57 protein-coding genes and 2 tRNA genes (2 of these 59 running past the window's edge) are annotated in these 57,671 nt (G+C 40.2%); 30 read left to right on the top strand and 29 right to left on the bottom strand.

Features of this window, described 5'->3' with window-relative positions; genetic code table 11:
* The 6 genes from dxs to rplM all read right to left on the bottom strand — a co-directional run.
* Positions 1 to 1,044, bottom strand: the 5' portion of a protein-coding gene (gene dxs, locus D1136_RS04790; RefSeq protein ID WP_161876486.1) for a 1-deoxy-D-xylulose-5-phosphate synthase. It extends 864 nt beyond the left edge of the window; 1,044 of the gene's 1,908 nt are visible here — the first part of the coding sequence; it begins with the start codon at positions 1,042 to 1,044; its stop codon lies off the left edge, out of view.
* Between the two features lie 54 nt (positions 1,045 to 1,098).
* Positions 1,099 to 1,803, bottom strand: a complete 705-nt coding sequence (gene pyrH, locus D1136_RS04785; RefSeq protein ID WP_237566988.1) for a UMP kinase — start codon at positions 1,801 to 1,803, stop codon at positions 1,099 to 1,101.
* 1,352 nt (positions 1,804 to 3,155) lie between these two features.
* Positions 3,156 to 3,974, bottom strand: coding sequence for a translation elongation factor Ts (gene tsf / locus D1136_RS04780; protein WP_161876484.1), 819 nt, complete (start codon positions 3,972 to 3,974; stop codon positions 3,156 to 3,158).
* Positions 3,975 to 4,048: 74 nt separating this feature from the next.
* A complete protein-coding gene (gene rpsB, locus D1136_RS04775) occupies positions 4,049 to 4,831 on the bottom strand; it encodes a 30S ribosomal protein S2 (protein ID WP_161876483.1) in 783 nt (260 codons plus the stop codon).
* 93 nt (positions 4,832 to 4,924) lie between these two features.
* The gene (gene rpsI, locus D1136_RS04770) at positions 4,925 to 5,311 is read right to left on the bottom strand and encodes a 30S ribosomal protein S9 (RefSeq protein WP_161876482.1); all 387 of its coding nucleotides are present in this window, start codon (positions 5,309 to 5,311) and stop codon (positions 4,925 to 4,927) included.
* 6 nt (positions 5,312 to 5,317) lie between these two features.
* Positions 5,318 to 5,773, bottom strand: a complete 456-nt coding sequence (rplM, locus tag D1136_RS04765) for a 50S ribosomal protein L13 (protein WP_161876481.1) — start codon at positions 5,771 to 5,773, stop codon at positions 5,318 to 5,320.
* A 371-nt stretch (positions 5,774 to 6,144) separates the two neighbouring features.
* Between rplM and hemW the strand changes: the two genes are divergently transcribed.
* From hemW to D1136_RS04745, 4 genes are all read left to right on the top strand, one after another.
* Positions 6,145 to 7,269 (top strand): radical SAM family heme chaperone HemW, encoded by a 1,125-nt coding sequence (gene hemW, locus D1136_RS04760; RefSeq protein WP_161876480.1) that lies wholly within the window; start codon positions 6,145 to 6,147, stop codon positions 7,267 to 7,269.
* Positions 7,270 to 7,505: 236 nt separating this feature from the next.
* Positions 7,506 to 8,951, top strand: coding sequence for an asparagine--tRNA ligase (asnS, locus tag D1136_RS04755; RefSeq protein WP_161876479.1), 1,446 nt, complete (start codon positions 7,506 to 7,508; stop codon positions 8,949 to 8,951).
* A 27-nt stretch (positions 8,952 to 8,978) separates the two neighbouring features.
* Positions 8,979 to 10,484, top strand: coding sequence for an RNA polymerase factor sigma-54 (rpoN, locus tag D1136_RS04750; protein ID WP_161876478.1), 1,506 nt, complete (start codon positions 8,979 to 8,981; stop codon positions 10,482 to 10,484).
* A 7-nt stretch (positions 10,485 to 10,491) separates the two neighbouring features.
* Entirely contained in the window at positions 10,492 to 11,091 is a 600-nt protein-coding gene (locus D1136_RS04745) for a PAP2 family protein (RefSeq protein WP_161876477.1), read from the top strand.
* On the opposite strand, the gene D1136_RS04740 is transcribed toward D1136_RS04745, so the two are convergent.
* A complete protein-coding gene (locus D1136_RS04740; RefSeq protein ID WP_161876476.1) occupies positions 11,092 to 11,508 on the bottom strand; it encodes an SPOR domain-containing protein in 417 nt (138 codons plus the stop codon).
* A 108-nt stretch (positions 11,509 to 11,616) separates the two neighbouring features.
* On the opposite strand from D1136_RS04740, the gene D1136_RS04735 reads away from it, so the two are divergent.
* Positions 11,617 to 12,417 (top strand): peptidylprolyl isomerase, encoded by an 801-nt coding sequence (locus D1136_RS04735; RefSeq protein WP_161876475.1) that lies wholly within the window; start codon positions 11,617 to 11,619, stop codon positions 12,415 to 12,417.
* Between the two features lie 31 nt (positions 12,418 to 12,448).
* Entirely contained in the window at positions 12,449 to 13,258 is an 810-nt protein-coding gene (locus tag D1136_RS04730; protein ID WP_161876474.1) for a peptidylprolyl isomerase, read from the top strand.
* A 36-nt stretch (positions 13,259 to 13,294) separates the two neighbouring features.
* Here D1136_RS04730 and D1136_RS04725 read toward each other — a convergent pair whose 3' ends face one another.
* From D1136_RS04725 to mutS, 4 genes are all read right to left on the bottom strand, one after another.
* Entirely contained in the window at positions 13,295 to 13,663 is a 369-nt protein-coding gene (locus D1136_RS04725) for a DUF1573 domain-containing protein (RefSeq protein ID WP_161876473.1), read from the bottom strand.
* A gap of 104 nt (positions 13,664 to 13,767) precedes the next feature.
* Positions 13,768 to 14,160: a hypothetical protein gene (locus D1136_RS04720; RefSeq protein ID WP_161876472.1), complete on the bottom strand. Its 393-nt coding sequence runs from the start codon at positions 14,158 to 14,160 to the stop codon at positions 13,768 to 13,770.
* Between the two features lie 153 nt (positions 14,161 to 14,313).
* A complete protein-coding gene (locus D1136_RS04715) occupies positions 14,314 to 14,454 on the bottom strand; it encodes a hypothetical protein (RefSeq protein WP_161876471.1) in 141 nt (46 codons plus the stop codon).
* Positions 14,455 to 14,585: 131 nt separating this feature from the next.
* Entirely contained in the window at positions 14,586 to 17,201 is a 2,616-nt protein-coding gene (mutS, locus tag D1136_RS04710) for a DNA mismatch repair protein MutS (RefSeq protein WP_161876470.1), read from the bottom strand.
* Between the two features lie 175 nt (positions 17,202 to 17,376).
* Here mutS and D1136_RS04705 point away from each other — a divergent pair, with 175 nt between their 5' ends.
* Both D1136_RS04705 and deoC read left to right on the top strand, forming a co-directional pair.
* Positions 17,377 to 17,724, top strand: a complete 348-nt coding sequence (locus D1136_RS04705) for an MmcQ/YjbR family DNA-binding protein (protein ID WP_161876469.1) — start codon at positions 17,377 to 17,379, stop codon at positions 17,722 to 17,724.
* Between the two features lie 32 nt (positions 17,725 to 17,756).
* On the top strand, positions 17,757 to 18,635 hold the full coding sequence (deoC, locus tag D1136_RS04700) for a deoxyribose-phosphate aldolase (RefSeq protein WP_161876468.1): 879 nt from the start codon (positions 17,757 to 17,759) through the stop codon (positions 18,633 to 18,635).
* Positions 18,636 to 18,640: 5 nt separating this feature from the next.
* Here deoC and D1136_RS04695 read toward each other — a convergent pair whose 3' ends face one another.
* From D1136_RS04695 to dtd, 3 genes are all read right to left on the bottom strand, one after another.
* On the bottom strand, positions 18,641 to 21,025 hold the full coding sequence (locus tag D1136_RS04695) for an RND family transporter (RefSeq protein ID WP_161876467.1): 2,385 nt from the start codon (positions 21,023 to 21,025) through the stop codon (positions 18,641 to 18,643).
* A gap of 82 nt (positions 21,026 to 21,107) precedes the next feature.
* Positions 21,108 to 21,431, bottom strand: coding sequence for a nucleotide pyrophosphohydrolase (locus D1136_RS04690; protein WP_161876466.1), 324 nt, complete (start codon positions 21,429 to 21,431; stop codon positions 21,108 to 21,110).
* 6 nt (positions 21,432 to 21,437) lie between these two features.
* Entirely contained in the window at positions 21,438 to 21,890 is a 453-nt protein-coding gene (gene dtd, locus D1136_RS04685; protein ID WP_161876465.1) for a D-aminoacyl-tRNA deacylase, read from the bottom strand.
* Between the two features lie 95 nt (positions 21,891 to 21,985).
* On the opposite strand from dtd, the gene D1136_RS04680 reads away from it, so the two are divergent.
* Positions 21,986 to 22,057: transfer RNA gene (locus D1136_RS04680), tRNA-Arg, on the top strand.
* Positions 22,058 to 22,148: 91 nt separating this feature from the next.
* On the opposite strand, the gene D1136_RS04675 is transcribed toward D1136_RS04680, so the two are convergent.
* Positions 22,149 to 22,451: a GNAT family N-acetyltransferase gene (locus tag D1136_RS04675; protein WP_161876464.1), complete on the bottom strand. Its 303-nt coding sequence runs from the start codon at positions 22,449 to 22,451 to the stop codon at positions 22,149 to 22,151.
* Between the two features lie 92 nt (positions 22,452 to 22,543).
* Between D1136_RS04675 and D1136_RS04670 the strand changes: the two genes are divergently transcribed.
* The 6 genes from D1136_RS04670 (at position 22,544) to D1136_RS04645 (ending at position 28,423) form a co-directional block, all read left to right on the top strand.
* Complete coding sequence (locus D1136_RS04670) at positions 22,544 to 23,686, top strand: iron-containing alcohol dehydrogenase (RefSeq protein WP_161876463.1); 1,143 nt, start codon at positions 22,544 to 22,546, stop codon at positions 23,684 to 23,686.
* Positions 23,687 to 23,791: 105 nt separating this feature from the next.
* The gene (locus tag D1136_RS04665) at positions 23,792 to 24,766 is read left to right on the top strand and encodes a polyprenyl synthetase family protein (RefSeq protein ID WP_161876462.1); all 975 of its coding nucleotides are present in this window, start codon (positions 23,792 to 23,794) and stop codon (positions 24,764 to 24,766) included.
* Positions 24,767 to 24,798: 32 nt separating this feature from the next.
* On the top strand, positions 24,799 to 25,224 hold the full coding sequence (locus tag D1136_RS04660; RefSeq protein WP_161876461.1) for a dCMP deaminase family protein: 426 nt from the start codon (positions 24,799 to 24,801) through the stop codon (positions 25,222 to 25,224).
* Positions 25,225 to 25,293: 69 nt separating this feature from the next.
* Positions 25,294 to 26,874, top strand: coding sequence for a S41 family peptidase (locus D1136_RS04655; RefSeq protein WP_237566987.1), 1,581 nt, complete (start codon positions 25,294 to 25,296; stop codon positions 26,872 to 26,874).
* A gap of 225 nt (positions 26,875 to 27,099) precedes the next feature.
* On the top strand, positions 27,100 to 28,035 hold the full coding sequence (locus tag D1136_RS04650) for a tRNA-dihydrouridine synthase family protein (protein WP_161876459.1): 936 nt from the start codon (positions 27,100 to 27,102) through the stop codon (positions 28,033 to 28,035).
* A gap of 13 nt (positions 28,036 to 28,048) precedes the next feature.
* Positions 28,049 to 28,423 carry a YbaN family protein gene (locus D1136_RS04645; RefSeq protein ID WP_202623059.1) on the top strand — a complete coding sequence of 125 codons (375 nt, stop codon included), beginning with the start codon at positions 28,049 to 28,051 and terminating at the stop codon, positions 28,421 to 28,423.
* 59 nt (positions 28,424 to 28,482) lie between these two features.
* On the opposite strand, the gene leuS is transcribed toward D1136_RS04645, so the two are convergent.
* Complete coding sequence (gene leuS, locus D1136_RS04640) at positions 28,483 to 31,251, bottom strand: leucine--tRNA ligase (RefSeq protein ID WP_161876458.1); 2,769 nt, start codon at positions 31,249 to 31,251, stop codon at positions 28,483 to 28,485.
* A gap of 183 nt (positions 31,252 to 31,434) precedes the next feature.
* Here leuS and D1136_RS04635 point away from each other — a divergent pair, with 183 nt between their 5' ends.
* Together D1136_RS04635 and D1136_RS04630 are read left to right on the top strand one after the other, a co-directional pair.
* Positions 31,435 to 32,871: a sodium:solute symporter gene (locus D1136_RS04635; protein WP_161876457.1), complete on the top strand. Its 1,437-nt coding sequence runs from the start codon at positions 31,435 to 31,437 to the stop codon at positions 32,869 to 32,871.
* Between the two features lie 121 nt (positions 32,872 to 32,992).
* A complete protein-coding gene (locus D1136_RS04630; protein ID WP_161876456.1) occupies positions 32,993 to 33,388 on the top strand; it encodes an SPOR domain-containing protein in 396 nt (131 codons plus the stop codon).
* A 1-nt stretch (position 33,389) separates the two neighbouring features.
* Here D1136_RS04630 and D1136_RS04625 read toward each other — a convergent pair whose 3' ends face one another.
* Positions 33,390 to 34,259: a VIT1/CCC1 transporter family protein gene (locus D1136_RS04625; protein WP_161876455.1), complete on the bottom strand. Its 870-nt coding sequence runs from the start codon at positions 34,257 to 34,259 to the stop codon at positions 33,390 to 33,392.
* Positions 34,260 to 34,352: 93 nt separating this feature from the next.
* On the bottom strand, positions 34,353 to 35,291 hold the full coding sequence (locus D1136_RS04620) for a ribose-phosphate pyrophosphokinase (RefSeq protein ID WP_161876454.1): 939 nt from the start codon (positions 35,289 to 35,291) through the stop codon (positions 34,353 to 34,355).
* A 218-nt stretch (positions 35,292 to 35,509) separates the two neighbouring features.
* Between D1136_RS04620 and D1136_RS04615 the strand changes: the two genes are divergently transcribed.
* A complete protein-coding gene (locus D1136_RS04615; protein ID WP_161876453.1) occupies positions 35,510 to 36,874 on the top strand; it encodes a dipeptidase in 1,365 nt (454 codons plus the stop codon).
* A gap of 76 nt (positions 36,875 to 36,950) precedes the next feature.
* Here the strand turns inward: D1136_RS04615 and speA are convergent, their stop codons facing one another.
* From speA to D1136_RS04595, 4 genes are all read right to left on the bottom strand, one after another.
* Complete coding sequence (speA, locus tag D1136_RS04610; RefSeq protein WP_161876452.1) at positions 36,951 to 38,840, bottom strand: biosynthetic arginine decarboxylase; 1,890 nt, start codon at positions 38,838 to 38,840, stop codon at positions 36,951 to 36,953.
* Positions 38,841 to 38,954: 114 nt separating this feature from the next.
* Positions 38,955 to 39,617, bottom strand: coding sequence for a murein L,D-transpeptidase catalytic domain family protein (locus tag D1136_RS04605; protein ID WP_161876451.1), 663 nt, complete (start codon positions 39,615 to 39,617; stop codon positions 38,955 to 38,957).
* Between the two features lie 6 nt (positions 39,618 to 39,623).
* Entirely contained in the window at positions 39,624 to 40,538 is a 915-nt protein-coding gene (locus D1136_RS04600) for a L,D-transpeptidase (protein ID WP_161876450.1), read from the bottom strand.
* Positions 40,539 to 40,762: 224 nt separating this feature from the next.
* Positions 40,763 to 40,835 (bottom strand) — tRNA-Pro (locus tag D1136_RS04595).
* Positions 40,836 to 40,916: 81 nt separating this feature from the next.
* On the opposite strand from D1136_RS04595, the gene rbfA reads away from it, so the two are divergent.
* The 5 genes from rbfA (at position 40,917) to pheS (ending at position 44,818) form a co-directional block, all read left to right on the top strand.
* Complete coding sequence (gene rbfA, locus D1136_RS04590; RefSeq protein WP_161876449.1) at positions 40,917 to 41,252, top strand: 30S ribosome-binding factor RbfA; 336 nt, start codon at positions 40,917 to 40,919, stop codon at positions 41,250 to 41,252.
* Positions 41,253 to 41,264: 12 nt separating this feature from the next.
* Positions 41,265 to 42,467 carry an ABC transporter permease gene (locus D1136_RS04585; RefSeq protein WP_161876448.1) on the top strand — a complete coding sequence of 401 codons (1,203 nt, stop codon included), beginning with the start codon at positions 41,265 to 41,267 and terminating at the stop codon, positions 42,465 to 42,467.
* Between the two features lie 22 nt (positions 42,468 to 42,489).
* Entirely contained in the window at positions 42,490 to 43,311 is an 822-nt protein-coding gene (locus D1136_RS04580) for a peptidylprolyl isomerase (RefSeq protein ID WP_237566986.1), read from the top strand.
* Between the two features lie 6 nt (positions 43,312 to 43,317).
* A complete protein-coding gene (locus D1136_RS04575; protein ID WP_161876447.1) occupies positions 43,318 to 43,698 on the top strand; it encodes a VanZ family protein in 381 nt (126 codons plus the stop codon).
* 100 nt (positions 43,699 to 43,798) lie between these two features.
* Positions 43,799 to 44,818 (top strand): phenylalanine--tRNA ligase subunit alpha, encoded by a 1,020-nt coding sequence (gene pheS / locus D1136_RS04570; RefSeq protein WP_161876446.1) that lies wholly within the window; start codon positions 43,799 to 43,801, stop codon positions 44,816 to 44,818.
* A 58-nt stretch (positions 44,819 to 44,876) separates the two neighbouring features.
* On the opposite strand, the gene D1136_RS04565 is transcribed toward pheS, so the two are convergent.
* Positions 44,877 to 45,707, bottom strand: coding sequence for an OmpA family protein (locus D1136_RS04565; RefSeq protein WP_161876445.1), 831 nt, complete (start codon positions 45,705 to 45,707; stop codon positions 44,877 to 44,879).
* Positions 45,708 to 45,894: 187 nt separating this feature from the next.
* Between D1136_RS04565 and D1136_RS04560 the strand changes: the two genes are divergently transcribed.
* Genes D1136_RS04560 through D1136_RS04550 form a run of 3 tightly spaced genes read left to right on the top strand, consistent with a single transcriptional unit; the run spans position 45,895 to position 48,810 of the window.
* Positions 45,895 to 46,773 (top strand): N-acetylmuramoyl-L-alanine amidase-like domain-containing protein, encoded by an 879-nt coding sequence (locus D1136_RS04560; RefSeq protein WP_161876444.1) that lies wholly within the window; start codon positions 45,895 to 45,897, stop codon positions 46,771 to 46,773.
* Between the two features lie 49 nt (positions 46,774 to 46,822).
* Positions 46,823 to 47,428 (top strand): penicillin-binding protein activator LpoB, encoded by a 606-nt coding sequence (gene lpoB / locus D1136_RS04555; protein ID WP_237566985.1) that lies wholly within the window; start codon positions 46,823 to 46,825, stop codon positions 47,426 to 47,428.
* Between the two features lie 32 nt (positions 47,429 to 47,460).
* Positions 47,461 to 48,810, top strand: coding sequence for a hypothetical protein (locus D1136_RS04550; RefSeq protein WP_161876443.1), 1,350 nt, complete (start codon positions 47,461 to 47,463; stop codon positions 48,808 to 48,810).
* A gap of 246 nt (positions 48,811 to 49,056) precedes the next feature.
* Here the strand turns inward: D1136_RS04550 and D1136_RS04545 are convergent, their stop codons facing one another.
* The 6 genes from D1136_RS04545 to lepA form a co-directional block, all read right to left on the bottom strand.
* On the bottom strand, positions 49,057 to 49,650 hold the full coding sequence (locus tag D1136_RS04545) for a rhomboid family intramembrane serine protease (RefSeq protein WP_161876442.1): 594 nt from the start codon (positions 49,648 to 49,650) through the stop codon (positions 49,057 to 49,059).
* Positions 49,651 to 49,666: 16 nt separating this feature from the next.
* The gene (gene speB / locus D1136_RS04540) at positions 49,667 to 50,527 is read right to left on the bottom strand and encodes an agmatinase (protein WP_161876441.1); all 861 of its coding nucleotides are present in this window, start codon (positions 50,525 to 50,527) and stop codon (positions 49,667 to 49,669) included.
* Between the two features lie 31 nt (positions 50,528 to 50,558).
* Positions 50,559 to 51,437: a DUF3078 domain-containing protein gene (locus D1136_RS04535; RefSeq protein ID WP_161876440.1), complete on the bottom strand. Its 879-nt coding sequence runs from the start codon at positions 51,435 to 51,437 to the stop codon at positions 50,559 to 50,561.
* Positions 51,438 to 51,523: 86 nt separating this feature from the next.
* Positions 51,524 to 52,822 carry an amidohydrolase gene (locus D1136_RS04530; RefSeq protein ID WP_161876439.1) on the bottom strand — a complete coding sequence of 433 codons (1,299 nt, stop codon included), beginning with the start codon at positions 52,820 to 52,822 and terminating at the stop codon, positions 51,524 to 51,526.
* Between the two features lie 35 nt (positions 52,823 to 52,857).
* Positions 52,858 to 53,580 carry a gamma-glutamyl-gamma-aminobutyrate hydrolase family protein gene (locus D1136_RS04525; protein ID WP_161876438.1) on the bottom strand — a complete coding sequence of 241 codons (723 nt, stop codon included), beginning with the start codon at positions 53,578 to 53,580 and terminating at the stop codon, positions 52,858 to 52,860.
* A gap of 17 nt (positions 53,581 to 53,597) precedes the next feature.
* Entirely contained in the window at positions 53,598 to 55,385 is a 1,788-nt protein-coding gene (lepA, locus tag D1136_RS04520) for a translation elongation factor 4 (RefSeq protein WP_161876437.1), read from the bottom strand.
* Positions 55,386 to 55,524: 139 nt separating this feature from the next.
* On the opposite strand from lepA, the gene D1136_RS04515 reads away from it, so the two are divergent.
* The 4 genes in view from D1136_RS04515 to D1136_RS04500 are tightly spaced (at most 57 nt apart) and all read left to right on the top strand, a layout consistent with a single transcriptional unit that may run on beyond the window.
* Positions 55,525 to 56,403, top strand: coding sequence for a YicC/YloC family endoribonuclease (locus D1136_RS04515; protein ID WP_161876436.1), 879 nt, complete (start codon positions 55,525 to 55,527; stop codon positions 56,401 to 56,403).
* A 57-nt stretch (positions 56,404 to 56,460) separates the two neighbouring features.
* Complete coding sequence (gmk, locus tag D1136_RS04510; RefSeq protein ID WP_161876435.1) at positions 56,461 to 57,027, top strand: guanylate kinase; 567 nt, start codon at positions 56,461 to 56,463, stop codon at positions 57,025 to 57,027.
* 27 nt (positions 57,028 to 57,054) lie between these two features.
* Positions 57,055 to 57,633: a nicotinate (nicotinamide) nucleotide adenylyltransferase gene (gene nadD, locus D1136_RS04505; RefSeq protein ID WP_161876434.1), complete on the top strand. Its 579-nt coding sequence runs from the start codon at positions 57,055 to 57,057 to the stop codon at positions 57,631 to 57,633.
* A gap of 26 nt (positions 57,634 to 57,659) precedes the next feature.
* On the top strand, positions 57,660 to 57,671 hold the 5' end (the start) of the coding sequence (locus D1136_RS04500) for a hypothetical protein (protein ID WP_161876433.1). Its footprint extends 1,002 nt past the window's final position; 12 of the gene's 1,014 nt are visible here — the first part of the coding sequence; the start codon lies at positions 57,660 to 57,662; its stop codon lies beyond the right edge, outside the window.

Here is a 57,671-nt window from a genome sequence, read left to right as displayed (position 1 = left end):
AGGCATCGCAGGGGTAATCCCAATTATCTTTTTATTACTCTTCGCCAGCTCCAGTATTGTATTTCCAAAAACATCCTGAAATTTTGCCGGCAGGTTTGTATTTACCTCTTTAATCCGCTCTCCCGTCACTTTATTAAATTTCCCCGGAGCATGCCAAAGAGTTTGATGGGTTTCAGCTTCCTTGAAACCTTTACCTTTGACGGTAATGCAATGAAGGATTTTGGGACCGTTGATTGCTTTTAAATCCCGGAGTACTTTTATCAGGTGGTTTATATCATGTCCGTCAACGGGGCCGAAATAACGCATCCCCATGGCCTCAAACAAGTTGCTGCGTTTGAGTAATATGGCTTTAATACTGTTATCTATGTTTTGGATAAAATTTCTCATGCGGGGACTGATCCGGTTTAATTTTCCCAGAACATTCCAGACGTCCTCTTTGATTTTATTGTAGGTTTTTGAAGTACTGATGTCAAGCAGATATTCATTTAAACCGCCTACATTCGGGTCTATCGCCATGTTATTATCATTGAGAATGATGAGGAGATTTGAGTCATATACCCCCGCATTATTCAACGCTTCAAAAGCCATTCCTCCGGTCATGGCCCCATCTCCGATAACAGCAATGGTTTGACGATGAGTTTCTCCCTGTATTTTAGCGGCGACCGCCATTCCCAGGGCTGCAGAAATAGAGGTGGAAGAATGTCCGGTTCCGAAAGAATCGTATTCACTTTCTGCTATTTTCGGAAAACCGCTGATTCCTCCATACTGCCGTTTGTTTTTAAATTGTTCTTTCCGGCCGGTAAGGATTTTATGGGCGTAAGACTGATGACCCACATCCCAGATTAAATTGTCATAAGGAGTATTAAAAACATAGTGAAGGGCTACAGTCAGTTCAACTACCCCTAAACTGGAACCTAAATGACCGGGATTCTCTGCACAATCATCAATTATTTTGCGCCGGACTTCTTCACATAGTTGTATTAGAGAATCTTCCGGTACTTTTTTTAAATCAGTCGGGATGTTGATAGAATCAAGAATACCCATAAATTTGTTTTTTTAGTGCTTCAAGTCAGCCAAGTTAAGACAGGGAAAGATTCTTTAGTAAACAACGGTTCCTATTTTTTCGCCTTTTATTATTTTTTTCAGATTACCTTCCACATCCATGTTGAAAACAACAATCGGAAGATGGTTCTCCTTACACATGGTTGTGGCTGTTAAATCCATGACTTTTAAACCTTTCTGATAAATTTCATCATAAGTAATTTCATCGAATTTAGTTGCGGCCGGGTCTTTTTCCGGGTCGGCAGTATAAATACCGTCTACACGCGTACCTTTGAACATAGCGTCGGCTTCAATTTCTATAGCTCTCAAGCTGCTGCCCGTATCTGTGGTAAAGAAAGGATTACCGGTTCCCGCACTGAATATGGTAACGTATCCGTTTTCCAGGTATTCCACTGCTTTGGCTTTCGAATAAAATTCACCTATGGGTTCCATTCGGATTGCAGTCAGTACTTTATTTTTACAATTTTCATTATCTAAGGCCGAACTAAGGGCCAAACTATTGATGACTGTGGCTAACATTCCCATGCTATCACCTTTAACCCGGTCAAATCCTTTGGTAGTTCCGCTGAGTCCCCGGAAGATATTTCCTCCGCCAATGACGATGCCCACTTGTATTCCTGTTTCGGTGACTTCTTTGATCTGACGTGCATAGCTTTCTACCCGGGAGGCATCTATTCCGTATTTTTGATCTCCCATTAAGGATTCTCCACTGAGTTTCAGTAATATTCGATTGTATTTCATAAGTTTATTCATTATATTTAATCAAAATGAAAAATATTTCAGTTATGAAAAAGTAGAACAAAGCTAATTAATTTTACCCAATTTTGAGATGAAGTATTTGAAAATATTTCAAAACCCTTGTTCTGATTTTTTATGCTGGAAATGAATGTGCGAATGGTTTTGGTTTATTTTATAAAATTAACCCTAAGCTTTCGGGTATATTGCTGTTACTTCTTTTGTTCTGTTTACAGTACAGAATACTTTTGATAGGTACAAATTAGTGGGATGAATTCAACTGGAATAAGGTTTGGAATATGTTTGTTCAAAGGAGATCAGACTGTGATTAAGGGATGATACGGGTGACAAGGCTGTAAAACGGGAAAAGGCTGAAAGTTTTGAATCTCAAGAATAAAGTTTCTGATAATCAAGGAGGAAAATGTAAAGTGCGTTGTCAGGTTGTGGATTTAGATAGGGTACAACTACTAATCAGCAAAAAATTGTGATTAAAATACGATTATAATAGACACGGATTTTTTTAATGTATAAATTCTCTATATAAGCATATTAGGAAATACATAAGGATCAATTTTTAGGAAAGTTATTTTAGAATTGGATATGGAAAAAGAAAATTTGAATCTGAAAAGCTTAATAGTTAAATAATAGGCGAATATATTATCTATTTTATCTTTTCAGATATTCTTTATTAAAATATAAAACGGATAAAAAAGAAAAATTGAGCTAAAAATCAGAGATATGTATTATCTAATTTTTTTATAGACTTTAAATATGATAATATAGTAATCTTCAATATATTAATTTTTCAACTATTTAGCAATCTACTCCATTTTTATTCCGTATTTATTGGGGCTTTATTATGAACAAAAACAATAATATTTTGTTCATATTTTAGAGAAGTTATTTTTTTAATTAAGATAGTAATTTTACTTTTAGGAAAAGTATTTTTATTTTTTTAGATAAAAATGAATAGAAATTTTAATTTTTTATTTATCTTTTATAGGGCATAGTTACTCTTTTTATCTTATTTTTCTGAATCTGTTATATAAATTTAATTCATAAATAGAAAGTTAAAAAATGAGAATAATGAGCAGAATTATAATGGCATGGGTATTCGTAAAATGTAAAAATAGTATTATACATAACAGATAACAGAAATACCCCGTTCTTTGGGTGAGGAGAACTAAGAGATGAAAATGAAGTAGAAATTTGGCGGTATAAAACTTTAAATAAGAAGGAAGAAGAAAAGACAGGGAAAATAGAGTAGTAGACGGGATGGAGTGATTTATTGGTGAAAGCGACAAAAAAATAGAGGAGAGAAAGTCTCTCCTCTATTTTTTCATGAATTGTGAAGGGGATTAATCATTCAGAGTAAAGCGAATGAATCCAGTCACTGTTAGGTCTTTGTCGACACCGGCTAAATAAGCTTTTACGGTTTGTTTTCCGTCTTTTACAAAAGCTTGATTCAATAGGGTAGATTCCTGATAGAATTTATTCAAACGGCCTTCAGCAATTTTATCAAGCATATTTTCTGGTTTTCCTTCTTCACGTGCTTTTTCACGACCGATTTCCAGTTCATGAGCAATAACATCTTGAGGAACGTCGTTTTTGTCAACAGCAATAGGAGCCATTGCTGCTGCCTGCATCGCAACGTCTTTTTTTGCTTGAACATCGGCTTCTTTGTTGAATCCGACTACTGTTGCCAGTTTATTACCCGGGTGAATATAGGCAATGGTTGCTTCGGCTTCTACTTTGCCGTAATAAGCCAGTTCCAGTTTTTCACCGATTACACCGGTTTGTTCTGCAATTTGATCGGCAATTGAACGGCCGTCAATTTGTATAGCCATCAACTCTTCTTTAGTTGCAGGCATATTAGCAAAAGCGGCATCCAGGATTTGGCGGGTAAAGTTGATGAAGTTTTCATTCTTAGCTACGAAATCGGTTTCGCAGTTCAGACTTACCATTACTCCTTTTTTACCTTCTGCATGAGCCAGTACGCAACCTTCTTTTGCTTCCCGGTCAGCACGTTTGCTGGCTACGATAAGGCCACGTTTGCGGATGATGTCAACAGCTTTATCGAAATCGCCTTCAGCTTCCTGAAGGGCCTTTTTACAGTCCATCATTCCTGCATTAGTTGCGTGGCGCAACTTCATTACATCGGCTGCTTTTATTTCCATTTTAATTTTGATTTAGGATTTAAATTTACAATTCCGGATTTACAATAACCCGGAACTGTAAATCTGAAATCAGTTTATTCTTCAGTTGCTTCTTCAACTTCGTCTTCTGCTACTTTTTCAGCTTTGGAGGTTACCGTTTTTTTATCGGTTCCTTCTTTGTCTTTTTCAGCTTTACGTTCAGAAAGGCCTTCTTTAATAGCTTCAGCAACTTTATCCATCACCAGACTGATTGAAGTAGAGGCATCATCGTTACACGGAATAACAAAGTCAATACCATTCGGATCTGAATTGGTATCTACCATGGCAAATACCGGAATTCCCAAAGTCCGGGCTTCTTTTACGGCAATGTATTCTTTCATAACGTCAACAACAAAGAGAGCTGCCGGCAGACGTGTCAGGTCGGCAATACTTCCTAAGTTCTTGTCCAGTTTTGCACGCTGACGCGCAATTTGAAGTTTTTCTCGTTTTGAAAGATGGTCAAATGTTCCGTCTTTCTCCATCTTGTCGATGGTGGTCATTTTTTTCACTGCCTTACGGATTGTCGGGAAATTAGTCAGCATACCGCCCGGCCATCTTTCTGTAACATAAGGCATGTTAATATTGGAAATTTTTTCAGCAACAATGTCCTTAGCCTGTTTTTTTGTTGCAACAAACAGAATTTTACGACCTGATTTGGCAATTTGCTTCAGTGCAGCAGTTGCTTTGTCCAGCATAATGGCTGTTTTGTTCAGGTCTATGATGTGGATATCATTACGCTCCATAAAAATGTACGGAGCCATTTTAGGATTCCATTTACGGGTCAGGTGTCCGAAATGACAACCTGCATTTAATAATTCGTCGAAATTTGTATTTGACATTTTGATGTTTTTAAAAAGTTTACATTCTTCATTTAAGCAATTGCCAGGTAGTCCCACTGAAGGAGTCCCGCCAATTTAGATACTAAACTGAAATTAACGTTTAGAGAACTGGAATCTCTTACGTGCTTTGGGCTGACCTGGTTTCTTACGTTCCACTTCGCGGGGATCACGTGTTACGAAACCTGCTGCTCTTAATTTAGCTTTGTCTTCTGCATTGATTTCAACCAATGCTCTTGCGATACCCAGACGCAGAGCTTCTGCCTGGCCTTTGAAACCGCCACCGTCCAGATTTACCTTGATGTCATACTGACCGGTAACTCCCAACAGTTCGAGAGGTTGTTTTACAATGTACTGCAGAGTGGGTAAAGTGAAATATTCTTCCAACGGACGTTTGTTGATAGTGATATTTCCTTTTCCTTCACTTACGTAAACGCGAGCGACTGCTGCTTTTCTTCTACCGATTGCGTTAATTACTTCCATGATCTGTTAGTTTAAAGAATTTAAATCAATTACTTTAGGCTGTTGAGCTTCATGTTTGTGTGCAGCACCTGCATACAAATGAAGATTTTTCAGCACAGCTCTTCCCAGACGATTTTTTGGAAGCATACCACGAACGGCATGTTCGATTACTCTTTCCGGATGTACCTTTAATACGGCTGCCGGAGAAGTGTGACGCTGTCCTCCCGGATATCCGGTGTGACGGGTATACACTTTGTCGGTTAACTTATTTCCGGTTAACACTACTTTCTCTGCGTTGATGATGATCACATTATCACCGCAATCTTCAAACGGGGTAAAGGACGGTTTGTATTTGCCTCTTAAAAGTTTCGCAACTTTAGCGGCAAGGCGTCCCAAAACCTGATTTTCTGCATCAACAACAACCCACTCTTTTTGTGCTGTGGCTTTGTTGACATAAGTCGTTTTGTAACTTACTTGATCCACTTTTTTTAATTTTAATTAAACATCTGTTTGCCTTTTGTCGTGGGACTCTTGCAATTGACTGGAAATAAGAAAAACGCATAGTCGGGCAGACCAAAATCCTATTCCCTGAAAATGTGCCTGTAAGGTAAATGGCTAAGGTTCAACCTTGCAGTTTAAAGAGCATACCACTTCAAAATGAGGGGCAAATTTAATCAAAGTTTATTTATAATCAAACGGTTTGCCTTTAAAATATTATTTGTTTTCATGCTGTTTTTTCGAAATGGTGGTAGATTATGCAAACATCCGGAATAATGCTTTATTTTGAGTCACCTGCATTTTGTCGGGATAAATATGATTTTTAGATTTGTAAAAAAAAAATATAGGGCATTGAGATGGGAATTTATGTACATATACCTTTTTGTCGGAGTAAGTGTTTTTACTGCGGTTTTTATTCTGTAGTTTCTTTGCAATGGAAAGAGGCTTATATTGCGGCTTTGTGTCGGGAAATGGAATGGAGAAAAAATTATTTGCCAGGCAGTGGGATGGAAAGTTTGTATTTGGGTGGTGGCACTCCTTCTCTCTTAGATAAAGATGAACTTGAAATTATTGTTCATAAAATACATGAAACTTGGGTTTTGAATAGTGATGCAGAGTGTTCTATAGAGATGAATCCTGAAGATGTGTCTACGGATAAATTAAAGGTATTGAAAGAGCTTGGATTTAATCGTATAACTATTGGTATTCAATCTTTTAATGATGAACTTTTGAAACGGATAAACAGAAGGCATACTGGGAAAATGGCTGTTGAAGCGGTAGAAAGGGCAGTAAACAGCGGTTTTCAGAATGTAGGTATTGATTTAATTATTGGTTTGCCTGGTAGCCATCCGGAGAGTTTGGTTCATGACTTGGAGATATTAAATAATCTGTCTGTCTCGCATGTATCAGTATATATTTTAAGTATTGATTCAAATTCTGTTTTTGAAAAGTTAGCGAAAAAAGGGAAATTCCGGCCCTTGGATGATGATACGCTGGCCGAACAATATTTATTCGTTTGTGATTACTTGAAAAATATTGGATTTGAACATTATGAAATTTCTAATTTTGCTAAAAACTTTAAATATTCCAAACACAATACCTCCTATTGGCAACAACAATCTTATATTGGATTGGGAGCAGCAGCACATTCTTATAACGGACATTCCAGGCAATGGAATGTTGCGAATGTAAAAACCTATATTGAAAGTATAAATAATGGGATTTTATCATTTGAACAAGAGGATCTTCGTCTTGAAGATCAGTATAACGAATATTGTATGACTAATTTTCGTACCTGCTGGGGAATAGCCCCGGATGATTTGGCCCGAATGCAACCCTTTTGGTGGAGAGAAACAGAGGGAAAAATCCGGAATTATATAAGGCAGGGATTAATGAAGCCGTGTCCGGATGGGCGTATCCGGATGACTGAAAGAGGCTGGCTTTTATCTGATGCTGTTTTAGCGGAATTATTTGTTGTTTAGCCTGATATATAAATAGATAAAATCATAAAAGCAAGGAAATATTTTACTGAGTAAATAGTACAGTGAATCAAGTGCGTATAAAATTTTATGGTTTTGTTTGAAAAACGATTAAGGAGTTTTGTGGTTTAGGTGGGAGAACTTTGTTTGTGATTTGCTGGTTAATTATTACTTTTGCAATTCTGAGGAGGAGGAGGGTGAGGTGGAGATAACAAGATTAACTGTGTAAATAAAAAAAGATGAGCACAAAAAAATTGTCAGTCAAAGAACTTTTGCAATCGGATGATTGCGGTAAAGAAGTGGAAATCAGTGGTTGGGTAAGGACCAAACGGGGCAACAAACAAGTAAATTTTATTGCTTTAAATGATGGTTCGACTGTAAACAATATACAGATTGTGGTGGATATGAATCATTTTTCCGAGGAACTGATGAAAAAGGTGACTACTGGTGCTGCTATTCATGTCAGTGGAGAGTTGGTAGAAAGTGCCGGCAGTGGTCAGGCTCGCGAAATTCAGGCTTCTTCGCTGGAGGTGTTGGGTGAGGCTGATCCGGACAAATATCCGATACAGCCCAAAAAACATAGCTTGGAATTCTTGCGTGAAGTGGCCCATTTGCGTTTTCGTACGAATACTTTTGGTGCGATATTCCGGATTCGTCATGCAATGGCTTTTGCTATTCACCAGTATTTTAACCGGAATGGTTTCTTTTATTTGCATACTCCTTTAATTACGGCTTCGGATTGTGAAGGGGCGGGAGAGATGTTTCGGGTGACAACGCTGGATCCTAAAAATCCTCCTTTGACGGAAGAGGGAGATGTGGATTTCAAGCAGGATTTTTTTGGTAAAGCAACCAATTTAACGGTAAGCGGACAATTGGAAGGGGAATTAGGAGCTATGGCTTTGGGAAAGATTTATACTTTTGGTCCTACTTTCCGTGCGGAAAATTCCAATACGACCCGCCATTTGTCTGAATTCTGGATGATAGAGCCGGAGGCTGCTTTTTATGACCTGAATGACAATATGGATTTGGCCGAAGATTTTCTGAAGTATCTGATCCGATATGCTTTGGATAATTGTATGGATGATTTGAAGTTCTTGAGCGCCCGTTTGCAGGAGGAAGAGAAAAATAAGAAGGCAGAAGAACGCTCCATGGAGTTGATTGAAAAATTGAATTTCGTGTTAACGCATGATTTTGAACGGGTTTCTTATACCGATGCCATTGATATATTGAAAAACAGCAAGCCCAATAAAAACGGGAAATTTCAATATCCGGTGGATGGTTGGGGAGTGGATTTGCAGAGCGAGCACGAGCGTTATTTGGTGGAGAAGCATTTTAAGAAACCGGTTATCCTCACAGGCTATCCGAAAGAGATTAAGGCATTTTACATGAAACAGAATCCGGATGGTAAAACTGTTGCTGCCATGGATGTGCTGTTCCCTCAGATTGGGGAAATCATCGGCGGTTCCCAGCGTGAAGAGAACCTAAATAAATTGTTGAACCGAATGAAGGAAGTTGGTATTCCGGTTGAGTCCATGCAGTATTATCTGGATACCCGCCGATTCGGTTCTGCAGTTCATAGTGGATTCGGATTGGGATTTGAACGTTTGTTGCTTTTTGTGACCGGAATGGGAAATATCCGGGATGTTATTCCTTTCCCTCGTACGCCAAAGAATGCAGAGTTTTAATCGGTTATAAATCTAAAACAGGCTCAGGTGCTCAAGCAGGGTTTACAGCAGAAGTTGGGGCTGAAGATTAATCCGCTCCAGATACAGTTGATTAAACTGTTGGAACTTCCCACTTATCAGCTTGAGCAACGGATAAAGGAGGAATTGGAGCAAAATCCTCTGTTGGAAGAGGGAGAAGAGGAGCATGAATTGAGTGCAGAATCTTCCTCATTGGAAGATTCTCCGGACGAACGGGAGGAATATGAATCGGAAGAGGAAGAAGAGCGTGGTGGTGAAGATGAATTTTCCCTGGAAGATTATATGGGAGATGATGGTGATGATATTCCTGAATATCGTTTATCTTCTTCCAATGCTTCCAGAGAGGATGAAAACAGGGATTTTATTATTTCTCAGGGGGCCTCTTTCCGAGAAAGCCTGATAGCACAATTGGGGACACGTACTTTAACGGAAGAAGACCGTCATATAGCTGAATACATCATTGGGAATATGGATGATGACGGTTATTTACGGAGAGATTTAGAAAATATTGCGGATGATTTGGCATTCGGTGCCGGCATTGAAGTGTCAGAGGATAAATTATTATATCTTTTAAAGGTTATTCAGGAGTTTGAACCTGCGGGGGTGGGAGCCAGAGATTTACGGGAGTGTCTTTTGTTGCAGGTGGAACACAGGCTTGCGGAAAATCCGGATAATAAGATTTTATTATCGGCTAAAGCTGTCTTGGAGGATTGTTTTGAAGAGTTCTCCCGTAAACATTACGAGAAGATTGCCCGTAAATTGCGTTTGGAAGATGAAGAGTTGAAACAGGCAATTGACGAAATTCTGAAACTGAATCCGAAACCTGGTGGAGTGGCCGGAGATTCCTCCTTGTATGGACATGAGGCAGAAAAAATTATTCCTGATTTTATTTTGGACCTGGTAGACGGGGAATTGCAATTGAGTTTGAATACCGGAGATGTGCCGGAGTTAAGGATTAACAGGTCTTATTTGAATATGCTGGAATATTATCAGAAGAATGAATCACCTAAAAATAAAAAAGATGTAGTTTTTTTTGTGAAGTATAAGTTAAACTCTGCCCGCTCCTTTATTGATGCTGTACATCAAAGAAACAATACCTTGATGCTGACGATGACGGCTATCGTACAATTTCAGAAACATTTTTTTCTGTCGGGAGATGAGAGTATGTTGAAACCGATGATTTTAAAGGATATTGCGGATATAACCGGATTAGATGTGTCTACCGTGTCCCGGGTTTCTAACTCCAAATATGTACAGACTTGGTTTGGTATTTATGCATTGAAAGACTTTTTCTCTGGTAGTATGCAAACTACTGATGGGGAGGAAGTCAGTACGGGAGAATTGAAAAATGCGTTGAAGATATTAATAGATGAAGAGGATAAAAGGAGGCCTTTTACGGATGATGAACTGGTGGAGATGATGGGAAAGAAAGGCTATCAGATAGCCCGTCGTACTATAGCTAAATATCGTCAGATGCTGGATATTCCGGTGGCACGTTTGAGAAGAGAAATATAATTTTGATATGAGATATTTTGCCCGGGGTGTTTCTTATTTGTTACATCCTTTGTGTATGCCTGTTTATTTTCTTCTTTTTATTTTTCAGGGAGATACTGTTTTTGCTCTTATTCCTAAAAATATACAGTATTATTGTTATGCGGTGGTTGTGTTTACTTTGCTGATTATGCCTTTGGTGAGTTTACCCGTTTTCAGACATTTTCATCTGATCCGGAATTATAAATTGGAAGAGAAGCAAGAACGGGTTTATCCGATTTTAATTGCCGTTGGTTTTGCCTTTCTGGGGTTCTGGCTTTTACGTGGAGTGAGTCATACCCAAATTGTACAGCAATTGTATCTGATTTTAGTTATTTTATTGTCTTTGTTTTCCATTGTCACTTTACGTTGGAAAATGAGTATGCATATGACGGCTATTGGAGGATTGTGCGGTTTTATGCTGAGCATAGGAATGCATTATCCCGGTCAGTTGAGAGGGATTTTTATGATTGTCCTCTTGCTTTCCGGCTTATTGGGCGTTTGTCGTTTATATTTGAAAAAACATACTCCAGCCCAAGTATATGCCGGTTTTTTATTCGGATTTGGTTTTATTACCGGAATATTGTTGTGATTAATCTACTTTGTGAACCCAAATGTCCTGTCGGTCGGTGGCAATACGATATTCGTCGCGGGCAGAATTTGCTTCCGCTTCAGTAGCAAAATTTTCAATACTTACGCGGTAGCGTTGTGCCGAATGAATCAGTGTGGCAGGATAATTTTTTGCTTTTAACCGGGAAACCAGTTTTTCTGCCCTTGCTTTTTCAGCGTAACTAAAACTGGCTACAATGATATGGTACCGGGCCGAAGAGCGGGGATGTGATGGTTGGGAAACGTATGTTTTGGGTTGGCTCTGTACGGATTCTGTCTTGTGGTTGTTTTCTGTTTCGCGGACGACGGAAAGATGACTGAGATATTTGTCGGGAAGTTCTTTGTTATGACATCCTCCGAGGCAGAACAATAATATAATGAAAATGGAATTTAATTTCATGGCAGAAAATTTTGAATATACTTTCTGTGACAAATTTAATAAAAATAGATGAGTTTATTTCATGGATAAATTAATTTTGCACTGATATTCGTAATTCGTGATGGAAATATGCAGAGATTTTTTTTGTTTTTTGTATTGATATTATTGGTCGGAGCCTGTCATCATCCCCGGAATACGGTGGTTCGTATGGAGACTGATTTTGGTGTGATCCGCCTGAGGTTGTATGATGAAACCCCCATTCACCGGGATAATTTTGTAAAGCTCGTCCGGGAAGGCTATTACAAGGGTATGTTGTTTCATCGTGTTATCCACAATTTTATGATACAGGCCGGAGACCCTTCTTCCAAAGGGGCGCGTTTTGGGATGTTGTTGGGAGATAAAGATAATGGCTACACTCTGGAGGCTGAAATCCGCCCGGACTATTATCATAAGCGGGGTGCGTTGGCTGCTGCCCGTGAAAGTGATGAGGTGAATCCCGAACGGAAATCCAGCGGGTCTCATTTTTATATTGTGCAAGGTAAAGTATTTTCCGAACAAACATTGGCTCAGGAGGTGGAACGGGTGAATAACAAACGTTATACGGCTCTTTTTAATCGTTTGAAAAAACAGCGGGAAGGAGAAATTGCAAAGTATCAATTAGTCAATGACTATGAGAATCTGATGCGGGTGAACGAGGAACTTTCGGAAGCAACCCGAAGACAATTTGAAGATGTAAAGCTGAAACTTTCGGATGAACAGCGGCAAGTCTATAGTTCCATAGGAGGAGCACCTCATTTGGATGGAGAATATACTGTATTTGGTGAGGTTATAGAGGGCTTGGATGTCGTGGACCGAATTGCAGCATTGAAAGTAGACGAAAATTATCGGCCGGAAAGGGATGCCGTTATTCTGGATGTTGTGATTGAATAATTGGTTTTAAAGTAAAACAGGAGGAATACTCATGAAATATCTCTTATATTCAGTACTTTTGTTTTTAATCAGTTTCTCTGCGGGGGCTAAAAAGTATAAGCTGGTGGAAATTCAAACCAATCTGGGAGTGATTAAAGTCAGGTTATATGAAGATACGCCTAAGCATAGTGAGAATTTTTTAAAATGGGTAAAAGAAAAGCATTACGATGGTTTGCTTTTTCATCGTGTTATTCAGGATTTCATGATTCAGGGAGGAGCTTCTGATTCTAAAAATGCCCCTGAAGGGAAGATGGTTGGAATGGCGGAACTGGGATATACGATTGATGCTGAGATTTTGCCCGGACATCCTCATGTGAAAGGAGCTTTAGCTGCAGCCCGTCAAGGGGATGAGGTGAATCCGGAAAAGAAGTCTTCCGGTGAGCAGTTTTATATCGTACAAGGTAAAACCTATACAGACCAACAACTCGATTTATTGGAGCAACGACGGTTGCTTCGGGCAAGAAACAAATTGGGAGGCGAGTTGTACCAGGCAGTACAACAGGAACATCAGACTTATCTCCGCAGAGGACAGGTGCAGCAGGCTGATAGTATAGTGAAAGTAATTAATGCAAAAATTGAGGAACGATTTTCCGGTGAGAATCCGTTTCGCTTTTCTCCGGAAATCCGGGAGTTGTATAAATCGGTCGGGGGCACTCCTTTTTTGGATGGCGATTATACGGTTTTTGGTGAAGTGGTTGAAGGGTTGGATGTGCTGGACCGTATTGCTGCTCTTCCGACAGATGAGCATGACAGACCCCTTCAGGATGTGATAATTTTGGGCACTAAACTGAAAAGAAAGTGATTCTTATTACAGACTGTTTCAGTATCTTTTGTTGGATTATTCGCTTACAAATGCTTTGATTTTTAGCAGATGTACCAAAGAGTCAGTATTAGTGTAAATGCTAATATATTCTTCTTGGATTCCTTGTTTATTTTGGGTATTGTAGGTGAAATTTAATGTGCAGGAATCCTGAGGTTGAAGTAATTTTTGGGTGATGGATGCGTCGGTACAACCACAAGAAGTACCGATTTGAAATATTTTTAAAGTATCGTTACCGGTATTGTTAATCATTACATTCCCCAAATAATTTTTGTTTTTCTGTAATTCATAAAAGTTATAACAATAGGTGGATAATTGTAGTATAGGTTTTTGGGAATGTTGACATGCAGTTAGTAATAATGAAAAAGCGATAATAATTTTATACATATTTATATTAGTCAATGAGAGGTGTATCAAAACGATACACCTCTATGTTGTATTAGATTATAAATTATTGGTTGGTTTTGTTGGATCTACGGGTTTTACAGGTTCTACAGGTTCTGCGGGTTTGGTAGTGTCGGCTCAACTGGTGTTGTTGCATAGAGTGTCTGGCATTTTTCATGACATACTACGACAAGGGCTAATCTTTCTAACTCACATCCCCTTATTTCTTCCGGAGTTGTGTGTTGGTGATTCTTTTGGCAAAGCATTGCTGCTGTCTCTTGTGCTTGGGAGCAGCCTTGAAGACAGGCTTCAAGTAAAGTTGTTGTTGTCGGAGTGTCGGAATCTGCTTTTGTGGAAAGAACGGAACTTTGTAGAAAGGTGCGTTTCTGTACAGCTTTGGTCAATTCCTCTACTGTAAATTTTTGACCTTTGAAAAGATTCTCAGACAATTTGTTTATTTTCTGGATATGTTGATCGTAGTCTATATCCAGAATAGTCACCAGTTCCTCTGCGAGTGCACTGAATTTTTTCCGGTCTTTACATGTCAGGATGGTTGCACATATTTCATCTTTCCTTTTTTGTTTTTCCGGTGAAAGAGAGGTTAATGCTTGGTCGATTTTGTTAAAAAACTGATGAATTTCAGTGGAAAATAGTTAATATTCCGGTGACGCTAATAAACGATCCGCATCTGTTTGCAAATGACCGTTAGGGGGATTTGCATCTTGGCTACAGGCAAAGAACAAAGATATAGTTGTTGCCAGAGCAATTGTTAATGAAAGAAACTGTTTTTTCATAGTGAGCAATTTAGATTTTACTAAGTTTAGCTTTATAAAGATATGAATATATTTTAAATTAACAATATAAAATATTAACAATAATCGTTATAGTGGTCAAAATCATAAGTTACTGCTACTACTCAAAATGGTCAAATGCCTGTGATTTTCTTGATTTCACTGAGTTTATTCAGGGCTTCTAAGGGGGTCAGGCTATTGATATCAAGGCCGGCGATTTCGTCCCGGATTTGCATGAGCACCGGGTCATCCAACTGAAAGAAACTGAGTTGCATTCCCTCTCTTTCTGAAGCAATGTGTTCCATGTTCTTTTGGATAGTATCGTTTTTATCCCGGTTGTTTTCTAATTGTTTCAGTATTTCGTCTGCCCTTTTAATGACAGACTGGGGCAGGCCGGCCATTTTACCTACCTGTATACCAAAGGAATGGTTAGAACCTCCTTGAACCAATTTGCGCAAAAAAATCACCTTATTCCCGACTTCTTTGACAGAAACATTGTAATTCTTGATTTTTTTGAATGAGCGCTCCATTTCGTTCAGTTCGTGATAGTGTGTGGCAAATAAGGTTTTTGCCCGGTATTTGGGATGTTCGTGCAGATATTCGACAATGGCCCATGCGATGGAAATGCCGTCATAGGTGGAGGTTCCGCGTCCCAGTTCGTCAAACAACACTAAACTGCGGTCTGAAATATTATTCAGGATATTGGCTGCTTCGTTCATCTCGACCATAAAAGTGGATTCTCCCTGTGAAATATTGTCGGAGGCTCCTACGCGTGTGAAAATTTTATCAACATATCCGATTGTAGCCGTTTCTGCGGGGACAAAACAGCCTGCCTGTGCCATAATAACAATGAGTGCCGTTTGGCGGAGAAGGGCTGATTTACCCGCCATATTAGGACCTGTGATAATGATAATCTGCTGTTTTTGGCTGTCTAAATAGACATTATTGGAAATATATTCTTCTCCCGGGGGCAGTTGCTTTTCAATGACCGGATGGCGTCCTTCGTGAACATCAATCACATCGGAGTCATTCAGAACGGGCCGATGATAATGATTAGCCATGGAGATTGCTGCAAAAGATATCAATACATCTATGGCGGCCAAGATTTTAGCATTGGCTTGCAGAGGACGGATATAATGGGCTGCTTCTTGCAGCAAAGCATTATAAAGTTCGGTTTCAATGGTCAGGATTCTGTCTTCTGCTCCTAAAATTTTGTCCTCGTATTCTTTCAATTCGGGAGTAATATACCGTTCTCCGTTGACAAGTGTCTGTTTTCGTATCCAAGTGTCGGGAGCTTTATCTTTGTGTGCTTTAGTAACTTCTATGTAGTAACCGAATACGTTGTTGAAACCGATTTTTAAGGAAGGAATACCGGTTGCCTCTATTTCTCTTTGCTGGATTTCGAGCAATTTTTCTTTCCCGTGACTGGAAATATGACGCAATTCGTCCAGCTCGGCATTTACTCCTTCGGCTATGACATTTCCTTTATTGACCTGGTGGGGAGCATTTTCCTGTAACTGTTTATTGATTTTGTCAAATAAAGCCGTACAGGGGTCCAGGTTTTCTACCATTTTTTCCAGGATAGGGGTTGCAGTTTGCTGACATTGGTTTTTCAGGGGGACAATACACGAAAGTGCTGTTTTAAGCTGGTTCATTTCGCGGGGTGTAATGCGGGCTACTCCGATTTTGGAGGCCAATCGTTCCAGGTCGCCAATGTTTTCCAGAAGGCTTTCAATTTCCAGACGTTCTTTTTCGTGTTGGATAAAGCAGTCAACAACGTCCAGACGCTGATTAATTTCTTCCGGAGATTTTAAAGGCATACAAATCCAGCGACGCAGGGTACGTCCTCCCATGGGAGTGATGGTCCGGTCGATGATATCCACCAACGAGCGTCCTTCTTCGTAAGTGGAGTGCAAAAGTTCTAAATTGCGCAGCGTGAATTTATCCAGTAAAACACAATGTGATTCATCAATTCGGGCGATAGAGGTGAGGTGCGAAATCATATCGTGTTTGGTCATCTCCAGATAGCTGAGGACGGCTCCGGCAGCGGAAATGCCACAACCCATTTTTTCTATGCCGAACCCTTTCAGGGAGTTTACCTCAAAGTGTTTCATCAGACGATCGGCAGCTGCATCCCGTTCAAAAAACCATTCTTCAATGGGGTAGATGTAGAATTTATTTCCGAAGAGTTCATGAAAACGGTTTTCCTCGCCTTTGGGATAAATGATTTCTTTAGGTTGGAAACTGTTCAGCAATTTATCTATGGTGGCATGGCTACCTTCAGTGACCAGGAATTCACCGGTAGAGAGATCCAGGAGGGACAATCCTGCCTCTGTTTTGTTGAAATACACAGAAGCCAGAAAAACATTGCTTCGGGTATCTGTTGTATATTCGCTGTAAGATACTCCGGGGGTGACCAGTTCAATCACTCCTCTTTTTACCAGAAATTTTGTTTTTTTAGGATCTTCCAATTGTTCACAAATGGCAACCCGTTGTCCTGCCCGGATTAATTTAGGGAGGTAGGTATCTATGGCATGGTGAGGGAAACCGGCCAATTCGACGGTACCTGGCGAACCGGATGAACGTTTCGTCAATGTAATTCCCAGAATTTTTGCTGTAAGGATGGCATCTTCTCCGAAAGTTTCATAAAAGTCCCCCATCCGGTAAAGTAAAATAGCATCCGGATATTTGGCTTTTGTTGCATAATATTGCTTCATCAACGGGGTTTCGTTGCCTTCTTTTTTAGCCATATTTTTTCTTATTTGTTATGTTTTGTTATCTTTTTCCCACGGAAATTATTTGTAACTATCTTTGTACCTGTACGAAATAATTTCATTTTTATAGTTTACCACAACTGCTTTCAAAGATAAATAATTTCGGGGAGAAAAGTTTAAAACCTCGCAAACATTGTGTAATTTTGTTTCCATGAACGTAGAAGAATTAACGGAATATTGCCAGTCTTTAAAAGAGGTGACAACGGAGATTTTATGGGAAAATGTGCTGGTATTTAAGGTGGGGGGGAAAATGTTTTGCTTTGTTCCGTTGGATGAGAGTTTGAGGATGAATTTGAAATGTGCTCCGGATGAAGCGGTCGAATTGCGTGAAAGGTTTGCTTCAGTATTACCGGGATTTCATATGAACAAAAAATATTGGAATACCGTATTAATAGATGGTTCTGTAAGCGACCATATGCTTCGGGACTGGATTAAGAAATCGTATGAGCTGGTAGTCTGTAAATTGTCTCAGGTTGCACGGAAGAATCTGGGTTTATAACTCACAGGATGTGATAAAAAATAATCAAAATAATGGATAATATAGCGAAAATTTTAACGGCTTATAATTGTGTCAATCTGGATGAAAGAATTCAGTTTGAGTTGGATGGTGTTGTTGAGAAGGAAATAAAGCAGGTTTATTGTGCTGAGAATCTGGAATTTTGTCTTTCCTGCATAGATTATACAACTTTGAAGTTGACGGACACGGAGAAATCAGTAAAGGTTTTTGTGACAGAATTATTGAAAAAGTTGAAAAAATTCAATCTGAGGGAAGTAGCTGCTGTATGTGTATTTCCGAACTTTGCCAGAGTGGTGCGGGAGGCTTTACAAGAGACCGGAATACAGACTGCAGTGGTTGCCGGAAATTTTCCGAGTTCTCAGACTTTCACGGAAATAAAGTTGGCTGAGTGTAAAATGGCGATAAGTGCCGGAGCCCAGGAAGTGGATGTTGTTATTTCTGTGGGAGATATGCTGGAGAAGAATTATGAGAAAGTATTCCGTGAGTTGAAGGCCATCCGTAAAGTTTGCGAGACGGTTCGTTTAAAGGTAATTTTGGAAACCGGAGAACTCAAAGATGTTGAAACCATATTTTATGCTTCTTTGATTGCTGCATATGCTGGTGCTGATTTTATAAAAACCTCAACAGGTAAAGTGCCTGTCAATGCGACTCCTGAATCGGTATACGTGATGTGTGAGGCCATTAAGCAATATTTTGCCCAGACAGGCCGACGGGTAGGGTTGAAGGTTGCCGGAGGAGTATCTAAAGCGCAGAATGCGATTCGCTATGTGACTATTGTAAACCATGTTCTGGGAAGCGAATGGCTTACTCCTTATTATTTTCGTATCGGTGCTTCGATGCTTATGGATGATGTCGTGAAGGAAATCAAAGCACTGAAAATGAAAGTGGAATGATTTGATTATACTTTAATTTCCAGTTTATTCTCGTCAATATCCTCTTCTTCATTAAAAATTTGCAATAACGGTTCTGCGCGGAAAGTCCGTTTGGTAATGCTGTGTTCCATAGTTAGCAATAAAGAGGGGAGCAAAAGCAGATTAGCGAGCATTGCACCAAACAATGTAATGGAAGTCAATAAACCTAAAGCAAATGTACCTCCGAAACTTGACAGGCAGAAAATGCTGAAACCGAAAAACAATATGATGGAGGTGTAAATCATACTCTGGCCTGTTTCTTGCAGGGCGAGGACGACGGACGATCGTATGCTCCAGTTTGTGGCTTGCAATTCCTGACGGTATTTGGCCAGATAGTGAATCGTATTGTCTACGGAAATACCGAATGCGACGCTGAATACAAGGATGGTGGAGGCTTTGATGGGAATGCCGATATAGCCCATAATGGCAGCTGTAATAATCTGAGGGATTACATTGGGTAGCAGAGCTATGAATACCATCCGTTTGCTTTTAAACATCCAGGCCATAAATCCTGCTATCAGTATGATGGCCAATGCCAGGGAAGAGAAAAGATTACGAAGCAGGTATTGGTTGCCTTTGAAGAAGATGATACTGGAACCCGTCACACTGATTTTATGTTTATCTTCCGGAAAAATGCGGGTGATGGTTTGATATAAGGAATCTTCTTTGGCTTCCATTTTTTTTGTACCGATATCTTTTACCCGGAAACTTAGTCTCACTTCCCTTAAGGTTGAATCTACGAATGATTTTGCCATGTCACTCATTCCTCCGGTTGATTCCATGACATATTTCATGATGAAATTTTTAGTCATATTATTGGGAAGTTTGTAATAAGCAGCCTTGCCGTTGTAATAAGCCTGGTTGGCAAATTTAGCAGCTTCGACTACGGACAACGCTTTAGAAAGGTCCGGGTCTTGAGACAATTCTTTGTCCAATAGGTCCAGTTTTTCCAAGTTGCTGAGTTTAAATACCTGGTTGGGTTTACCGAAATCAATGGTGATTTCCAATGGCATTAAACCGTCGAAATTTGATTCAAAAAAAGCCAGGTCCTGCCGGATGGGATCGGTATCTTTCAGGTCATCAACCATATAACCGGTTGTTTTCATTTGGGTAATGCCGTAAATTCCTGCCAAGACAAGGATGGCAGTGATGTAATATATTGTATGGCGTTTATTGATAACCCAATAGATTATTTTTTCAATGATATGATTTATGAAAGGATTGTACAGGTGTTTGGTTTGTTTTGTGTCGGGCACTGGCAGATAACTGAAAACTGTCGGAATCAGAATCAGGCAAATCAGAAAAACGCAGGTGATACTGATAAAAGCGATTAATCCGAACTCAACCAAAATCCGGCTGGAAGTAATGATGAAAGTGGCAAAGCCTGCAGCAGTTGTGAGATTGGAGAGCAACGAGGCGTTACCCACTTTTTGTATCATCCGTTGTAAGGCTTTGATTTTGTTACCGTGCCGGACATATTCTGTATGATATTTATTAACCATGTATACGCAATTCGGTATACCTATAACAATCAGCAAGGGGGGAAGCATGGCCGTTAACAGGGTAATTTTAATTCCTAAAATAGCCATGAAACCGATAGCCCAGATGACACTAAGCCCGATGATGCCCACACAAAAACCCACAATCCGGAAAGAACGGAAAAACAGATATAAAATGATGGCAGTGATAAGGAGGGATAATGCTATGAACATATACATTTCCCCTTTTATGTTTTCAGCATTGATAACCCGTATGTAAGGCATACCGGAATAATGCATTTTCAGGTGATGTTTTCCGGTAAACTGTTCTGTTATTTTCAGTACGTCCTGAACCAGTTTTACCCGTGCCGGAGAATTCATGACTTCTGCCGATACGGTAATCATCATATTATAAGTATGTTTTTGCTTATTAAGCAATAGTCCGTCGTAAAAAGGCAGATTCTCAGCGATGAAGGAGAGGCTGTCCAGCTCTGCTTTTGAAGAAATATGATGGGGAAAGATAGGCTGTATTTCGAATTTTTTTAGCTCTGTATTTTTATGTAGGTTGAAAGTATGGGTAATTGACATTAAAGCCGTTACCCCTTTCAGGGCTTTGATGTTATTGCCCATCGCTATCCAGTCATTGATTTTTGCGAGGTCGTAAAAATTAGAATCCTGAATGGCGAAGACCATAATATTTCCTTCCTGGCCGAAAGTTTCCCGGAATTTGGCATAATCCAGATAGGCTGTGTCAGTTTTGGGTAATAGGTCAGCACTTTCATAGGACATCTGGATATGTCTGGCCTGAAATCCCATAAAAACAGTACCGAGTAAAACGCCTGTGATGAAAGCAATCCGGTTACGGAGTATGATCCCTGCTATCTTTGTCCACATATTATTAATTATAAAGTGTGTTATGAACACACTGGAAGCGTTGATTGCATGTTGCGGACAAATTTAGCAAGAATATTCAAAGCTATTGAATTTTAGTATTGTTTTTGTGTCTTTTTCCGTCTCTCGTCGTTTTTTTTGCAAAATTTTCTTCCATAGCCTGGGTCAAATCCACACCGGTTTGGTTGGCCAGGCAGGTTAATACCCAGAGTACATCTGCCATTTCGTCTGCCAGATTCTCTTTTTCTCCGGCTTTAAAAGATTGTTCTCCATATTTTCTGGCCATAATCCGTGCCAGTTCCCCAACTTCTTCAGTCAGAATAGCCATATTGGTCAGTTCGTTAAAGTAACGGACACCGTATTCTTTTATCCAATGATCTACTTTTTCCTGTAATTCTTTAATTTCCATCTGAATTTAATTTCGGTTTTTAGAGTCTATGAGAATGGTCACCGGGCCGTCGTTTGTTAATGCTACTTTCATGTCGGCGCCGAAGATGCCGGATTTTATCTCCTTTTGCATAGCTTCGCCTAATGCTGTCAGGAAATCTTCATAAATAGGAACGGAGATATTCGGTGGGGCGGCATCAATATAGGAAGGGCGGTTTCCCTTTTTAGTTCGTGCCATAAGGGTGAATTGACTAACGGCCAAAATTTCTCCGCCAGTTTCTAATACAGAACGGTTCATTACCCCGTTTTCATCGTTGAAAATCCGTAAATTACAAATTTTTCCGGTTAACCATTGGATATCTTCTGCGGTGTCATCAGCCTGTATGCCGATAAATATCAGCATGCCTGGTCCGATGCAAGAATGAATTTGTCCTTTTACACTGACGCTGGCTTCCAGGACGCGTTGAATAACTATTTTCATTTTTATAATTTTAGTACAAAGATATTTATTTGCTTATATTTATAGAGGTAATTTTGGAACTCAATATAATTTACTGTACTTTTGCATGCATATTTGGTTGCGTAGTTCAATGGATAGAACGGAAGTTTCCTAAACTTTAAATTCGGGTTCGATTCCCGGCGCGACTACAAAAAATGGAATGCAGGTTTTACTTGCATTCCATTTCTTATTTTTGTAAGTGTTCAGATATATAAATACTTCAATCTTAAGTTCTGTTTTCTATAAACAACAATGATTTTGTCCATTGTAATCTTTGCCGACTTCTCCCTGATATTCAGGATGGCGTTGTAGCCAGACTATGGCATAGGAGCATGTTGCTATGCATTTTAAATGATGTTCTAAGGCATAGTCGTAAGCGGCTTTTACCAACTGAGCGGCAATACCCCGGCCTGAAATCGGAGGTGGAACTATGGTATGGCGAATGTCCAGTGCACCGTTTTCAATGCGGTAACTGACATAAGCGGTGTAGCCCTCTGTTTCTGTGATGAATTTATGGTTTTCTATATTGTGAATAATTTCCATGACTGAATGTTTCTACGAAGATATGGAATCATTTTAAATTTATGGTATATTTGTCTTATAGATAATGTATATTTTAGAATAAAAAGTTGATTATGGAAAATTTTGTATTTCAGAATCCTACAAAGATAATTTTTGGTAAAGGAATGATAGCACGGATTGCCAAAGAGATTCCGGAAGGAAAGAAAGTGATGGTTACTTTCGGAGGAGGGAGTGTAAAGAAGAACGGAGTGTATGAGCAGGTAAGACAAGCATTGGAAGGACGTGATTTTATCGAATTCTGGGGGATAGAATCCAATCCTGCCATAGAGACCTTACGGAAAGCGATTCAGTTGGGAAAAGAGCATAGGGTTGATTTCTTGCTGGCAGTAGGTGGGGGTTCTGTTTTGGATGGAACTAAGCTGATTTCGGCCGGTTTACTTTACGAAGGGGATGCTTGGGAGTTGGTTTTGAAGGGGGAAATGACTCGTACCATACCGATGGGTGCTGTGCTGACTCTGCCGGCTACCGGTTCGGAAATGAACCGGGGGGCTGTTATTTCCCGGAAAGAGACTGCGGAAAAATATCCTTTTTATTCGAATTATCCGGTTTTTTCTGTCCTTGACCCGGCAGTAACCGCAACTTTACCTCCTTATCAGGTTGCTTGTGGTATTGCTGATACTTTTATTCATGTTATGGAGCAGTATATGACGATTCCCGGGCAGTCCCGTTTGATGGACCGTTGGGCGGAGGGAATTATACATACGTTGGTAGAGATTGCTCCGAAAATTGTAGAAAAACAGGATAATTATGACCTGATGGCGGATTTTATGCTGAGTGCGACGATGGGGTTGAATGGGTTTATTGCTTTGGGAGTTCGGCAGGATTGGGCGACACACATGATAGGTCATGAATTGACTGCTTTACATGGTTTGACTCATGGGGCAACCCTGACCATTGTGTTGCCGGGTTTATGGAGGACCCTGAAATCCAAGAAACAGGCTAAACTATTGCAATACGGTGAGCGGATTTGGGGAATTACGGAAGGTTCTGAAGAGGAAAGGGTAAATAGTGCGATTGAGAAAACCGAGGCGTTCTTCCGTAGTCTGGGATTACCTACCCGCTTGGGGGATGTTCAAATCGGAGACGATACTATATTGGAGATAGAACGGCGCTTCAATGAACGTAAGGTCGGTTTTGGGGAAGATGGAGATGTTACTGGCGTACTTGCACGGGAAATTCTGGAACATTGTAAATAAAAGATATTCTTTGTTATCGGTCCCTATTGAAAAATGTAGTTCTTTCCGCTGTTTTTACAGCTTCTTTTGTTAATTTAGCACCTTACTAAATTAACAGGAGAAGTTATGTATACGATTGAACAACTCAGGGATATTATCAGAATTGAATTGGAAAAACAGGAATATGTAGAAGAACCTTATTCTTTGTTTGAACCCATTCAATACATTATGGAAGATGGAGGCAAGCGTTTGCGTCCTGTTCTGGCTTTACTGGCTTATAACCTTTACCGGGATGATGTTGAGAAAGCTTTAAAATCGGCTATTGGCATAGAAATCTTTCACAATTATACTTTATTGCATGATGATGTAATGGACGATGCCGAATTGCGGCGCGGCCGCCAGACTGTTCACAAAAAATGGAATAGTAATGTGGCTATTTTAAGCGGAGATGCTGCTGCAATTACTGCCTATAAGTATATAGAGACCTGTGAAGACCGTTATTTACGCCGGGTGATCGATGGTTTCAATCAGGTGGCGATGGATGTATGCAAAGGACAGCAGTATGATATGGAGTTTGAGGATAGAGAAGATGTTGCGGAGGAAGAGTATATCCAGATGATTTATCTGAAAACTGCAGTATTGATTGCGGGTAGTATGCGGCATGGGGCTTTGATTGCCGGTGCGCCGGAACATGAGTATAAGGCTTTGTATGATTTCGGAGGGTATCTGGGACTGGTTTTTCAGTTGCAGGATGATTATTTGGATGTGTATGGGGATGTGGAAGAGTTTGGAAAGAAAATAGGTGGTGACATTTTGTGTAACAAGAAAACTTATCTTTTGATTAAGGCATTGGAGTTGGCAGAAGGAAAGGATAAAATTTCGTTGAAAAATTGGATGAAAAAAGAAAATTTTGATCCGGTTCAGAAAATAAAAGAAGTGACTGAAATTTATAATCGGGCAGGAATAAAAGAAGTTGTAAAAGCCAAAATAGACACTTATCTGGAAAAAAGCCGTCTGGCTTTACAGAAGGTTGATGTACCGGAAGAGCGTAAAAAGTGTTTTTATGAAATGATTGATTATATTGGGGAGCGTAAAAAATAAAAATAACGATGGATTTTAAATCAGCGACAAGTATGGAAGAGCTTTCGAAACAGAGATTATTGGATGAGCGGTATTTGCGAATGGCACGGATCTGGTCGGAAAATTCATATTGTAAACGCCGCCAGGTCGGGGCTTTGATAGTAAAGCATAAATCCATTATATCGGACGGTTATAACGGTACACCTTCGGGTTTTGAGAATTTATGTGAGGATGAGAACGATCATACCAAACCTTACGTATTACATGCAGAAGCGAACGCTATTACCAAGGTTGCAAAATCCGGAAATAGCAGTGATGGAGCCACGTTATATGTTACTGCTTCGCCTTGTATCGAATGCGCCAAACTGATCATTCAGGCAGGGATAATAAGGGTGGTTTATTCGGAGCTTTATCGGTGCAGTGATGGATTGGAATTATTAGAAAAGGCAGGAGTACAAGTAGACTTGGTTAAGATTTGATTTTTAATTTTTCACAGATACAGAGAAACAGATATGTATAATAATAAATGGAAGGCAATTCTTTTGCCAATGATCATTGCATTGGCTATTGTGGTGGGTATGTGGTTGAATACCTTGTTTTATCATCCCCAGATGGTGAGGGCTGTGCAGAACACTTTTATACCGGTACAGGGAAGTAAGTTGGATATGATTCTGAATATGATTAATTTTTCTTATGTAGATACCGTTAATGTAAAAGATATTGAGGAAAAAGCAATTCCATTATTGATCAAGGACCTGGACCCTCATACAGTTTATATTCCTGCGAAAGACATGTCAAGGGTAAACGAAGAGATGTTGGGCAATTTTGGAGGTATAGGTGTACAATTTTATAAATACCAGGATACGGTTACGGTGGTGAAAGTAGTGCCGGGAGGACCTTCTGCCGGGGCAGGTTTAAAGGATGGCGACCGTATTGTAAAAGTAAATGATTCTCTTGTTGCGGGGAAGAAGCTGAGTACAGATAAGATTATGGGAATGATGAGGGGGGAAGTTGGCACTGATGTTGAGTTGACTTTAAAAAGGAGGGGAGTGGATAAACCCATTATCAAGAAAATAACGAGGGGAAATATACCCATTAAAAGCGTGGACATTGCTTATATGGCCAATGATACCACGGGAGTGATTCGAGTGAAGACTTTCGGTTTGAATACTTACGATGAATTTATGCAATCTCTCCAGAGACTGCATAAACAGGGAATGCGGAAAGTGATTATTGATTTACGGGGAAATGAAGGGGGTATTCTTCCGATTGCCATAAAAATGATCAATGAATTTCTTCCGGAAGGGAGATTGATTTTGTATACTGAGGGGAAAGCTTCTCCCCGTATGGATTATAATTCAAACGGAAGGGGAAAATTTCAGGACATTGCAGTAGTGGTGTTGATTAACGAGTTCAGTGCTTCTGCCAGTGAGATTTTTGCCGGAGCGATTCAGGATAATGACCGGGGAATTATTATCGGGCGTCGTTCTTTTGGTAAAGGATTGGTACAGGAGCAGCGTCTATTACCTGACAGTTCGGCTTTAAGATTAACGGTAGCCCGGTATTATATTCCTTCGGGGCGTTCCATACAAAAACCTTACGATCAAGGGAAAGAAAAATATTATGAAGATATATATCAGCGTTTGTTGCATGGCGAATTTGGTCAGAAGGACAGCATTCATTTTGATGAAAAATTGAAATATAAGACGCTCGGAGGACGTACGGTGTACGGAGGAGGAGGGATTATGCCTGATATTTTTGTTCCGGAAGATACTCTGGGGTATTCTAAATATCTGGCAGAATTGAACCGGAAGGGACAATTACCTTATGAGTTTACTTTTGAATTTATGGATTTGCATCGGGATGAGATGAAAGATATTGAAGATTATAAGCAATTACTGAAATACCTGAGTAAATTTGATTTAGTGGAAATGATGGCTGATTATGCTGAAAAGCGGGGTGTGAAACGGGATCCGAAGGGTATTCGGGATTCCTATCCTGTGTTGAATAATTCCCTTAAGGCTTATATCGGTCGCCATGCCCTGGATGATGAAGGTTTTTATCCGATTATTTATCAAGAGGATGTTACTTTTCAGAAAGCTTTAAAGAATAAAGGAATGGGAGAATAGCTGAATATCCTGGATTTTGTCTATGTAAAGGGGCAGAAAGGTTCGGTTTCGGTATCTCTGGAGGCTGGGATTTCTGCTCTTTTATTTTCCCTTGTCCAGTAATGGCGAAGTCAATATTCTACTACCTTAAAAACAGTAATCGCACTACCAAATGATGCATTTTATGTTGTTTGGTTAACAATGATTTTATAAAAAGAGAAATTATCTTTAGGATAGGGATACAGAATGGAAGGAAACTCTTATGAAATACATTTGGCCCCTTTACAAGGCTTTACTGATTATATTTTCCGGAATGCTTTTGAGAAGTATTTCGGGGGAGTTGACGCTTATTATACGCCCTTTATCCGGCTGGAAAATGGAAAGGTCAGAAATAAGGACCTGAGAGATATACAGGCCGGGTTAAATACGGTGCCCCGTCTTATTCCCCAGATATTGCCGGGCTCTTCTCAGGAATTTCGGTTACTTACTGAAATTGTCCGGGATAACGGTTATACTGAAATAGATATTAATCTGGGCTGTCCTTTCCCTTTGATTGCCGGCAAACGAAAAGGAGCCGGGATGTTGCCTTATCCCGAACAAGTTCAGGAGGTGTTGCAAACCGTAAATGAATATCCTGATATCCGGTTTTCTCTTAAGATAAGATTAGGTTGGGAAAATGTTTGCGAATGCCAATTTTTGAGCAGTGTGTTTAATAGTGTTCGCTTAGACCACATAACGGTTCATGCCCGTACTGGCAAGCAGCAATATAAAGGGGTGGTTGATGAGGAGGCTTTTGCGCGTTTTTCTGAAATGATTCGTCACCCTTTGTTTTATAATGGAGACATTCGTTGCAGACAGGATGTGGAGAGGATTTTTGGAAAATTTCCTGTGCTAAGGGGTGTTTTGATAGGTAGAGGATTATTGTCTTCGCCCTTGCTGGCTAATGAGTTTAAAAGGAATGAAACTTTTTCTGAAGAAAAACGTATGTCCCTCTGTTCCGACTTTCATGAAGAGTTGTTTTTTGCTTATTCCGGTGTACTTCAGGGAGAATCTCAGCTTTTATCCAGGATGAAAGCTTTGTGGGAGTATTTTTTGCCTTCTACTGACCGGAAAATATTAAAGAAAATCCGGAAAGCGACGAGGTTAAGCCAGTATAAAGAGTGTGTTAAATGGATGAAATGAACATTTGCCGGATATGGAACAGATAAAAAAAGTTGTTTTTATTGGAGTGGGTATTCTTTCGGTCATTTTGGGTATCGTTGGTATTTTTGTTCCGGGTTTGCCTACTACCCCTTTTCTGTTATTGAGTTCATGGTTGTTTTATAAGAGTTCGAAAAGCTTACATGACCGTTTGCATCGTTCTCCTTTAGGAAAGTATATCCGTCATTATGAGTCTCGGAAAGGAGTGTCGTTGTTGTCGAAATTCTTGTCTATTATCTGTATGTGGATGATGGTGTGTATTTCAGCGTTTTTGTTTATTGAAAGTTGGCAGATAAGGATAGTGCTTTTGGGATTGGGAATAATAGGTAGTGGCAGTATATTGTTGATTGTGCCTACAGCCAAAGACTGATATTTAAATGGCCGAATATTTCATTAGGATAATATTCGGCCATAATCAAGGAAGTCTGTTTATAATACGACGTTGATAATTTTTTGGGGAACGACAATCATTTTCCGGATTTCTTTTCCTTCCAACCAACGTGCGGATTCCGGAGCATTTTTGACAGCCAGTTCGATGTCGGCCTGAGTAGCTGTTAAAGGCATGGAAAGTTTGAAACGGACCTTACCGTTGAAAGATACCGGATATTCGAAATGGTCTTCTATCAAATATTTTTCTTCCCATTGTGGAAAGGTTGCGGTCGTGACACTGGTGGTATGTTCCAGGAGATGCCACAATTCTTCGGCTATATGCGGGGCATACGGAGCAATGGCGATGACCAGAGGTTCCAGAATAGCTCTTTTACGGCATTTCAAGGCCATTAGTTCGTTGGTACAAATCATGAAAGCCGGAATAGAGGTATTGAAGGAGAAATTTTCTATATCGTATTCTACTTTCCGGAGCGTTTTATGCAGTACCTTCAGTTCTTCACGATTTGGATTTTCATCACTGACCAGGAATTTTTCTTCCTGGAAAAATAAGCGCCAGAATTTGCGTAAGAACTTATATACTCCGTCGATACCTTGGGTATCCCACGGCTTATGAGCTTCCAGCGGTCCGAGGAACATCTCATACAAACGGAGAGTATCTGCTCCGAATTGTTCTATGATGTCATCGGGATTCACTACATTAAACATGGATTTGGACATTTTTTCAACAGCCCATCCACAGATATATTTACCCTCTTCCAGAATGAATTCGGCATTGGCATATTCGGGCATCCATTTTTTAAAGGCTTCGGTATCCAGAATATCATTATGGACGATATTAACGTCTACATGAATTTCGGTGGTTTCGTATTGGTTGCTTAAACCGGCAGAAACGAAAGTGTTGGAACCTACAATGCGGTATACAAAATTAGAACGCCCCTGAATCATACCCTGGTTAATCAGTTTTTGAAAAGGTTCCGGTTCGCATACAATTCCTAAATCATACAAAAACATATTCCAGAAACGGGAGTAAATCAGATGGCCTGTGGCATGTTCGGCACCTCCCAGATAAAGGTCTACATTCCGCCAATAGGTGTCAGCCTCGTGGCTGACCAGGGCTTTTTCATTATGAGGGTCCATATAACGGAGATAGTAGGCTGAAGAGCCGGCAAATCCGGGCATAGTATTCAACTCAATGGGATAACCTTCTTTTGTTTTCCAGTTTTTAGCCCGGCCCAAGGGAGGTTCTCCGCTTTCTGTCGGCAGATACTTGTCAATTTCAGGCAATTCCAGAGGCAGACACGACTCTTCCATCATGTAGGGCATATCGTTTTTGTAATATACCGGAAACGGTTCACCCCAGTATCGTTGGCGGCTAAAAATAGCATCCCGTAAACGATAATTGATTTTACTTTTGCCAATTCCTCGTTTTTCCACTTCTTCAGCGATGGTCTGGATGGCTTTTTTCACTTCCATTCCATTGATTATACCGCTATTAATCATTTTACCTTCTTTGGCATCGTAAGAACTTTCACTCAAGTCGATGGGTTGGCCGTTATCAATAACAGGGATGATAGGCAACTGGAATTTTCGGGCGAAAGCATAATCACGGCTATCATGTGCAGGTACAGCCATAATGGCGCCGGTACCATACCCGGCCAGGACATATTCACTGATCCATACCGGAATGGCTTCGTTGGTAAAGGGGTTGATGGCATAACTTCCGGTAAATACACCGGTAACGGTTTTTACTTCGCTTTGCCGTTCACGTTCTGTCCGTTTTGCCACATAATCCAGATATTCGTGTACAGCTTTCTCCTGTCCGGGGGTAGTGAGCTGGCTGACATAATCGCTTTCCGGTGCCAGTACCATAAAACTGACCCCGTGGATGGTATCGGGACGGGTGGTGAATATTTTTAACCGGACATCTGAGTCTTTTACTTCAAAGATAATATCGGCACCTTGGGAGCGTCCGATCCAATTGCGTTGTATATCTTTCAGGGAATCTGACCATTCCAATTTATCCAGGCCGTCCAATAATCTTTGTGCATAGGCGGAAACCCGCAAGGACCATTGCCGCATATTTTTTTGCACGACCGGAAATCCTCCTCTGACGGACAAACCGTCTTTTACTTCATCATTGGCTAATACCGTACCTAATTGCGGGCACCAGTTTACCATCGTATCTGCCAGATATGCGATGCGGTAGTTCAGTAAAACGGCTTGCTGCTCTTTCTCATTCATTTTTTTCCATGCCTCGGCGGTAAATGGGGGAACTTCAGAACCGGCAGCATGGACATTCAGGTTCCCTTCTTTTTCGAAAACGGATGCCAATTGGGTAATGGGTTCTGCTTTTTGTGTGGTTTTATTAAACCAATGGTTGAACATCTGGATGAAAGCCCATTGAGTCCATTTATAGTAATGAGGGTCACAAGTCCTTACTTCCCTGTCCCAGTCGAAAGAGAATCCTATCTTATCCAATTGTTCCCGATACCGAGTTATATTTTTTTCTGTGGTGACAGCAGGGTGCTGCCCTGTCTGGATGGCATACTGTTCTGCCGGTAATCCGTAGGCGTCAAATCCCATCGGGTGTAAAACGTTAAAACCTTTCAGTCGTTTATACCTGGAATAAATATCTGAAGCAATGTAACCCAGTGGATGTCCTACATGAAGGCCTGCTCCGGACGGGTAAGGAAACATATCCAATACATAATATTTGGGTTTTGACGGGTCTATATCAACTTTATATGTTTGGTTTTTTTTCCAATAGTTTTGCCACTTTTGTTCTACTTCTTTAAAATTGTATTCCATAATATGACTGGTTTATTTATGATTTTATTTAGCGTACAAAGGTATAAAAGAAAAAGACGAAATACTATACTCTGTATGCTAAAGGAATAAGGATTGTTTTGTTTTTATTGTAGTAATTTGGGAAGTGGCTGAAAAAATAATTATTTTCGTCTTTCCATATGTGAAATCTGATTAAAGAAAAGGATGTCATCAGAATCTGTGTTGGCGATTTTACTGGGGTATTTCGGATTATTGATTATAATTAGTTTTCTGACTTCCCGGAAGGCAGACAATGAAACTTTTTTTACAGCCCGTCATACCTCTCCCTGGTATTTGGTCGCTTTTGGAATGATCGGAACCTCTCTGTCGGGGGTTACTTTCATATCCATTCCTGGCGAAGTAGGGAATAGTGGTTGGACATATTTACCGGTCGTAATAGGTAATTGCGTTGGATATGTGGTGATTGCATTGGTTTTGTTACCTTTATTTTATAAGTTGGAATTAGTGTCTATTTATACGTGGTTAGAGACCCGTTTCGGAGAAAAGGCCCGTTTAATAGGTTCTTTTTTCTTTATCATTTCTCAATTGGTCGGGGCTTCCTTTCGCCTGTTTTTGGTTGTAGGTGTGTTGCAGTTGGCTTTTTTTGACAGAGCCGGCATCCCTTTTGCTGCAACTGTTTTTATTACTATTGTTTTAGTTTGGATTTATACCTTCCGTGGCGGTATCAAAACCATTGTCTGGACGGATGCATTGCAGACTATATTTATGTTGGTTTCTGTTGTGTTGACTATTCTGGTCATTTGCCGGGCCTTGGATTATGATTTCAAATTTATAACGGCTACTCTCCAGGAGAGTGCCTGGTGCAGAGTTATGGATTTTAATTGGCGTTCGGAACATAACATCATAAAGCAGTTTGTGGCTGGAATTGCAATTACTATTGCCATAAACGGATTGGACCAAAATATAATGCAGAAAAATCTGACCTGTAAATCTTTGAGGGATTGCCAGAGGAATATGTTTTCTTTTTCTGTTATGTTCTTGGGGGCGAATGTTTTATTTTTGGTTTTGGGAGCTTTGCTATATCTTTTCGCTTCGTTCAGGGGAATTGCTTTACCGGGCAAAACGGATGATGTTTTTGCTTTTTTGGCGATGAATCACTTCGGGGTAGTTATTGCTGTATTTTTTTTATTGGGAATTACTGCTGCTGCTTATTCTTCAGTAGATTCTTCCTTAACGGCTTTGACCACCTCGTTTTCAATAGATTTTCTGAAAATTAATCCTAAAGCCGGAAACCAAAAATGGAAAAGAATACTGGTGCATTTGTCTTTTTCGTTTCTGATGTGCTTGGTTATTATTTTATTTCGGGAACTCAATAACAGTAGTGTGGTAAATGCTGTATTAAAGGCTGTGGGTTATACGTATGGTCCTATTCTTGGTTTGTTTGCTTTTGGTTTGTTGACTAAATATGAAGTCAAATCCCGTTATTTATTTTGGGTGTGTATGATATGCCCTCTTTTATCTTATGGGATAGACCGCTTTTCGGAACAATTTTTATGGGGTTATTGTTTTGGTTTTGAGATTCTTTTATTAAACGGACTTCTCTGTTTTATGGGCCTTTGGCTGATTCGGCAAAGCCGTTAAGTCCTTTTTCTCAATAATTTTAAAGGATTTCAAGAATTCTCAGTTCTCTTATTTGTTAAAATTATTTTATAGTATTATCTTTATCGCCATAAATGCGTAAGATAGAATAAATGATTTTATTATGAGAATAATTGCTATTTTATTGGTTCTCTCTGTTTTCGGACTGTTTAGTTCTTGTAAGAAGAAAAAAGCTAAGGAAGTATTGACGCCAAAGCAAGTTGAGGTTGTGGAAATAGAGAAAACAGTGCCTGTTGAAGAAGAAAAAGAAGAACCTCAACCTGTCGTAAAACAGGCAAATTATTATTTGGTTGCCGGTTGTTTTAAAATTCAGGAGAATGCCGACCGTTTACATGATAAATTGTTGAATGAGGGATATGATTCCAGAATATTGCCTTTTTATAACCTGAACATGGTGACTTATGACGGTTATGAAACCCGGGAAGAAGCCCAGGTGGCTTTAAACCGGATTGTTCGGGAAGAGGGGAAAGAACTTACCTGGGTATATCCTGTGAAATAGTTTATAATTCTATTCCTGTAAATATTCTCAGGGCATATCCGATAAAGAAACTGATTGTTGCAATACCTAAACTGATACAACTCATTTCTATAAAACGTTGTTTGAAGTTTTCACTTTTTACTACTGAATAGTAATAATTGAAAATGGCTATAATCAGCAGTGCCCCCAGAAGACAAATGCCTAATCCCCAGTAAACATTGTTCAGCAATACGAAAGGCAAAATAAGGACGGTTACTGTGATAATATAGGCAATACCCGTATAGACAGCGGCTTTGATGGCATTTTTAGCGGGGTCATTTTCTGTTCGGGTAGAGAGATATTCGGAGGCCGCCATGGATAATGCGGCAGCTATGCCGGTAATGGCGCCTGTAAGGGCAACCAGTTTGGAATGTTGCAAGGCAAATGTATATCCGGCCAAAGCCCCGGTAAATTCCACCAGTGCGTCATTTAGTCCCAAAACTACAGAGCCCATGTAATTCAAACCTTCTTCATTTATGAGTGCAATGAGTTTGGTTTCATGAGTCTTTTCTTCATTTGCTATTTGTTGTAATTCTTTCCATTCATTATGAGTGCTATAGGCTTGTTGGGCCATTTTTTCTCCCCTTTCCATTAGTTTGATACTGAATGTAAGTCCGAAGAATCGGGCAATCCAGGTATATAGACGGACTCTTCCCATCTTTGGGGGAGGAAGTTCACCGGTAAACTTTTTTAAAAGTTGATAATGACTCAATTCTTCTTTGGATAATTCCGCCAGAATTTGCCTGTTTTCTTCTTTCTTATGAAATTGGGCAAGGCGTTTATAGATGTGATATTCGGTTATTTCGTTAATTTGAAATTTTAAGAACCGGGCTTTATCCTCTGTACTTATCATAATGAGTTATTTGCTTTTCACAAAAATATGAAAATTCACTATAAAAAGAAAGCGAAGCTGTAAGGCTTCGCTTTTTGTTGGATATCAGGTTTCTTAAAGAATAAAGTGGTCACTGATGGATTTATGCTCAACCACATTGCGGATAGTCTCTGCAAATATATCGGCAACGGAGATGATCTTGATTTTTGAACATTCCTGTTTCAATGGAATGGAATCAGTAAACGCCACTTCGTCTAAAGCTGATTTTTCTATATTTTCATAGGCTTTGCCGGAAAGGACGGCATGTGTTGCTACAGCACGTACACTTTTAGCTCCTTTATCTTTCAGAATACCGGCAGCTTTACAGATGGTACCGGCTGTGTCTATCATATCGTCTACAATGACGATATTCTTACCCTTAACGTCTCCGATGACTTTCATATCAGCTACTTCATTGGGTCTTTCGCGGGTTTTGTGGCAAATAATCAACCCGGAGTCGAAAAATTTTGCCCACGAATTGGCTCGTTTAGAACCACCGATGTCCGGAGAAGCAATAGCCAGGTCTTCTAATTTTAATGAACGGATATAGGGAGCTAATACAGAAGAACCGTACAAGTGGTCTACCGGAATATCGAAAAATCCCTGAATCTGGTCAGCGTGAAGGTCCATGGTCATAATGCGGTCCACACCGGCTGCATGTAATAAATTTGCAACTAATTTGGCTCCGATTGCTACACGGGGACGATCTTTGCGGTCCTGGCGTGCAAAGCCGAAATAAGGAATTACAGCGACAACTTTATAGGCCGATGCCCGTTTGGCAGCATCAATCATCATTAATAACTCCATAAGGTTATCACTGGGCGGAAAAGTAGATTGTACAATGAAAACATGGTCTCCTCGGACTGTTTCATCATAAGCTGTTGCGAATTCTCCGTCACTGAAATGTAATAAAGTTTTTTGACCGAGTTCCAGGTTTATGGATTTAGCTATTTTCTCAGCAATGTATTTGCTGTTTTCCCCGGAAAAAATTTTAACTTCGGAAAGATCTGACATAATTTAGCCGTTTCAAATATTTGTTATAAAGACGCTCTAATAGTTCAACAAAAGTAAGTAATAAATTAGAAATTGGAAATTGAATATTGAAAATAATTTATGTCTCTTAAGGAATTCCGGTGGCTTGTTCAAAAGGGAAAAGCAATTCCTTTTTATTTTCTCCTTTTTATTTTATCTTTATACCCGTAGCCAGGAATTTTATTTTTAAATTATAACTGATGAAGACAATAGAAAATTACATTGAAGAGAATAAGGAACGGTTTTTGAAGGAACTGTTTGAACTTATCCGGATTCCTTCCATCTCTTCTGAGGTGGAACATAAGGCAGACATGTATAAATGTGCTGAAAAGTGGAAGTCATTGTTATTGGAGGCAGGAGCTGATAAGGCCGAAGTTTATGAAACAAAAGGAAATCCCGTTACTTATGGTGAGAAAATTATAGACCCGTCTTTGCCTACTGTCCTGGTATACGGGCACATGGATGTGATGCCTGTAGATCCTGTCGAGCAGTGGCGGACAGATCCTTTTGAACCGGTTATTCAGGATGGGAAGATTTGGGCCAGAGGGGCGGATGATGACAAAGGACAGGCTTTTATGCATGCGAAGGCTTTTGAATATATGGTAAAAACGGGAAACCTGAAATGCAATGTGAAGTTTATGTTGGAAGGGGAAGAAGAAATCGGATCTCCCAGTTTACCGGAATTTTGCAGGATGCATAAAGAGATGTTGAAAGCAGACATCATATTAGTTTCGGATACCAGTATGATAGCTCCGGATGTTCCTTCTATAACAACAGGGTTGAGAGGTTTGGCCTATTGGGAAATTGAGATGACCGGACCAAATGCTGATTTACATTCAGGTATTTTTGGCGGAGCCGTGGCAAATCCCATTAATGTACTTTGTAAAATGCTGGGAGAGATGATTGACGATAAAGGACATATCACCATACCCGGCTTTTACGATGATGTTCTTGAAGTGAGTCCGGAAGAACGGGCTAAAATGGCAAAAGCACCTTTTGAACTGAAAGCTTATGAAAAATCTTTAGGTATTAAATCCGTACATGGCGAAGAAGGTTTTTCAACAAACGAAAGAACTGGTATTCGTCCAACATTTGACATCTGTGGTATTTGGGGAGGATATACAGGAGAAGGAGCGAAAACGGTTTTGCCGTCTGTTGCTCATGCCAAAGTAAGTTGCCGTTTGGTTCCCAACCAAAAGCATGAAAAGATAGCGAAATTATTTCAGGATTATTTCACCTCGATTACCCCGGAATATGTTACAGCCAAGGTGAAATATCTGCATGGCGGTCCTTCTTATGTATGCCCGATTGATTTACCGGCTTATCAGGCTGCTGAAAAAGCTTATGAAGAAGTATATGGAAAACAGCCTGTTCCGGTTCGTTCAGGAGGTAGCATTCCTATCATTGCTACTTTTGAGGAAGTATTGGGGATAAAATCTATTTTGATGGGCTTTGGTCTGGGTTCGGATGCCATTCATTCTCCGAATGAAAATTATCCGCTGGAACAATTTTTTAACGGGATTCGCACGATTCCTTTGTTCTATAAGTACTTTACAGAGAAATAGAAATTCTTTAAAATAAATATGGGACTGGTTTTCACCAGTCCCATTCTTATTTTGGGTGAAAATGGTGTTTTTGTTTTTATTCCAGATAAGTATATCCGTATAGTCCTGAACGATAGTTGGAAAGAAATTCCCGGCCTTCTTCCGGTGAGATAATTCCTTTCTTCATAGAGGTGGTTACCCACACTTCTACTGTACGGGCCATTTTCTTAGGTGTAAATTGAACATATTCAAGTACATCTGCAACGGTTTCTCCTTCAATAATCTTATCTATGATATATTCTCCGTTCTTTACTTTGATGTGCACGGCGTTGGTATCTCCGAACAAATTGTGTAAATCACCCAATATTTCCTGATAGGCGCCTACCAGAAAAACTCCGAAGTAATAGGGTTCTTTGCTGTTCAGTTCATGAACAGGCAGATGGTAGGAGAAATTACGGGTAGAGATGAAATTATTGATTTTTCCGTCCGAGTCACACGTAATATCTTGAATTGTAGCTGATTTAGTCGGTTGTTCATTCAAACGGGAAATCGGCATAATGGGGAATATTTGGTCTATTGCCCAGGAATCGGGTAAAGATTGGAATAAAGAAAAATTACAAAAATATTTATCCGGTAACATCTTGGCAATTTTTTTTAATTCATCCGGGGCGTGTTTGGTTGTTTCAGCCATTTCATATACTTCACGGGCTACTGACCAAAAGAGTCTTTCCACCTGGGCCCGGGTCCGTAAGTCAATCAGGCCCAGATTAAACAGGTTGAGGGCATCCTCCCGGCATTGCAAAGCGTCATGCCAGGTTTCCAGTAAACGCGGCTGGTTCAGATTTTCCCAAAGGTCATAAAGTTCTTTGACTAATTCATGGGCATCTTGTTCTACTTCTTCATTTTCGTCAAAAGCAGGCAGACTGGTGCTGGCAAGGGCTTCGAATACTAACACTGAGTGATGGGCTGTCAAGGAACGACCGGATTCTGTAATGATATTCGGTTGAGGTAATTCGTTTTTCTCACAGGCATCAACAATTGAAGAAACGGCATCATTGACATATTCCTGGATGGAATAATTCATGCTGTTGGAAGTTGCCGAGCGGGTACCGTCATAATCTACTCCCAATCCGCCTCCTATGTCTACGAAATGAATATTGTAACCTATTTTTTTGAGTTCTACATAGAATTGGGAGGCTTCTTTCAAAGCAGTTTTAATACGCCGGATATTGGTAACCTGGCTACCGATATGGAAATGAATCAATTGCAGACAATCCGACATTTTATTTTTCTTCAGAATCTCCAGAGCTTCCAGCAATTCGCTTGAATTTACTCCGAATTTACTGACATCTCCTCCTGATTCTTCCCATTTTCCACTACCGGAACTGGCTAATTTTATGCGAATGCCGATGTTGGGTTTTATATTCATTTTCTTCGCCAGGCGTGCAATCGTCTTTAACTCTATCAATTTTTCTACAACTAAAAAGATGCGTTTCCCCATTTTTTGGGCTAACAGAGCTAATTCGATATAGCTTTCGTCTTTATAGCCGTTACAAATAATCATGGCATCATCGTCGATGTCAATAGAGAGAACTGCGTGCAGTTCAGGTTTAGAACCGGCTTCAAGTCCTATATTGAATTTATTTCCGTGGCTGACAATTTCTTCCACCACCGGACGCATTTGGTTGACTTTAATGGGATAGATAATAAAATTCTTGGCTGTATATCCGTATTCTTTGGCTGCAAATTCAAAACAATTGGAGATTTTTTCTATTCGATTGTCAAGGATGTCCGGAAATCTTAAGAGTACCGGAGCTGCTACATCGCGGACCTGTAATTCTTCCATTAATTCCTTTAAATCAATTGAAGGTCCGCCTGATTTTGGTGTCACTGCAACATGCCCTTTTTCATTAATTGAAAAATAATTCAACCCCCAACCATTGATGTTGTAAAGTTCTGTTGAATCGTCAATACTCCATTTTCTCATTTCCCTGTGTTGATGTCGATAAAATTGTTTTTTAAATTTCGTGCAAATCTACTGTAATTAATTGACAATTTAAAGGTGTCGTTAGAAAATTATTACGATTTAAAACACAGATAGTTATCCGGACAGAGAAGATGAATAAAAATGGGGGTTGTTTATTCCATGAATGTAAAGTAAAGCACCTTCTTTGATTGTGTCAATGACTTGCCGGCTGATGGCAGGGGGAAGAGCCGGACATCCCAGACTGCGGCCCAGACGGTTTTGGGTGTTTAATACGGTCGGATCGGCATAGGCGGCACCGTGGATGACGATTGCCCGTTCGCGTGCTTTATCGTTAACTCCTTTCTCCAGACCGTCTAACAGTAAAGAATAACCGTTTTTACCCGAATAAGTGTTTCCGGTCCGGTAAAATCCCAGAGAGCTTTTATAAGAACCGGGTTGGTTGGAAAATGAAACTGCGTATTTTTCTCCGCTTCCCCTGCCGTGAGCAACATAAGAGGGAAACAGTATTTTCTTCTGTTTCAAATCAATAACACAAAATCTTTTTTCGGTAGATGGTTTGGTAAAATCAATCAGAGCCAATAAATGATTCTTTTTATTTCCGGAGAATTTATTGTAACCGGCGATGGCCTGTTGGAAGGCAGGAAAGCCGATAATTCCCTCTAATTTCAACTCTTGATATAATTTCTGACTTTCGGTTTGCATGGTTCCCGGCAGATGATTGCCCCATACAAATTTATAACAGCACACCAATAAAAATAAGAATTTAATTTTTTTCATTTTTGTTTAATCATATACAATAACAAGGGTTTTTCCTACTGGAGCCCAATCAAAAATAAACTTTGCATGTGAAGTAGCGTTTCTTACGCACATATGGGAACGGGGTGTGGTTCCCAATGACCCGCTCCATTCATACACTTTCCGGTTAGGGTAGGCAACCGGAACACCATGTAAATAAGCACCTCCTGAAAAGCGGGTAGCCCAGGGAGCATAGCCAGCAATTTCATGGTTACCGTCATTCAAATAATACATCTTCTCCAATTTTCCCCGTACGACATAAATTCCTGTCGGAGTTTCCCAATGATATGGAGGTCGCTTCATGCCGGTAGTTACCGGATTCATGCTGCGAATTAACCATGCGGTAGTACCTTTTTCCAGAGTGACTATGTTTTGGTTAGTCCGGTCTATAAAAATTAATTTCTGAAAATCTGTCTTTTCCAGTCGTTCTACATATTTTGCCGGAACAATCCATTTCCCTTCTAATTTAGCCATACGTATCCATAAATAACCGGCAGAATCCCGGTCAATAGCAACCAAACTTCCGTCTCGCCCGTATCGTGCCGGGATTGTCAGATTAGTCGGATGGTATAAAGGAACGGATTGATTCTGGCGAACTCCGTATTTATCCTGAATCTCCCGGTAATGCTTCTCCCGGACTGCCGAATCGGCCATTGGAGCCTGGCCGTTTCGGTTATGATAGTTGTTTAAAGCACCGAATTCTTTCGCTTTCTTTTTAAACACTGACAGGGAATCTATTTTGTCGGTAATCTTATCCCACTGAAATTCTCGTTCGATTTTACCATATTTATAGTTGTCTTTTAATGTATGTTTATCGTATAGTAAGGACTTTTCCAATTTAATACTCGTTGTTAACCATCCAATTGCCGGCAGAATCAATATCCAGATCAGTTTTTTTTTCATAAGCCTTTAAGATTTTGTCTGGCATACGTAAAAAACTCCTGATTTGTTGTGATTCAGCCTTTTCCGTAGAACAAAAGTAATGGATAAAAAGCAGATTTTCTGCGGAATTTAGTTTATTTAGGAAAGCTTCACTTCTGTAAGACAGTCTGCTTTTCGTTTCTGTCCCGTATCTTGAAAAGAAAAAAGGTAATTGACATGTTATAGTCAATTACCTTTATTTTCTGTCGAGATGACTGGACTTGAACCAGCGGCCTCCACGTCCCGAACGTGGCGCGCTACCAACTGCGCTACATCTCGTTTGCGGTGGCAAATGTAATAAAAGTCTCAATAAAAAGCACTATATTTGTTGAAATTTTTTATATTAACTATTGAAAACTTATGGATTCTATCAGACAAAATAAAGTTGCAAGATTGATTCAGAGAGATTTAAGTGGAATGTTTCAACAGGAATGCAAAGAATTTATTCAGGGTGCCATGCTTTCGGTTACCACTGTTCGGGTTAGTCCTGATCTTTCTTATGCTAAGATTTATGTTAGCATTTTTCCTTCTGAGCAGGTGGAAGCAGTCATGAAAAGTTTAGAAGAACACAATAAAACCATTCGGTTTATCCTGGGCAAGAAGGTAGGTAAACAGATGCGGATTGTTCCGGAATTGCGTTTCTTTGTAGATGATAGTTTGGATTATATAGATAAAATCAACGATTTATTAAAGTAATCAGTCTGTTTTATGCAGCTGTCTTTTTTTATTGCAGGACGCTATCTGTTTTCCAGGAAAAAACAGAATGCTATAAATATTATCTCAATTATCAGTGTGGTGGGAGTAACCATTGGAACCATGGCATTGATTGTTATTCTGTCCGTGTTTAACGGTATGGATGTCTTATTGCAGAAAAATACCGACAGCTTTACTCCTGATTTAGTGCTTTCGCCTTCTTCGGGAAAGTTCATTCAGTTTGACAGCACTGTTTACCGGCTTCTTGGTGATGTGACTTCCATGGCTTATTTTAATAATGTGGTAGAGGAAAAAGCTTTGGTGAAATATGGGGATAAACTGGACCCTGTCACGGTCAAAGGGGTAGAAGAAACTTATGCCGAACATACACATTTGGAGAACAATATTGTACAGGGGGAATTCCAATTGCAAACCAGTGATGGTTACAAGGCTGTGGTAGGTTATGGTGTTGCGGCAAAATTGGGAATCGGACTTCATTTTCTGACTCCTCTGGTCCTTTATTATCCGGACAAAAATGCCGGTAACAATGTTTCGGCTTTAAATACAGGGTATCTTTATCCTTCCGGTTTTTTTAGTTCTCAACAGGATATTGACGACCAATATGTTTTGACTGATTTAAAATTTGCGCAACGTCTTTTTAATCTGGAGAATAAGTTATCCAAAATAGAGATTAAATTGCAAAATCCTTCATGCATACCGCAGGTGAAGCAACAATTACGGCAGAATCTTTCGGAGCATTACCGGGTCAGTGATAAATTTGAATTGAATCGGGCATTTTATGCTATGATGAAATCGGAAAAATTAGCTGTTTTTATGGTATTGCTTTTTATTCTGATTATTGCTTCTTTTAATATTGTCGGGTCAATTTCGATGCTTATTTTGGATAAGAAAGAAGACTTGAGTATTTATAAAGCAATGGGCATGACTAATCAAAATATCATATCGGTTTTTAAAACTGAAGGAAGTCTTATCACTCTTACCGGAGCTTTTTTGGGGCTTTTGTTGGGAGTCGGAATTTGTTTGTTGCAGGAAAAATTTGGTCTGGTTACGTTGGGAAGTGGAAATTATATTATCAGTGCTTACCCAGTGAAACTGGTTTTCTGGGATATTCTGGGTATTCTGGTAACTGTCCTTTTAATTGGTTATTGCGCTTCTTATTTTCCTGTGAGGTATCTGGTTAATAAATTAACTTCATAAGGTCCGTTAAATGAACAAAGATATGATGAGAAAGAAATTATTTATTTTATGGATTGTATTATGGGGATTCACTTTTTCTGTTTTTTCCCAGGAAAAAGAAGTGAAGGCAGTGATTGAGACAAATCTCGGCCAGATGGTGGTTAGATTGTACAATGATACGCCTAATCACCGGGACAATTTTGTACGTTTGGCAAAGATGGGACATTACAACGGTACTTTATTTTACCGGGTGATTAAAGATTTTGTTATTCAAGGCGGCTCGTCTGACAGTAAGAATGCCATAAAGGGCCAGGCTATCGGTTATGGACGTCCCATGGTGATAGATGCTGAAATCAAGCCGGTACATTATCATAAAAAGGGGGCTTTGGCTGCGCCGCGTCAGCCGGACCGGGTGAATTTTTTCAAGGAATCGGATATTTCCCAGTTTTATATTGTACAGGGACGTAAATATGAACCTAAAGAATTGGAAATATTGGAGAAACAGGTGAATGTACCTATTTTGAGAGCTATTCAAAAGAAATATTACACTCCGGAGAAAAAAGCAATCTTAGATACTTTACGGAAGCAGAAAAAGGTGAAAGAATTTCGAGAAATTGCGGAAAAAATCAAACAAGAAATTGCTTTCGAGTGGGATTTCCATCCCGATAAGCTTTATATGCCCGAAGAAAAAAAGCAGGCTTACATACAGGAAGGAGGAGTACATCATTTGGATAAAGAATATACGGTTTTCGGAGAAGTGGTTGAAGGGCTTGAGGTAATAGACAAAATAGCCTCTCTTCCTACAGATTCAAATGACCGGCCTTTGACGGATGTGAAAATAAAGGTGAGAATTCTTAATAATTAAAGCAAGATGGAGAAAGGGAGTGTCAGAATTTTTGTATGGGCTAATGTAATATGGTTTTTGATTATATTCGTTTTATGTGCTTTGCCGGGAGAAGATATTCCGGACCCTCGTTTGAATATTCCTCATTTGGATAAAGTGGTACATTTCGGAATGTTTTTTATTTTTTCGCTGTTGTTGATTTGTCCTTTGGAACGCAGAACTTCTCTGGGTTTAGGCATGATATATGGAATTGCAATAGGTGTAGCTGCGGTTTATGGAGGATTACTGGAGGTATTACAACATTTCTTTTTCGAGCGGAGTGGAGATATTCTGGATTTTGTAGCGGATGTGTTGGGTGGAGCGGCCGGATGCCTGTGTTATCCTTTGGTAAAACGGATATTGCGTTGAAAACCTTTTCCGAAAATTCTTTTGTTTTCGCAGAATCGGTGCTTTTAATTTTCAATTAATTAAATTAGTTTTGTAGCCTTGATAATCAAATATATTGGCAATGTTAGGTAAGATTAATCAGTTGATAGCTGAAATTGAAAGCTTTACAGCAGTCACTCCGGAAGAAGTAGAGCAATTCAGGATTAAACATTTGAGTAAAAAGGGTACTATAGCTCTCTTGTTCGATGAATTTAAGACGGTATCTGTTGACCAGAAAAAGGAGATTGGTAAGGCTTTGAATGATTTGAAAACTGCTGCTTTGGCTAAAGTCAATGCATTAAAAGATACTCTTTGTGCTATGGATAGCGGAAAGACTGGTCTTGACCTGACTTTACCGGGAGATCTTTTACAAATTGGCAGTCGTCATCCGTTGTCTGTGGTGAAGAATGAAATTCTGGCCATATTCAATAAGTTGGGTTTTACCATTTCAGAAGGGCCTGAGATAGAAGATGACTGGCATAATTTTTCCGCGTTGAATTTCCCGGAGGAACATCCGGCCCGGGATATGCAAGATACCTTTTTCCTGGAAAAAAATCCGGATATTGTTTTGCATACTCACACTTCTTCGGTACAAGTTCGCGATATGGAGACTCACGATCTGCCCATTCGTTTAGTTACTCCGGGGCGGGTGTTCCGTAATGAAGCGATTTCGGCCCGTGCACATTGTATCTTCCATCAGATAGAAGCGTTGTATATAGACGAGAATGTTTCTTTTGCTGATTTGAAACAAACGTTGACTTATTTTGCGAAGGAATTGTTTGGACCAGATACGCAAATACGTCTTCGCCCTTCTTACTTCCCGTTTACAGAGCCTTCTGCCGAAATGGACGTATCCTGTTCCCTGTGTCATGGCAAAGGGTGTAATGTTTGTAAGGGAACCGGCTGGCTGGAGATTTTAGGTTGTGGTATGGTCGATCCCAATGTTTTGGAATTGAATGGTATTGACCGGGAAAAGTATACCGGTTTTGCCTTGGGAATGGGAATCGAACGGATTACAATGCTAAAATACGGAATTAAGGACCTGCGTTTGTTTTTTGAAAATGATATTCGCTTTTTAGAGCAGTTTACTGCTGCTTTTTAAAAGTGATTGTGACCAAATAAACCTGTCTGAAAGCGTAAAACAATTTCAGACAGGTTTTTTAGTTTAGTATATCCATCAGTTTATCTAAGCGAGGAGCCATAATAATTTCGGTGCGCCGGTTACGGGCACGTCCTTCGGTAGAGTCGTTGGTGTCTACGGGCATATATTCTCCACGTCCGGAAGGAACAATTTGCAAGGGGTTTACTCCGTAGTCTTTCGTAAGGATACGGACAACAGAGGTTGCACGAACCACACTCAGGTCCCAGTTGTCTTTGAATTGGACGGTTTTGATGGGTTTGTTGTCGGTATGTCCTTCGATGAGTATGTCTATATCGTTTTGTTTTTTCAATACATCGGCCAGTTTGCCCAAAGCGTCTTTCCCCTGCTTGTTTACGTGAGCACTTCCGGATTCGAATAATAGTTTGTCCGACATAGCTACGTATACTTTGCCGTCTTTTTGAGTCACTGTCAGTTCATCATTGTTAAAACCCAGCAAAGCATCTTTTACGTTATTCAGTAAAGTTGCCACTTTTTCGTTTTGAGCGTTGATTTCACTTTGCAGTTGATTGATCGTGGCTTCCCGTTCAGCCAGTTTAGACATTTTTTCTTTTAAAAGCAAAGTCAGTTTATCTTGTTCTGAGAGATTGGAAGAAAGGGCTTCCCGGTATTCCCGGATGGATTTTCCCTGCCGGGTGGTGTCCTTTTCCAGAAGGCTGAGCTTTTCTTGCAATAATTGATTGTCTTTTTTTTGTTGGAGAAGTTCCTTATTTAAACTGCGCTCCCGGCTGAGAGCTGCCAGGCGTCCGTTTTCTGCAAAGGTGAATTTCTTTTTTGGTACGCATGAAGTTATGACCAGCATCATGCAGAGTACATAAATGAGTTGATTCATACTGTTTATTTTTCTTGGTCTTGTACAGACAAACTTAAACATTATTTCGGTAAAAATATCTTTTCTGATAAAGTGTATATAAAAAATGAGCTGTTTCCGGATTAAAATTAATAGTTATTCTTGAGGCAGATTGTATGGATTATTATAGCTTTGTAGATAAGAAAGTTTGTTTTTAGCTGTATGGAGTATGGTTCGTATACTTTTAATTTTGCATTTGATTTTTTTAGGGAATTCTTTCATGTGCCATGCCGTTAATATTTCGCATGCGGACCGGAAGGTGTTGTCTGCTTTCTGGTCTTATGCTAATCGGCACCGTCTTGCTGAACTGACCGTAAACCGGAGAATACCTGTTATTGCACGTTTTTTTCTGGGGACTCCTTATCAGAGAAATACTTTAAATGTGGCTAAAGAGAATTTACCTGTTATCAATTTGCGTGAATTGGATTGTGTGACTTTTGTGGAAAATGTGCTGGCCCTTGCGTTGTTGGAAAAGTATGAGTCCCGGATGCAGACGGCTTTTGTTGAGAATATAGTGAAACTGAGGTATAGGAATGGGGAGATTGTAGATTACATCTCCCGGCTTCATTATTCTTCGGATTGGTTGTTTGAAATGCAGAAAGCACGTTTTCTGACGGATATTACACAATTTGCAGGGGGAACACCTTATCATCCGGAAGTGTGTTTTATGTCTGAGCATGCCGACCGTTATCCTCCTCTCAAGGATAAAAAGTTGCTGGATGGAATAAAAAAAATCGAAACTGAAATCAACGGAAGGACGTATTATTATATTCCCAAAGAAAAGCTTTCTGAGTCTTGTAATCGGATAAAAAACGGGGATATCATTTTGATAACGACGACGATAAAGGGGTTGGATACCTCTCATTTGGGATTTGCCCTGGAGCAGGACGGAGAAATTTATCTGTTGCATGCTTCGAGTCAGGGGAAAAAAGTAATGATCAGTCCCCGGCCTTTGCAGGAATATATGCAGGGAATTTCTTCTCAGAGCGGGATCATGGTGGCGAGAGCTGCGAAAACCTTACCTGGTTCGGTAATAGAGGGCGAATAAACAGAATGGCATAAGAATTGATAAATTATACAGGATTAAAAGATAAATGATGATGAAAAAGATTTTTGTTGTGATGATTGTTTTAGGGATGGGTATGGCTTTGAGTAGCTGTGCTGACCGTAAAGTTTCCAGGGTAAATACAAATGAAGTGATAGATTTGAGCGGACGGTGGAATGATACCGATTCCCGTCTGGTTTCCGAAGAGATGATTCAGGATTTACTGGGTGCCAGATGGCTGCCGGTGTACGAGAGTCGGCATAATCAGATGCGGCCTGTGGTCGTAGTGGGTACTGTTACAAACAAAAGCCATGAACATATCAACTCGGAGACTTTTATTAAGGATATCGAGAAAGCAATTATTAAAAATGGCAGTGTTCGTTTGGTACAGGCAGGAGAGAAGCGACAGGAGCTCAGAACGGAACGGGAAGAACAGAATCAAGGGTATACTTCTCCTGAAACGGCTAAAAAATGGGGGTTGGAACTGGGGGCGGATTTTATGTTACAAGGTACAATCAATAGTATTGTAGACAGCTATAAGAAGGAAAAAGTAGTCTATTATCAAATTGACCTGGAATTGACGAATCTGGAAACCAATGAAGTGGTATGGATGGGAGATAAAAAAATAAAAAAACAGGTCAGCGATCGGGCATTTTAATGAGGTATTTCCGCTTTCTCTTATTTTTTATAATGTGTCAGGTGGCATGGGGATGTGCTACCTGGTATCAGCGTACTATGGCCTTTCAGGAAGCTGTTGGGAAAGGTGAGTTCGGACAAGCGGAAAAGATTTTACAAAAAGATAAAAAGCAGGCTCAGAAGAAAAATAGGATTCTTTATTGTCTGAATCAGGGATATGTCAATTTTATGCTGGGACGGTATGAACTGAGTAATCAGTTTTTTGATATGGCTGAACGTCTCACGGAAGACCAACAAAAGAATATTTTTACTGAAGCTGCCGTGTTGGTTTCAAATCCCGAAATACGTCCGTATAAACCGGAGGATTTTGAAGTGATTATGATTAATTTCTATAAGGCATTGAATTATCTTCAAATGAATAACATGGAGGATGCTTTGGTTGAAGTTAGAAAAATCAATATTCGTTTGCAGCAATTGAATGATAAATATCCGGACCACAAAAATCGTTATCAGCGGGATGCTTTTGCACAATTGTTGATGGGGTTGATTTATGATGCGGCCGGTGATTGGAATAATGCCTTTATCGCTTATCGGAATGCTTATGACACTTATCAAAGTGATTATATCCGGAATTTCGGATTATCTTCTCCTGAACAATTGAAGAAAGATTTATTACGAACGGCCTATCTTTGCGGTTTTCAGACCGAATTGAGTCAGTATGAGACGGAGTTCGGGATGCGGTATGTTCCGGAGAATGCCTCTTCTTTCGGTCAGCTGGTATTTTTTTGGCTGAATGGTTTCGGACCTGTAAAGGCTGAATGGGGAGTGACCTTTACAAAAATTCAGAGAGGAGACGGAGCTATTGTTTTTCATAATGAAGAGTTAGGTTTGACTTTCCCTTTTTTCTGGGGAAGCGGATATAGTGACAGCGACCGCAATTCTTTGGCAAATTTAAATGTGGTGAGAGCTGTATTTCCAAAATATGTAGAACGTCCTCCCCTGTATTCTCAGGGGCTACTGACCTATCGTAGAGAGGATTATCCATTACAGAAGGCGGAGGATATTAACCAGATAGCCTTTAAAACCTTGCATGACCGAATGGTGCGTGAATTTGCCAACTCTTTGTTGAGGGTAGCTATAAAACAGGGAGTGAAGCAGGCTGTTTCTAAAGAAAATGAATGGCTGGGTTTTGCGGTGGGGTTGGCTAATGCTTTCACAGAAAAAGCCGATACCAGGAACTGGCAGACACTTCCCTATTCTGTTTCCTATACCCGGGTGCCTCTGCAAGCCGAAGAAAACCGGATGGAATTGCAATTTACCGGTATGGATACAGTTGTCAGACAGGAAGTAATTATTCCGGCACCCCAAAGAGGGACGCGTTTTTTTGTTTATACTACTTTATAAGGCTTAATAAAGTTTCAATGAGGTTGTTCGCACAGACCGGAAGGAGAAGGTGTTGTTCGCTTTTCCGCTTCATAATATGTGTAACACAATAGAATGATTATGAGCAGGAGAACAAATAACTTATCTTTATATTGTTCGTGTTTTTTTGTCTTCAAGGTTCAGGATATTAGCAAATGAACTTGAGACAAATGTACATTTGATTTTAAGATGTTCAAAATTTAGAAGCATATATATATTATTCTTTTATTAGAAATGTCTTAAAAAAGCTGTAAATAATTCAGGTTTCAGCAAAGCAGGAAATACAAATCCGTAAAGAGCGCCATAGAAATGGGCATTGTGATTGATGCTATCTCCTCCGCGTCGGGCCATGTACTGGCAATAGAATAGATATAATCCTCCGAAAAGGATTCCCGGGATAGGAATAGCTGCAAAAAGTAAAATTTTATCCCAGGGATTCAGGAAGATAGCACTGAATAAAACTGCTGAAACGGCACCTGATGCTCCGATAGAAGTATACCAGGATGCATTGCGGTAACGGATAACGTCATGCAGGGAAGCCACAATCATTCCGCCGAAATAAAGGATGAGGAAGGCCCATGACCCGATTCCGAAATATTGGAATGCTTTTTCCATATATTGTCCGAACGACCAGAAGGTGAACATATTTACGAATAAATGCATTCCGTCGCCGTGAACAAAACCGTGTGAAATGATTCGGAACCATTCGCCGGAATGTATGATCCGGAAAGGTTTTAAAGCCAGTTTATTGAAAAGTTGGTTGTCTTTAAAACAGGTAAAGGAAATAATGACTGTTGCGGCGATGATGATATAGGTGAACATGGGAAACATCAATCATTTATGACTTAAAGCGAATGCTCAGAATTTGGTAAATTAATTTTGCAGCAAGGAAATCGGGAGCTTTGTTCACTTCGTTCGGGCACAATTCAACGACATCCAGGCCGATAATATTATGCCGGGCATTTATCAGTTTTAGAAAATTAAGAATTTCCCGATAAGTGAGACCGTCCGGTTCCGGAGTTCCTGTTGACGGCATGTAGGCAGGGTCCAGAACGTCCAGGTCGATTGTAATATAAACATTGTCATGCAGTTTCTGAGATACTTCATACATCCAGGTGGAATTTCCCGTTTCTTTAATTTCATGAGCATAAAAAATACGGCCAGGCTCAATATTATGCTTTTCCTCTGAAGCGGTACTGCGAATGCCAACCTGGGCGATGCTCTCCGTGATTTCTTTTCCCCTGGCCATGACGCAGGCATGATTATAGGGTGAACCCTCGTATTCGTCCCGCATATCGGAGTGGGCATCCAATTGAAGGATGGAGAATGTGTCGTAATGTTTGGCTATTGCCTTGAAGGCTCCGATACTGACGGAATGTTCCCCACCTAATAAGACCGGAAATTTCTTGTCTGCGAGTATCGCATCCACTCTTCTTTCCACTTCTTCGGCCATTGCTTCGGGAGAAGCATCCTCTGTAACCGGCTCCAGAGTGGCAATGCCATGTGTATATACCTCGGAATCTGTTTCAATATCATAGAATTCCATGTTAGGAGAGGCTTCCAGTATAGCTTGCGGGCCTTTATCCGCACCTTTTAACCATGTACTTGTTCCGTCATAGGGTACTGGTAAAATGGCAATTTCTGCTGTTTCATAATCCCGGTATTTTTCTTCAAAATCTCCGTAACATGTTTTTTCCATGATGCTTGTGTTTAATAATTGATTTAAAATATCAGAAGTTTACTTGAAAACCGATGCCTAAGCTTTCTTTGAATTGAAGCCGGGGACCTTTACTTCCGTCTTTTTGTAATATCTTGGTGTCATCATCATAAATCATGTTTGTTGTGATGTTGGCTGAGAACCATTTATTTACCGTCATGTTTAACTGAACATCCCAACGGACATCAATGTTTTTGGGTTTTTCCAGATAATTGGAAAAAAGGTCTACGCGGGAATAGATGGTCATGTTTTTCAGAAATTCATATTTCATTTCCACTTTCAGGTTACCACCCATTTCTGAGAAAAGGTGTTTTCCGGGTTCTACGCCGAAGGCTCCTTCAGAGGAAAGGATTCTGCTATCGACAAAAGTTCCTCTCCAGGAAATGGCTGACAAGGTTGCAGTAATCCAGGCTTTGGGATTCCACGTGATACCTAAACCGGTGATAACATACCCCGGTGACATAAAACGTGAAATATAAGTACGGGGTTCTGACTTATAATCATATCCTTTGGCAAATTGAGTGTTGAAATTTAACAAGGCACTCAGATACAAATTTCTGGTCATTTCATAACCGTAGGTCGAAGAATAGTAAAGTTTATCATTTGTTTTTTTGGTCCCGCTCGTTTCTGTTTGATTCAGACCGTAGGCCATTTCTAAACGATTTTGCCAGAGGTGTTTGTTTTTTTTGTAATCGGCACTGTAATTGAACAGTATATCAAAGCCGATTGCGTTCTCGCCACCCGCAGCCCAGTTGCTCAAACTTACTTGATTGAGGTTGATTCCTGTATTTCCTCCGTAAGTCCAGCTGGAGTCCCGGTTGAAGTGTGCGGAAGCTTGTGTGGAGTGCGCGAAGGCAGCCAATAAAAGAATAAATATAACAGAAGTTTTCATTGGATTGTGAATTTTGATTTTGTGCGCGAAATTAATAAATAAACACATAAATTCACAATTCAGGAATGAAATCCGCTGAAAAGTATTTAATGTTTGATGGTTGAAGCCAATTGTTTTATCGCTTCCAGTGTTTCGTTTTTATCTAAGTGACAAAGTTCGCGGTTACGCATGAGCCATTCTCCGTTTACCATGGAAGAGCGGATGTTTTTACTGTTCATGGCATACACAATGGCAGAATATTCGTCATAGACAGGCAGCATATTGGAAGAGTCGGCATGGATGAAAATTAGATCTGCACTTTTGCCTTTTTCCAAGGAACCGGTGATTTGTTCCAGGCCTAAGGCTTTGGCTCCGTTAATCGTTGCCATTTGTAGAGCTGTTCTGGCGTTTACGGCCTCAGGGTCATCGTGTTTTACTTTTGGAAGCAGGGCGGCAAACCGCATTTCTTCTGTCATGTCCAATGTATTGTTACTGGCTGTCCCGTCAGTGCCAATACTGACTGTAATTCCGGCCTGGAGGTAACTGTATGTATCGGCAATACCACTGGCCAGTTTAAGGTTGCTCTTGGGGCAATGGGCGATAGAAGTTTGTGTCGAAGCAAATAATTCTGTTTCTTGCGGGTTTAGCCATACGCCATGGGCAGCGATGACATTCCGGTCCAGTAACCCGATTGAATGCAGATATTCAGCTGGTGGCATTCCTGTTTGAGCGGTGATGTCATCAACTTCTTTGCGGGTTTCTGCTATATGAATCTGAAGGATAGTATTGGATTGGTCAGCGAGTTGTTTTGCCTGTTGTAATGTTTTCCGGCAACAGGTATAAGGTGCGTGGGCACAAACGGACGGATGGATGAGTGAATCTCCCTGCCATTTGCAAATCAATGCTTTACTTAATGCCAATCCTTCTTCTACTGTATGGAAGCTCGGAGTAGGAAAATCAATTAAAGATTCTCCTAACACTCCGCGGATGCCAGCTTTTTTTGCTTCTTCGGCAATGACGTCTTCAAAAAAGTACATGTCATTGAAGCATACGGTGCCCGATTTAATCATTTCAATCAAAGCCAGCCGGGTGGCGATACGTACATTTTCCGGAGTCACAAACCGGGCTTCCGCCGGGAAAATATGTTCGGTGAGCCAGGTATGTAAGGGCAGATCATCGGCATATCCGCGTAACATAGTCATCGGGATATGTGTATGTGTGTTGATGAAACCGGGCATAACAAACATGCCTTGGGCGTCAATCAGTTCTGCATCCGGATCTTTCAATTGTCCGGAGCAGATGTTTTTGATTTTTCCGTTTTCAATAAGAATGCAACCGTTTGGAATGATTTCCAGGCTGGCATTCATGGTGATGATATGGGCGTTATAGATGAGTTTTTTAGACATGATATGATGATTGGTTTTATCAACTCCTCTGTTTGTTAAGTAAGGCAAGAACGAATCAATTCACGGAATAACGGTGACATTTGACAGGAAGTGTTGAGCAGCATTTCCGGATGCCATTGTATGCCTATAACAAAACGGCGGCCCGGCATTTCAATGGCTTCACAAATGCCGTCGGGTGCTACGGCTGCAATTATCAGGTCTTTTCCTAATTTATTCAGGCACTGATGATGAAAACTGTTTACGTCGATTTTTTCTCCGAATAGCTGTTCTGTCCTGGTGTTGGGAGTAATCCGGACCGGGTGGAATATGTCTGCGCGGGGACCGTATTGACTATGCAGCATGACCGGGTGATCTATGGCAGCGATGTCTTGCCAGAGGGTACCACCTTGTACTACATTTAACAATTGCATGCCGCGGCAGATGGCCAATAAAGGTTTGTCGGCTTTCAGGATTTCTTCTGTCAGAAGCCATTGCGAACGGTCAAGTGCAGTATGGAATTCTTCCAACGCCGGATGAGGGGATTCGCCATAAAGAATCGGGTTAATGTCTCCACCTCCGGCAAGGATGAAGCCATCACAAAGTCCGATATATTGCCGGACTATATCCGGATTCTCCAAAGGTGGTAACAGGAGCGGAGAACCTCCTGCCTGAACAATTGCATCTACATAATCTTTGTTAACAAAGATACGCTCCATCCCGAGGAATTTTCCTTTCTCTACGGTCAGGAAATTTGTGCTGATACCAATAACCGGATTCATGAAACATTTATGGCAGGTTAATCTAATTTCAGTACGGCCAGGAATGCTTTTTGCGGAACTTCTACGTTTCCGATTTGTTTCATTCGTTTTTTTCCTGCTTTTTGTTTTTCCAATAGTTTTCGTTTTCTGGAAATGTCACCCCCGTAACATTTGGCAGTGACATCTTTGCGAACGGCTTTGATGGTTTCGCGGGCAATAACCTTGGCTCCGATTGCCGCCTGTACGGCAATATCAAATTGTTGGCGTGGGATCAGGTCTTTCAGTTTTTCACAAATTCGTCGTCCGAAAGCATAGGCATTGTCGAAATGGATTAAGGCTGATAAAGCGTCGACAGATTCGCCGTTTAATAAAATATCCAGTTTTACTAAGTTCGCTTTCCGGTAGCCGATTTGGTAATAATCGAAAGAGGCGTATCCCTTGGTGATGCTTTTGAGTTTATCGTAAAAATCGAATACGATTTCTCCTAATGGCATTTCATAGGTGATTTCAATCCGGTTGCCGGTGTGATATTGCTGGTTAATCAATATACCCCGTTTACCTAAGCAAAGGGTCATAATGGGCCCGATATAATCTGCCGGTGTGATGATTTGGGCCCGGATGAAGGGTTCTTCTATAAAATCCAGTGTACTTGCAGGCGGCATGTCCGATGGATTGTGCATTTCATACACTTCTCCTTTCGTTGTGTGTGCCATATACATAACATTGGGAACGGTGGTAATGACATTCATATTGAACTCCCGGTCTAAGCGCTCCTGGATAATTTCCATGTGTAGCATACCCAGAAACCCGCAGCGGAAGCCAAAACCAAGTGCTGCCGACGACTCCGGTTCAAAAGTCAGGGAGGCGTCATTGAGCTGCAATTTCTCGATGGAAGCCCGCAAGTCTTCGTAGTCTTCGGATTCAATGGGGTAGATTCCCGCATATACCATAGGTTTTACTTCTTCAAATCCGTCAATGGCCACATCGCAGGGTTGATGAACATGGGTAATGGTATCTCCCACTTTCACTTCCGACGAAGTTTTGATGCCGGAGATGATGTAGCCTACATTTCCGCTTTCCAGAGTTGCCCGGGGTTCCGGTTTCAAGCGTAATACTCCGATTTCATCGGCTGTATATTCTTTGCCAGTATTGACGAATTTTACCAGGTCGCCGGTATGTAAACTTCCGTTGATAATTCGGCAATAGGTAATAATGCCCCGGAAAGAATTGAATTCCGAGTCAAAAATCAGTGCTTGTAAAGGTTGGTTAGGGAATCCTTCCGGATGAGGAATGCGTTCAACGATAGCATGTAATATTTCTTCAACTCCCTGACCTGTTTTCCCGCTGGCTTCGATAATGTCGTCCCGTTTGCAACCCAAAAGTTCGACAATCTGGTCTTTAACTTCTTCCGGCATGGCATTAGGCATGTCCATTTTATTTAATACCGGAATGATTTCCAGATTGTTTTCTACGGCCAGGTATAAATTGGAGATGGTTTGAGCCTGAATCCCCTGGGTTGCATCTACGATGAGCAATGCTCCTTCACATGCAGCTATAGAGCGGGATACCTCATAGGAGAAATCAACGTGTCCCGGGGTGTCAATCAGATTTAGGACGTATTTTTGCCCTTGATAGGTATAATCCATCTGGATTGCATGGCTTTTGATGGTAATGCCCCGTTCGCGTTCCAGGTCCATATCATCCAGCACTTGCGCCTGAAGGTCTTTCCCGGTTACTGTTCCGGTGTACTCCAGCAAACGATCTGCCAATGTGCTTTTCCCGTGGTCGATGTGTGCAATGATACAGAAGTTGCGTATATTTTCCATCTGTTTATTTTCAAGTTTAATTCGGGGATAAAGATAGAAAAAAAAGCGAAATCGGGAAAATGGGAAGGATAGGTTGAAAGATGAATCGAAATTTTACGAACAAATCGTTACTTTTGCAGAAGAATCAAAAATAAACATCATGGTAAAATCAATGACCGGTTTTGGAAAAACTACGGTAGAAACCGGAACTAAAAAAATTATTATTGAAATGAAAAGTTTAAATTCAAAACAACTGGATTTAAGCTTGCGGATTCCTAATCTTTATAAAGAAAAAGAGATGGAAATCCGGGGAATGGTGAAGGACAAACTGGAGAGAGGTAAGATAGATATGTGTATCTATTTTGATAACTCAGAAACAGATAAGGATGTGATGATTAACAGTTCTGTAATCATGCAATACTTTAATCAGATGCTGGCTCTTGCCGGACAATTGGGCATCGAGCCCGATAGGAATGAATTGTTGCAATCTGTGATGCGTTTCCCGGATACTTTGCAACAGAAAGCTGAGGAACTGAATGAAGAGGAATGGGGGATGTTGAAAGCTGGGATAGAGAAAGCTCTGGAGGCAATTGATGCGTTTCGTATTCAGGAGGGAAAAGCTTTAATTAAAGATATAAATCACCGGATAGAACTTATTCAGAAACTGGCATCTGAAGTGCCTCAATTTGAAGTGAGGCGAGTTGAAATAATCCGCCAGAAATTACAGGAGAAAATCAGCGAATGGACAGATGTGAAAAATATAGACCAGAATCGTCTGGAACAGGAGATTATCTATTATCTGGAGAAATTGGATATTACGGAGGAAAAGGTCCGCTTGGCAAATCATTGTAAATATTTTCTGGAAACCGTGGAAAAGGAAGAAGCACCCGGACGGAAACTGGGTTTTATAGCTCAGGAAATCGGGCGTGAAATCAATACCATGGGTTCTAAAGCCAATGACCATGATATTCAGAAATTAGTGGTTGGGATGAAAGATGAATTGGAAAAGATTAAGGAACAGAGTTTAAATGTCCTTTAGTTATTGCCACATGGAGATGTGACAGAATATGGGAAACGGCCTTTAATTATGAAATTTATGGGAAAAGTAATTATTTTTTCTGCCCCGAGTGGAGCGGGTAAGAGTACGATTATAAATTATTTGTTAGGGAGGCATTTGGGATTGGAGTTTTCAATCTCGGCAACCTGTCGTGCTCCCCGTGGGGAAGAACAAAATGGCAAAGAATACTATTTTTTTACTCAGACGGAGTTTGAAAGCCGTATTGCTGCAGGTGACTTTCTCGAATATGAAGAAGTTTATCCGGGATGTTATTACGGAACCTTAAAAAGCGAGGTAGAACGGATTTGGAATCGGGGTAACGCTGTTATATTTGACGTAGACGTAGTTGGTGGGGTTAATTTAAAGAAAAAGTTTGGACCCGAAGCATTGTCTGTTTTTATTCAGCCTGTTTCTGTTGCTGTATTGGAACAACGTTTGATTGGACGGGGTACGGATGCTTTGGATAAGATTGCACAACGGGTTGCTAAGGCGGAATACGAAATGGGTTTTGCGCCTCAGTTTGATACCGTTATTGTGAATGACTGTCTGGAAGAGGCGTTGAGTGAGGCGGAGGAAAAAGTGAAGAATTTCCTGGGACAGCAGTAAGTTCGTGGTTTGAATACAGGATGTTCTATGGTTTCAGTGGGACTTTTTTTTGGTTCTTTTAATCCGGTTCATAACGGACATTTGTCTATTGCCAGGTATTTATTGGATGAAGGACATTGCGGACAGGTTTGGTTTGTGGTATCTCCTTTGAATCCCTGGAAGACAGATGTGACACTGCTGGATGAAAAAAAACGTTTGGAATTGGTTGGTGAGGCCATCAGGGGAGAAAAGCGAATGAAGGCTTCCGATGTGGAATTTTTTATGCCACGTCCTTCTTACACATACCAGACCTTGCAGGTTTTGAAGACAGACTATCCGGAAGAAAAATTCGCTTTGATTATGGGAGAAGATAATTTGCTCCATTTTCATGAGTGGAAAAATTACCGGCAGATTATATCGGAATGCCCTGTATTTGTTTACCCCAGGCCGGGAAATACGTTTATAAATCCTTTGGAGGCCGGAGTTAAAGTTGTAGATGCCCCCATGACCGGAATTTCTTCCACCGAAATCCGGGAAAAAATAAGGAAAGGGGAGAATATTTCAGAGTTTGTACCGCAAGGAATTGTTGGTAAGACTGAAAAATATTACAGAGATTTACTTTGTTGACAGGGAATATGAATTTATCCAATAGAATGATTGATTTG

The organism is Odoribacter sp. Z80 (assembly GCF_009935865.1).
Lineage (GTDB): Bacteria > Bacteroidota > Bacteroidia > Bacteroidales > Marinifilaceae > Odoribacter.
Note: the sequence above shows the minus strand (reverse complement) of the source record. Positions and strands in the feature narration are given on the sequence as shown.

Coding starts and splice junctions, on each gene's coding strand:
- pyrH (WP_237566988.1), bottom strand. CDS start 1,803: ATGAAATACAATCGAATATTACTGAAACTCAGTGGAGAATCCTTAATG.
- tsf (WP_161876484.1), bottom strand. CDS start 3,974: ATGGAAATAAAAGCAGCCGATGTAATGAAGTTGCGCCACGCAACTAAT.
- rpsB (WP_161876483.1), bottom strand. CDS start 4,831: ATGTCAAATACAAATTTCGACGAATTATTAAATGCAGGTTGTCATTTC.
- rpsI (WP_161876482.1), bottom strand. CDS start 5,311: ATGGAAGTAATTAACGCAATCGGTAGAAGAAAAGCAGCAGTCGCTCGC.
- hemW (WP_161876480.1), top strand. CDS start 6,145: ATGGGAATTTATGTACATATACCTTTTTGTCGGAGTAAGTGTTTTTAC.
- asnS (WP_161876479.1), top strand. CDS start 7,506: ATGAGCACAAAAAAATTGTCAGTCAAAGAACTTTTGCAATCGGATGAT.
- D1136_RS04745 (WP_161876477.1), top strand. CDS start 10,492: ATGAGATATTTTGCCCGGGGTGTTTCTTATTTGTTACATCCTTTGTGT.
- D1136_RS04740 (WP_161876476.1), bottom strand. CDS start 11,508: ATGAAATTAAATTCCATTTTCATTATATTATTGTTCTGCCTCGGAGGA.
- D1136_RS04735 (WP_161876475.1), top strand. CDS start 11,617: ATGCAGAGATTTTTTTTGTTTTTTGTATTGATATTATTGGTCGGAGCC.
- D1136_RS04730 (WP_161876474.1), top strand. CDS start 12,449: ATGAAATATCTCTTATATTCAGTACTTTTGTTTTTAATCAGTTTCTCT.
- D1136_RS04725 (WP_161876473.1), bottom strand. CDS start 13,663: ATGTATAAAATTATTATCGCTTTTTCATTATTACTAACTGCATGTCAA.
- D1136_RS04715 (WP_161876471.1), bottom strand. CDS start 14,454: ATGAAAAAACAGTTTCTTTCATTAACAATTGCTCTGGCAACAACTATA.
- mutS (WP_161876470.1), bottom strand. CDS start 17,201: ATGGCTAAAAAAGAAGGCAACGAAACCCCGTTGATGAAGCAATATTAT.
- D1136_RS04705 (WP_161876469.1), top strand. CDS start 17,377: ATGAACGTAGAAGAATTAACGGAATATTGCCAGTCTTTAAAAGAGGTG.
- deoC (WP_161876468.1), top strand. CDS start 17,757: ATGGATAATATAGCGAAAATTTTAACGGCTTATAATTGTGTCAATCTG.
- D1136_RS04695 (WP_161876467.1), bottom strand. CDS start 21,025: ATGTGGACAAAGATAGCAGGGATCATACTCCGTAACCGGATTGCTTTC.
- D1136_RS04690 (WP_161876466.1), bottom strand. CDS start 21,431: ATGGAAATTAAAGAATTACAGGAAAAAGTAGATCATTGGATAAAAGAA.
- dtd (WP_161876465.1), bottom strand. CDS start 21,890: ATGAAAATAGTTATTCAACGCGTCCTGGAAGCCAGCGTCAGTGTAAAA.
- D1136_RS04675 (WP_161876464.1), bottom strand. CDS start 22,451: ATGGAAATTATTCACAATATAGAAAACCATAAATTCATCACAGAAACA.
- D1136_RS04670 (WP_161876463.1), top strand. CDS start 22,544: ATGGAAAATTTTGTATTTCAGAATCCTACAAAGATAATTTTTGGTAAA.
- D1136_RS04665 (WP_161876462.1), top strand. CDS start 23,792: ATGTATACGATTGAACAACTCAGGGATATTATCAGAATTGAATTGGAA.
- D1136_RS04660 (WP_161876461.1), top strand. CDS start 24,799: ATGGAAGAGCTTTCGAAACAGAGATTATTGGATGAGCGGTATTTGCGA.
- D1136_RS04655 (WP_237566987.1), top strand. CDS start 25,294: ATGATCATTGCATTGGCTATTGTGGTGGGTATGTGGTTGAATACCTTG.
- D1136_RS04650 (WP_161876459.1), top strand. CDS start 27,100: ATGGAAGGAAACTCTTATGAAATACATTTGGCCCCTTTACAAGGCTTT.
- D1136_RS04645 (WP_202623059.1), top strand. CDS start 28,049: ATGGAACAGATAAAAAAAGTTGTTTTTATTGGAGTGGGTATTCTTTCG.
- leuS (WP_161876458.1), bottom strand. CDS start 31,251: ATGGAATACAATTTTAAAGAAGTAGAACAAAAGTGGCAAAACTATTGG.
- D1136_RS04635 (WP_161876457.1), top strand. CDS start 31,435: ATGTCATCAGAATCTGTGTTGGCGATTTTACTGGGGTATTTCGGATTA.
- D1136_RS04630 (WP_161876456.1), top strand. CDS start 32,993: ATGAGAATAATTGCTATTTTATTGGTTCTCTCTGTTTTCGGACTGTTT.
- D1136_RS04625 (WP_161876455.1), bottom strand. CDS start 34,259: ATGATAAGTACAGAGGATAAAGCCCGGTTCTTAAAATTTCAAATTAAC.
- D1136_RS04620 (WP_161876454.1), bottom strand. CDS start 35,291: ATGTCAGATCTTTCCGAAGTTAAAATTTTTTCCGGGGAAAACAGCAAA.
- D1136_RS04615 (WP_161876453.1), top strand. CDS start 35,510: ATGAAGACAATAGAAAATTACATTGAAGAGAATAAGGAACGGTTTTTG.
- speA (WP_161876452.1), bottom strand. CDS start 38,840: ATGAGAAAATGGAGTATTGACGATTCAACAGAACTTTACAACATCAAT.
- D1136_RS04605 (WP_161876451.1), bottom strand. CDS start 39,617: ATGAAAAAAATTAAATTCTTATTTTTATTGGTGTGCTGTTATAAATTT.
- D1136_RS04600 (WP_161876450.1), bottom strand. CDS start 40,538: ATGAAAAAAAAACTGATCTGGATATTGATTCTGCCGGCAATTGGATGG.
- rbfA (WP_161876449.1), top strand. CDS start 40,917: ATGGATTCTATCAGACAAAATAAAGTTGCAAGATTGATTCAGAGAGAT.
- D1136_RS04585 (WP_161876448.1), top strand. CDS start 41,265: ATGCAGCTGTCTTTTTTTATTGCAGGACGCTATCTGTTTTCCAGGAAA.
- D1136_RS04580 (WP_237566986.1), top strand. CDS start 42,490: ATGATGAGAAAGAAATTATTTATTTTATGGATTGTATTATGGGGATTC.
- D1136_RS04575 (WP_161876447.1), top strand. CDS start 43,318: ATGGAGAAAGGGAGTGTCAGAATTTTTGTATGGGCTAATGTAATATGG.
- pheS (WP_161876446.1), top strand. CDS start 43,799: ATGTTAGGTAAGATTAATCAGTTGATAGCTGAAATTGAAAGCTTTACA.
- D1136_RS04565 (WP_161876445.1), bottom strand. CDS start 45,707: ATGAATCAACTCATTTATGTACTCTGCATGATGCTGGTCATAACTTCA.
- D1136_RS04560 (WP_161876444.1), top strand. CDS start 45,895: ATGGTTCGTATACTTTTAATTTTGCATTTGATTTTTTTAGGGAATTCT.
- lpoB (WP_237566985.1), top strand. CDS start 46,823: ATGATGAAAAAGATTTTTGTTGTGATGATTGTTTTAGGGATGGGTATG.
- D1136_RS04550 (WP_161876443.1), top strand. CDS start 47,461: ATGTGTCAGGTGGCATGGGGATGTGCTACCTGGTATCAGCGTACTATG.
- D1136_RS04545 (WP_161876442.1), bottom strand. CDS start 49,650: ATGTTCACCTATATCATCATCGCCGCAACAGTCATTATTTCCTTTACC.
- speB (WP_161876441.1), bottom strand. CDS start 50,527: ATGGAAAAAACATGTTACGGAGATTTTGAAGAAAAATACCGGGATTAT.
- D1136_RS04535 (WP_161876440.1), bottom strand. CDS start 51,437: ATGAAAACTTCTGTTATATTTATTCTTTTATTGGCTGCCTTCGCGCAC.
- D1136_RS04530 (WP_161876439.1), bottom strand. CDS start 52,822: ATGTCTAAAAAACTCATCTATAACGCCCATATCATCACCATGAATGCC.
- D1136_RS04525 (WP_161876438.1), bottom strand. CDS start 53,580: ATGAATCCGGTTATTGGTATCAGCACAAATTTCCTGACCGTAGAGAAA.
- lepA (WP_161876437.1), bottom strand. CDS start 55,385: ATGGAAAATATACGCAACTTCTGTATCATTGCACACATCGACCACGGG.
- D1136_RS04515 (WP_161876436.1), top strand. CDS start 55,525: ATGGTAAAATCAATGACCGGTTTTGGAAAAACTACGGTAGAAACCGGA.
- gmk (WP_161876435.1), top strand. CDS start 56,461: ATGGGAAAAGTAATTATTTTTTCTGCCCCGAGTGGAGCGGGTAAGAGT.
- nadD (WP_161876434.1), top strand. CDS start 57,055: ATGGTTTCAGTGGGACTTTTTTTTGGTTCTTTTAATCCGGTTCATAAC.